The 57,671-nt window shown below is 49.7% G+C and carries 53 protein-coding genes and 5 tRNA genes (1 of these 58 cut by a window edge); 15 read left to right on the top strand and 43 right to left on the bottom strand.

The window, feature by feature from the left end; all coding sequences use genetic code 11:
- Positions 1 to 12: 12 nt before the first annotated feature.
- The 7 genes from rplA to deoC all read right to left on the bottom strand — a co-directional run bounded on the left by rplA (position 13) and on the right by deoC (position 3,815).
- The gene (gene rplA, locus KD147_RS05340) at positions 13 to 717 is read right to left on the bottom strand and encodes a 50S ribosomal protein L1 (protein ID WP_105253347.1); all 705 of its coding nucleotides are present in this window, start codon (positions 715 to 717) and stop codon (positions 13 to 15) included.
- A 4-nt stretch (positions 718 to 721) separates the two neighbouring features.
- Positions 722 to 1,150: a 50S ribosomal protein L11 gene (gene rplK / locus KD147_RS05335; RefSeq protein ID WP_105253346.1), complete on the bottom strand. Its 429-nt coding sequence runs from the start codon at positions 1,148 to 1,150 to the stop codon at positions 722 to 724.
- A 197-nt stretch (positions 1,151 to 1,347) separates the two neighbouring features.
- Positions 1,348 to 1,905 carry a transcription termination/antitermination protein NusG gene (gene nusG / locus KD147_RS05330; protein ID WP_212547148.1) on the bottom strand — a complete coding sequence of 186 codons (558 nt, stop codon included), beginning with the start codon at positions 1,903 to 1,905 and terminating at the stop codon, positions 1,348 to 1,350.
- 4 nt (positions 1,906 to 1,909) lie between these two features.
- On the bottom strand, positions 1,910 to 2,287 hold the full coding sequence (gene secE / locus KD147_RS05325) for a preprotein translocase subunit SecE (protein ID WP_212547349.1): 378 nt from the start codon (positions 2,285 to 2,287) through the stop codon (positions 1,910 to 1,912).
- Between the two features lie 125 nt (positions 2,288 to 2,412).
- Positions 2,413 to 2,489, bottom strand: a tRNA-Trp gene (locus KD147_RS05320).
- Positions 2,490 to 2,580: 91 nt separating this feature from the next.
- Positions 2,581 to 3,087 carry a hypothetical protein gene (locus KD147_RS05315; protein WP_105253344.1) on the bottom strand — a complete coding sequence of 169 codons (507 nt, stop codon included), beginning with the start codon at positions 3,085 to 3,087 and terminating at the stop codon, positions 2,581 to 2,583.
- Positions 3,084 to 3,815: a deoxyribose-phosphate aldolase gene (gene deoC, locus KD147_RS05310; protein WP_212547147.1), complete on the bottom strand. Its 732-nt coding sequence runs from the start codon at positions 3,813 to 3,815 to the stop codon at positions 3,084 to 3,086. The genes KD147_RS05315 and deoC overlap by 4 nt, the downstream gene beginning before the upstream one ends.
- A 303-nt stretch (positions 3,816 to 4,118) precedes the next feature.
- On the opposite strand from deoC, the gene cysG reads away from it, so the two are divergent.
- The 6 genes from cysG to cysQ are packed head-to-tail and all read left to right on the top strand — an operon-like array spanning position 4,119 to position 11,014.
- On the top strand, positions 4,119 to 5,540 hold the full coding sequence (cysG, locus tag KD147_RS05305; RefSeq protein WP_212547146.1) for a siroheme synthase CysG: 1,422 nt from the start codon (positions 4,119 to 4,121) through the stop codon (positions 5,538 to 5,540).
- Positions 5,541 to 5,585: 45 nt separating this feature from the next.
- Positions 5,586 to 6,485 carry a sulfate adenylyltransferase subunit CysD gene (cysD, locus tag KD147_RS05300; protein WP_105253341.1) on the top strand — a complete coding sequence of 300 codons (900 nt, stop codon included), beginning with the start codon at positions 5,586 to 5,588 and terminating at the stop codon, positions 6,483 to 6,485.
- Entirely contained in the window at positions 6,485 to 7,906 is a 1,422-nt protein-coding gene (gene cysN, locus KD147_RS05295) for a sulfate adenylyltransferase subunit CysN (RefSeq protein ID WP_212547145.1), read from the top strand. The genes cysD and cysN overlap by 1 nt, the downstream gene beginning before the upstream one ends.
- A 3-nt stretch (positions 7,907 to 7,909) precedes the next feature.
- On the top strand, positions 7,910 to 9,628 hold the full coding sequence (locus tag KD147_RS05290) for an SLC13 family permease (RefSeq protein WP_212547144.1): 1,719 nt from the start codon (positions 7,910 to 7,912) through the stop codon (positions 9,626 to 9,628).
- Positions 9,629 to 9,643: 15 nt separating this feature from the next.
- On the top strand, positions 9,644 to 10,240 hold the full coding sequence (gene cysC, locus KD147_RS05285; RefSeq protein ID WP_212547143.1) for an adenylyl-sulfate kinase: 597 nt from the start codon (positions 9,644 to 9,646) through the stop codon (positions 10,238 to 10,240).
- 3 nt (positions 10,241 to 10,243) lie between these two features.
- Positions 10,244 to 11,014, top strand: coding sequence for a 3'(2'),5'-bisphosphate nucleotidase CysQ (cysQ, locus tag KD147_RS05280; protein ID WP_212547142.1), 771 nt, complete (start codon positions 10,244 to 10,246; stop codon positions 11,012 to 11,014).
- 72 nt (positions 11,015 to 11,086) lie between these two features.
- Here the strand turns inward: cysQ and KD147_RS05275 are convergent, their stop codons facing one another.
- Entirely contained in the window at positions 11,087 to 11,398 is a 312-nt protein-coding gene (locus tag KD147_RS05275) for a hypothetical protein (protein ID WP_212547141.1), read from the bottom strand.
- A 221-nt stretch (positions 11,399 to 11,619) separates the two neighbouring features.
- Here KD147_RS05275 and KD147_RS05270 point away from each other — a divergent pair, with 221 nt between their 5' ends.
- Together KD147_RS05270 and acnA are read left to right on the top strand one after the other, a co-directional pair.
- Positions 11,620 to 12,003 carry an RNA-binding S4 domain-containing protein gene (locus KD147_RS05270; protein ID WP_105253331.1) on the top strand — a complete coding sequence of 128 codons (384 nt, stop codon included), beginning with the start codon at positions 11,620 to 11,622 and terminating at the stop codon, positions 12,001 to 12,003.
- Between the two features lie 166 nt (positions 12,004 to 12,169).
- Entirely contained in the window at positions 12,170 to 14,911 is a 2,742-nt protein-coding gene (gene acnA / locus KD147_RS05265; RefSeq protein ID WP_212547140.1) for an aconitate hydratase AcnA, read from the top strand.
- 37 nt (positions 14,912 to 14,948) lie between these two features.
- On the opposite strand, the gene KD147_RS05260 is transcribed toward acnA, so the two are convergent.
- Positions 14,949 to 15,542, bottom strand: a complete 594-nt coding sequence (locus tag KD147_RS05260) for a hypothetical protein (protein ID WP_105189371.1) — start codon at positions 15,540 to 15,542, stop codon at positions 14,949 to 14,951.
- Between the two features lie 221 nt (positions 15,543 to 15,763).
- Between KD147_RS05260 and KD147_RS05255 the strand changes: the two genes are divergently transcribed.
- Positions 15,764 to 16,129 carry a hypothetical protein gene (locus KD147_RS05255; protein ID WP_105189372.1) on the top strand — a complete coding sequence of 122 codons (366 nt, stop codon included), beginning with the start codon at positions 15,764 to 15,766 and terminating at the stop codon, positions 16,127 to 16,129.
- Between the two features lie 49 nt (positions 16,130 to 16,178).
- On the opposite strand, the gene KD147_RS05250 is transcribed toward KD147_RS05255, so the two are convergent.
- From KD147_RS05250 to rpsJ, 14 genes are all read right to left on the bottom strand, one after another.
- The gene (locus KD147_RS05250; RefSeq protein ID WP_212547139.1) at positions 16,179 to 17,480 is read right to left on the bottom strand and encodes an NAD(P)/FAD-dependent oxidoreductase; all 1,302 of its coding nucleotides are present in this window, start codon (positions 17,478 to 17,480) and stop codon (positions 16,179 to 16,181) included.
- Positions 17,481 to 17,802: 322 nt separating this feature from the next.
- On the bottom strand, positions 17,803 to 18,441 hold the full coding sequence (locus tag KD147_RS05245; RefSeq protein WP_212547138.1) for an NrsF family protein: 639 nt from the start codon (positions 18,439 to 18,441) through the stop codon (positions 17,803 to 17,805).
- A complete protein-coding gene (locus tag KD147_RS05240) occupies positions 18,441 to 18,998 on the bottom strand; it encodes an RNA polymerase sigma factor (protein WP_158684689.1) in 558 nt (185 codons plus the stop codon). The genes KD147_RS05245 and KD147_RS05240 overlap by 1 nt, the downstream gene beginning before the upstream one ends.
- Before the next feature lie 401 nt (positions 18,999 to 19,399).
- Positions 19,400 to 19,657: a 30S ribosomal protein S17 gene (gene rpsQ / locus KD147_RS05235; protein ID WP_105253322.1), complete on the bottom strand. Its 258-nt coding sequence runs from the start codon at positions 19,655 to 19,657 to the stop codon at positions 19,400 to 19,402.
- Positions 19,657 to 19,848 carry a 50S ribosomal protein L29 gene (gene rpmC, locus KD147_RS05230; protein WP_105189377.1) on the bottom strand — a complete coding sequence of 64 codons (192 nt, stop codon included), beginning with the start codon at positions 19,846 to 19,848 and terminating at the stop codon, positions 19,657 to 19,659. The genes rpsQ and rpmC overlap by 1 nt, the downstream gene beginning before the upstream one ends.
- A complete protein-coding gene (rplP, locus tag KD147_RS05225; protein ID WP_105253321.1) occupies positions 19,848 to 20,261 on the bottom strand; it encodes a 50S ribosomal protein L16 in 414 nt (137 codons plus the stop codon). Before rplP ends, rpmC begins: the two co-directional genes overlap by 1 nt.
- Positions 20,262 to 20,273: 12 nt before the next feature.
- The gene (gene rpsC, locus KD147_RS05220) at positions 20,274 to 20,975 is read right to left on the bottom strand and encodes a 30S ribosomal protein S3 (RefSeq protein ID WP_105189378.1); all 702 of its coding nucleotides are present in this window, start codon (positions 20,973 to 20,975) and stop codon (positions 20,274 to 20,276) included.
- Positions 20,976 to 20,987: 12 nt separating this feature from the next.
- Positions 20,988 to 21,320, bottom strand: a complete 333-nt coding sequence (gene rplV / locus KD147_RS05215; protein WP_105189398.1) for a 50S ribosomal protein L22 — start codon at positions 21,318 to 21,320, stop codon at positions 20,988 to 20,990.
- Between the two features lie 12 nt (positions 21,321 to 21,332).
- A complete protein-coding gene (gene rpsS / locus KD147_RS05210; RefSeq protein WP_010367084.1) occupies positions 21,333 to 21,611 on the bottom strand; it encodes a 30S ribosomal protein S19 in 279 nt (92 codons plus the stop codon).
- Positions 21,612 to 21,627: 16 nt separating this feature from the next.
- Entirely contained in the window at positions 21,628 to 22,452 is an 825-nt protein-coding gene (gene rplB, locus KD147_RS05205) for a 50S ribosomal protein L2 (protein ID WP_105189379.1), read from the bottom strand.
- Positions 22,453 to 22,469: 17 nt separating this feature from the next.
- Positions 22,470 to 22,772 (bottom strand): 50S ribosomal protein L23, encoded by a 303-nt coding sequence (gene rplW / locus KD147_RS05200; RefSeq protein WP_105199951.1) that lies wholly within the window; start codon positions 22,770 to 22,772, stop codon positions 22,470 to 22,472.
- Positions 22,769 to 23,374 (bottom strand): 50S ribosomal protein L4, encoded by a 606-nt coding sequence (gene rplD / locus KD147_RS05195; RefSeq protein WP_105189381.1) that lies wholly within the window; start codon positions 23,372 to 23,374, stop codon positions 22,769 to 22,771. The genes rplW and rplD overlap by 4 nt, the downstream gene beginning before the upstream one ends.
- Before the next feature lie 17 nt (positions 23,375 to 23,391).
- Positions 23,392 to 24,027, bottom strand: coding sequence for a 50S ribosomal protein L3 (gene rplC / locus KD147_RS05190; protein WP_105253320.1), 636 nt, complete (start codon positions 24,025 to 24,027; stop codon positions 23,392 to 23,394).
- A 27-nt stretch (positions 24,028 to 24,054) separates the two neighbouring features.
- Positions 24,055 to 24,366, bottom strand: coding sequence for a 30S ribosomal protein S10 (rpsJ, locus tag KD147_RS05185; protein WP_010376390.1), 312 nt, complete (start codon positions 24,364 to 24,366; stop codon positions 24,055 to 24,057).
- A gap of 787 nt (positions 24,367 to 25,153) precedes the next feature.
- Between rpsJ and plsB the strand changes: the two genes are divergently transcribed.
- The gene (plsB, locus tag KD147_RS05180; RefSeq protein ID WP_212547137.1) at positions 25,154 to 27,601 is read left to right on the top strand and encodes a glycerol-3-phosphate 1-O-acyltransferase PlsB; all 2,448 of its coding nucleotides are present in this window, start codon (positions 25,154 to 25,156) and stop codon (positions 27,599 to 27,601) included.
- Positions 27,602 to 28,343: 742 nt separating this feature from the next.
- Here the strand turns inward: plsB and KD147_RS05175 are convergent.
- The 3 genes from KD147_RS05175 to tesB all read right to left on the bottom strand — a co-directional run bounded on the left by KD147_RS05175 (position 28,344) and on the right by tesB (position 33,317).
- A complete protein-coding gene (locus tag KD147_RS05175; RefSeq protein WP_212547136.1) occupies positions 28,344 to 30,638 on the bottom strand; it encodes a DUF262 domain-containing protein in 2,295 nt (764 codons plus the stop codon).
- A gap of 12 nt (positions 30,639 to 30,650) precedes the next feature.
- Positions 30,651 to 31,964, bottom strand: coding sequence for a putative phage abortive infection protein (locus KD147_RS05170; RefSeq protein ID WP_212547135.1), 1,314 nt, complete (start codon positions 31,962 to 31,964; stop codon positions 30,651 to 30,653).
- Positions 31,965 to 32,459: 495 nt separating this feature from the next.
- Complete coding sequence (gene tesB, locus KD147_RS05165) at positions 32,460 to 33,317, bottom strand: acyl-CoA thioesterase II (RefSeq protein ID WP_105215022.1); 858 nt, start codon at positions 33,315 to 33,317, stop codon at positions 32,460 to 32,462.
- Positions 33,318 to 33,401: 84 nt separating this feature from the next.
- Between tesB and KD147_RS05160 the strand changes: the two genes are divergently transcribed.
- Positions 33,402 to 33,863, top strand: coding sequence for an EVE domain-containing protein (locus KD147_RS05160; protein WP_105215024.1), 462 nt, complete (start codon positions 33,402 to 33,404; stop codon positions 33,861 to 33,863).
- 16 nt (positions 33,864 to 33,879) lie between these two features.
- Here KD147_RS05160 and KD147_RS05155 read toward each other — a convergent pair whose 3' ends face one another.
- The 7 genes from KD147_RS05155 to KD147_RS05130 form a co-directional block, all read right to left on the bottom strand.
- The gene (locus KD147_RS05155; RefSeq protein WP_105215026.1) at positions 33,880 to 34,668 is read right to left on the bottom strand and encodes a TIGR00266 family protein; all 789 of its coding nucleotides are present in this window, start codon (positions 34,666 to 34,668) and stop codon (positions 33,880 to 33,882) included.
- A 140-nt stretch (positions 34,669 to 34,808) separates the two neighbouring features.
- Positions 34,809 to 35,021, bottom strand: coding sequence for a GDCCVxC domain-containing (seleno)protein (locus KD147_RS16810; protein ID WP_249318970.1), 213 nt, complete (start codon positions 35,019 to 35,021; stop codon positions 34,809 to 34,811).
- 165 nt (positions 35,022 to 35,186) lie between these two features.
- Positions 35,187 to 35,843, bottom strand: coding sequence for a CoA transferase subunit B (locus KD147_RS05150; protein WP_105215028.1), 657 nt, complete (start codon positions 35,841 to 35,843; stop codon positions 35,187 to 35,189).
- A 2-nt stretch (positions 35,844 to 35,845) separates the two neighbouring features.
- Positions 35,846 to 36,547 carry a CoA transferase subunit A gene (locus tag KD147_RS05145; RefSeq protein ID WP_105215030.1) on the bottom strand — a complete coding sequence of 234 codons (702 nt, stop codon included), beginning with the start codon at positions 36,545 to 36,547 and terminating at the stop codon, positions 35,846 to 35,848.
- An 8-nt stretch (positions 36,548 to 36,555) separates the two neighbouring features.
- Entirely contained in the window at positions 36,556 to 37,314 is a 759-nt protein-coding gene (locus KD147_RS05140) for a 3-hydroxybutyrate dehydrogenase (protein ID WP_212547134.1), read from the bottom strand.
- Positions 37,315 to 37,316: 2 nt separating this feature from the next.
- The gene (locus KD147_RS05135) at positions 37,317 to 38,495 is read right to left on the bottom strand and encodes an E22 family MetX-like putative esterase (protein WP_212547133.1); all 1,179 of its coding nucleotides are present in this window, start codon (positions 38,493 to 38,495) and stop codon (positions 37,317 to 37,319) included.
- Between the two features lie 12 nt (positions 38,496 to 38,507).
- Positions 38,508 to 39,812, bottom strand: coding sequence for a GntP family permease (locus KD147_RS05130; RefSeq protein ID WP_105215045.1), 1,305 nt, complete (start codon positions 39,810 to 39,812; stop codon positions 38,508 to 38,510).
- 302 nt (positions 39,813 to 40,114) lie between these two features.
- On the opposite strand from KD147_RS05130, the gene KD147_RS05125 reads away from it, so the two are divergent.
- A complete protein-coding gene (locus KD147_RS05125) occupies positions 40,115 to 42,406 on the top strand; it encodes a TonB-dependent receptor (protein WP_212547132.1) in 2,292 nt (763 codons plus the stop codon).
- A gap of 133 nt (positions 42,407 to 42,539) precedes the next feature.
- Positions 42,540 to 43,196: a response regulator gene (locus KD147_RS05120; protein ID WP_212547131.1), complete on the top strand. Its 657-nt coding sequence runs from the start codon at positions 42,540 to 42,542 to the stop codon at positions 43,194 to 43,196.
- Between the two features lie 158 nt (positions 43,197 to 43,354).
- Here KD147_RS05120 and KD147_RS05115 read toward each other — a convergent pair whose 3' ends face one another.
- Positions 43,355 to 46,822 (bottom strand): PAS domain-containing hybrid sensor histidine kinase/response regulator, encoded by a 3,468-nt coding sequence (locus KD147_RS05115; RefSeq protein ID WP_212547130.1) that lies wholly within the window; start codon positions 46,820 to 46,822, stop codon positions 43,355 to 43,357.
- A 119-nt stretch (positions 46,823 to 46,941) separates the two neighbouring features.
- Here KD147_RS05115 and KD147_RS05110 point away from each other — a divergent pair, with 119 nt between their 5' ends.
- The gene (locus KD147_RS05110) at positions 46,942 to 49,896 is read left to right on the top strand and encodes a DUF3857 domain-containing transglutaminase family protein (protein WP_212547129.1); all 2,955 of its coding nucleotides are present in this window, start codon (positions 46,942 to 46,944) and stop codon (positions 49,894 to 49,896) included.
- Between the two features lie 20 nt (positions 49,897 to 49,916).
- On the opposite strand, the gene KD147_RS05105 is transcribed toward KD147_RS05110, so the two are convergent.
- The 3 genes from KD147_RS05105 to KD147_RS05095 form a co-directional block, all read right to left on the bottom strand.
- Entirely contained in the window at positions 49,917 to 50,522 is a 606-nt protein-coding gene (locus KD147_RS05105) for a lysophospholipid acyltransferase family protein (protein ID WP_212547128.1), read from the bottom strand.
- A 202-nt stretch (positions 50,523 to 50,724) separates the two neighbouring features.
- Entirely contained in the window at positions 50,725 to 51,138 is a 414-nt protein-coding gene (locus tag KD147_RS05100; RefSeq protein ID WP_349304669.1) for a helix-turn-helix domain-containing protein, read from the bottom strand.
- A 299-nt stretch (positions 51,139 to 51,437) separates the two neighbouring features.
- Complete coding sequence (locus KD147_RS05095; RefSeq protein ID WP_105253305.1) at positions 51,438 to 52,781, bottom strand: FG-GAP repeat domain-containing protein; 1,344 nt, start codon at positions 52,779 to 52,781, stop codon at positions 51,438 to 51,440.
- Positions 52,782 to 52,920: 139 nt separating this feature from the next.
- On the opposite strand from KD147_RS05095, the gene KD147_RS05090 reads away from it, so the two are divergent.
- The gene (locus tag KD147_RS05090; protein WP_105253304.1) at positions 52,921 to 54,933 is read left to right on the top strand and encodes a winged helix-turn-helix domain-containing protein; all 2,013 of its coding nucleotides are present in this window, start codon (positions 52,921 to 52,923) and stop codon (positions 54,931 to 54,933) included.
- An 834-nt stretch (positions 54,934 to 55,767) separates the two neighbouring features.
- Here KD147_RS05090 and tuf read toward each other — a convergent pair.
- The 6 genes from tuf to KD147_RS05060 form a co-directional block, all read right to left on the bottom strand.
- Entirely contained in the window at positions 55,768 to 56,952 is a 1,185-nt protein-coding gene (tuf, locus tag KD147_RS05085) for an elongation factor Tu (protein WP_212547127.1), read from the bottom strand.
- 138 nt (positions 56,953 to 57,090) lie between these two features.
- Positions 57,091 to 57,166: transfer RNA gene (locus KD147_RS05080), tRNA-Thr, on the bottom strand.
- A 12-nt stretch (positions 57,167 to 57,178) separates the two neighbouring features.
- Positions 57,179 to 57,253 (bottom strand) — tRNA-Gly (locus KD147_RS05075).
- 47 nt (positions 57,254 to 57,300) lie between these two features.
- Positions 57,301 to 57,385: transfer RNA gene (locus tag KD147_RS05070), tRNA-Tyr, on the bottom strand.
- A gap of 39 nt (positions 57,386 to 57,424) precedes the next feature.
- Positions 57,425 to 57,500 (bottom strand) — tRNA-Thr (locus tag KD147_RS05065).
- Positions 57,501 to 57,626: 126 nt separating this feature from the next.
- A protein-coding gene (locus KD147_RS05060) for a type III pantothenate kinase (protein ID WP_212547126.1) crosses the window boundary here: on the bottom strand, positions 57,627 to 57,671 show its final stretch. 666 nt of this gene lie beyond the right edge of the window; the window shows 45 of its 711 coding nt (coding positions 667-711); the start codon falls outside the window, past its right edge; its stop codon occupies positions 57,627 to 57,629.

The raw sequence follows: 57,671 nt of genomic DNA, 5'->3' as shown, positions 1-57,671 counted from the left end.
TAAACTCTTAAATTACGCTACCTGCGTGCTTAGAGAGTTTTGGTCTACAGAAACACCTGCGCCCATAGTAGTAGAGATGCTTACTTTCTTGATGTAAGTACCTTTTGCTTGAGAAGGCTTAGCTTTCTTAAGCGCTACAATTAGAGACTCAAGGTTTTCTTGTAGTTGCTCAGCTGTGAAGTCCACTTTACCGATAGTAGTGTGGATGATGCCGTTCTTGTCGTTGCGGTAACGAACCTGGCCAGCTTTTGCATTTTTAACTGCTTCTGCAACGTTAGGAGTTACAGTACCAGTTTTAGGGTTAGGCATAAGACCACGTGGACCTAGGATTTGACCTAGTTGACCAACAACGCGCATTGCATCTGGAGAAGCAACAACTACGTCGAAGTTCATTTCGCCTTTCTTAACTAGCTCGGCAAGGTCTTCCATACCTACGATGTCAGCACCTGCTTCTTTCGCAGCTTCTGCATTTGCACCAGCGGTGAATACAGCTACGCGAACGTCACGGCCAGTACCGTGAGGAAGAACAGTTGCGCCACGTACGTTTTGGTCAGATTTACGTGCGTCGATACCAAGGTTAACAGCAACGTCAACACTTTCAACGAACTTAGCAGTCGCTAGCTCTTTAAGAAGCGCTACAGCTTCGTTGATTTCGTAATCTTTAGTTACTTCCACTTTCTCGCGGATAGTACGCATACGTTTAGTTAGTTTTGCCATTATCTTAGTCCTCTACGTTCAAGCCCATTGCACGCGCAGAACCTGCGATAGTGCGTACCGCAGCGTCCATGTCGGCCGCTGTAAGGTCTGGTTTCTTCATCTCAACGATTTCTTCTAGTTGAGCGCGAGTAACAGAACCTACTTTCTCAGTGTTAGGACGGCCTGAACCAGACTTGATGCCCGCAGCTTTCTTAAGAAGGTAAGCAGCAGGAGGAGTCTTCATTTCAAACGTGAATGAACGGTCGCTGTAAACAGAGATGATTACAGGAACAGGTGCGCCTTTCTCTAGAGATTCTGTACGGGCGTTGAACGCTTTACAGAATTCCATGATGTTTACACCGTGTTGACCTAGAGCAGGACCTACTGGTGGACTAGGGTTAGCCATACCAGCAGCAACTTGTAGCTTGATTAAAGCTTCAACTTTTTTAGCCATGATTATACCTCGTTAGGTGGGTCTTAGCCTCGTGCGCGCGAGGACGCGTACTCAAACGGCTTCCCAATTAAAAATTTAGTACTCTTTTCACCCTCATCACCGAGTGACAAACACCGGGCAATGAATGCAAAAAGGCCGCTGATTATAAGTTAATCAGCGGCCTTTTTCAATATGCTTTTGTCGTTTAAGTAGACAAATTATTTATCTTGTTCTACCTGGCCGAATTCAAGTTCAACTGGCGTTGAACGACCGAAGATAAGCACAGATACTTTCAAGCGGCTTTTCTCGTAGTCCACTTCTTCAACCACACCGTTGAAGTCTGCGAAAGGACCATCGATAACGCGTACCACTTCACCCGGCTCAAACAAGGTAGCCGGCTTAGGTGCTTCGGCGTTTTCTTGTAGACGGTTAAGGATGCGGTCCGCTTCTTTTTTGCTGATCGGAGCAGGACGGTCAGACGTACCACCGATGAAGCCCATTACACGTGGCGTGCTGTTTACCAGGTGCCAGCTTTCATCATTCATGTCCATTTCAACCAGAACATAGCCCGGGAAGAATTTACGCTCTGACTTGCGCTTTTGACCGGCGCGCATTTCAACTACTTCTTCAGTAGGCACTAGCACTTCACCAAAGCTGTCTTCCAGACCTTGGATTTGGATGTGCTCTTTGATGGTTTGTGCTACACGCTTCTCAAAACCTGAGAAAGCCTGAATCACATACCAACGTAATTTCTTTTCTTTTTTCTCTTCCGTCATGGGACTAGATCTCCAATCCAGTTAAAAAGCCTACTACTCGGAATAAAATTCCATCCAATCCCCACAGGATTAGCGCCATAATAACTGTCGCAATCATTACGATGAACGTAGTGTGCGTGGTTTCTTGACGCGTTGGCCAAACCACTTTACGTACTTCGATGCGTGCCTCTTTAGCAAACGTGATAAAGTTACGACCCTTTTCCGTGGTCGCCGCTACCGCTAAGGCGATAGCCACTGCCGCAACAACGCCGATCGCTCGAATTAACGCAGACTCTTCACCAAATACGGTGTTACCTACTACGGCTGCTGCCAGTAACGCAATGGCGAATAGCCACTTTACCCAGTCCATTGAGCTTGACGGGTTTTCTACATTTGCACTCATAATTCCTGATACCTTAAATACAGACACAACAACCCCGTCACTCGACAGGGTAAATCTATCCAAATCTAACCTTAAAAACTTGCTTTTAAAACAGATTTTTAGACTTAGACTTGCTAGCTGAAAAGTGGCAGGGGCGGAGAGATTCGAACTCCCAACCGTCGGTTTTGGAGACCGCTGTTCTACCAATTGGAACTACGCCCCTGCAAAGTGGATGCCCATTATACTGACCAAACGCGCTAAAACAAGAGTAAAAGCCAGGCACGGATAAAATTAATTGTGCGATTTTAGCCCTCTCAATCTTTGTATAGCAGCAGAGGTTGCTCTTTGCCATGCCAGTCACTCAGCAGCCAGATTTGCTCAAACTGATGTGGCGCGGGCACCCGCAAGCCTCTCATCACGGTGAGAAAATCCTCCCGTTGCCACAAGGTGCTGGCATTGCGAATAAGCAACCACACCCGTTTACTGTCGTATTGCTTACTGGCCTTGGCCTGCAGCAGACGGTTAAGGGCGAAGGCCAGCTGCCCCGAAGGCGGGTTTAATGCCAATTGCGCCAACTGGCGTTGAATATCCAGGTTTAACACCCGACCCAGCACCGCCATGGCCTCGTGTTCATTGGCATACAAATGGGCGATCTCTATGTCCAGACGCTCGCCATCCATATAACAGCTGACATCGGGCTTGGCCGGCTCATTGTGCCAGATATGGCGCATCGGAGTATGATAGGTGCGCTCATAGGCACGTAAAAACAACCGCGCCGCTTGATGCTCTAACTGGAGCTTTTCGGCTTCACTGTCGGTCATAAGGCGCGATACAGGTCATCTAAAAGCGCCGAAGCGCCAAAACGAAAACGACCGGGAGCCAGCCACGCCGTGCCCATTTTATCCGCGACCAACTCCATATACTGCTGCGCCTGAGCTAAGGTTCTGACACCGCCGGAGACCTTTAGCCCAACCGTCTGGCCGCTGAGCTTGATTTCCTCAAGCATCACCGCCACCGCTTCCAAGGTGGCATTAACCGCCACCTTGCCGGTGCTGGTCTTGACAAAATCGGCGCCGCCGGCGATGGCAATACGGGTTGCCTGCGCCACCTGCGCCAAACTGAGCTCGCCACTTTCAATGATCACCTTAAGCTTGGCCCGCCCATCACACAGCGCCTTAGCGCGGCGTACATAATCAAGAGGAGTTTGCTCATCGCCCGCCTGCAAGCGTTTGTAAGGCAGGACCAAATCGATTTCATCGGCGCCCAGGGCCAGTGCCAACTCAGTTTCGCGTAACACTTCATCTAAAGGCTGATCGCCCCCGGGAAAATTGGTCACCGTCGCCAAGGCGGGAACCTGGGCAAAGTGGCTCTGCATAAAGACGCGCACATAGGTCAACCACTGCGGATAGATGCAGATCGCCGCAGGTAACGGCTTATCCGCCGACAATTGCTGCAAAAACGCCTTTATATTTTCATCCTCATCGCCTTCATTCAGACGGGTAAAATCCAAACAGGCCAGGGCCAATTGGGCATCATGTGACGCGCTCATGAATCACTCTCCTTTTAGTGCTACACCTATACTAGCATTGTCGTGGCGCAGTTAAATGAGATTTAGATCAAGTTAACTTTTAACGACTCTTTTTCGCCTCAAGGTTTCTCACTAAATTACTCAACACATACTTAAGGCTTTATTTTTATTGGCTTAAGCCATTTCAAAAGTCAGCATATAACTTTTGGTTATATAAGCTTGGAACAAATTATTTTTTAACCACTGGGGCTCGCTTTATGCTTTGCAGCTCAGACGAATCTTTGGGTTCGCTACTTTTTGGTTGCTTGGAACAGGTGGTGTCGCGTGCAATATTTTCCCATATTCACAAAATTAGATAATAAGCCGGTGCTGATCGTCGGCGGCGGCGAGGTGGCATTGCGTAAAGCCACGGCCATGCTCAAGGCAGGCGCCAAGCTGACCTTGATCGCGCCGGCATTTTGCACGCAACTAGAAAACCTGACACAGACACAAGACGTCACTCTGGTGCGCGCCGAATTTAGCGCCGAGCAGGTTAAAGGCTTTATGCTGGTCATTGCCGCCACCGACAGTGAAACGGTCAATGCGCAGGTGCAGGCGGCCGCCGATGAGCAGCATATTTTCGTCAATGTGGTGGACGATCAGCCCAAATGCAGTTTTATTTTCCCTTCGATTGTTGACCGCAGTCCGGTGACCATCGCCATTTCCAGTGCCGGCACCGCGCCCGTGCTGGCAAGACGCCTGCGGGAAAAACTCGAGACCCTGATCCCTCAGCACATTGGTCCACTGGCCAACCTGGTCGGTCGCTTTCGCGACCAGGTTAAGCAGCGCTTTACTCATTTTGCCGACCGTCGTCAGTTTTGGGAGCGGGTGTTTGACTCCAATGTCGTCAGCCAGGTGCAAAAGGGTAATGAAGATCAGGCCTTTACCCAACTACAGCAAATGCTTAATGATACCCCGGCCCCCAAGGGTGAGGTGTATGTGATTGGTGCCGGCCCCGGCGACCCGGAATTACTGACCCTCAAGGCCTTACAACTAATGCAACAGGCCGATGTGGTGGTGTATGACTACCTGGTGTCCGACGAGATTATGGAGCTGGTGCGCCGCGATGCCGATTTAATTTGTGTCGGTAAACGCGCCGGCGATCACAGCGTGCCGCAAGAGCGCACCAATGAAATTTTGGTGGAGCTGGCGCAGCAGGGCAAAAAGGTCTGTCGCATCAAGGGCGGCGATCCCTTTATTTATGGTCGCGGTGGCGAAGAAGTCCAGGTTCTGGCCGAGCAGGGCGTCAGCTATCAAATCGTCCCCGGCATCACCGCAGCAGCAGGCTGCAGCGCCTACGCAGGTATTCCGCTGACCCACAGGGATCACGCCCAAAGCATTCAGTTTGTGACCGGCCACTGTAAGAAAGATGGTCAGGAGCTGGACTGGCAGTCGCTCGCCAAGCCCAATCAAACCCTGGCGATTTATATGGGGGTGATGAAATCTCCGGATATCAAGGCACAACTTATTGACCATGGCCGCTGCCCGACGACTCCGGTGGCCATAGTAGAAAACGGCACACGCAAAGAGCAGCGTGTGGTCACGGGCACCCTGGCACAGTTGGACGAGCTGGTGACACTGCACAATATTCAGTCGCCCGCTTTACTAATAGTAGGTGAAGTAGCATCATTGCATCAGCAGTTGGCTTGGTTTGGCAGTACGGCACAAACCAGCAGCCTGGCACAGCCTCTGACCGATGTGGCTTAACACCCTATGGCATATTAAATTACGAGTTTAGGCAGGAACAAAGCTATGGCTTTAACACATCTTCAGCAGCTTGAGGCTGAAAGCATCAAAATCATCCGCGAGGTCGCGGCTGAATTTGACAACCCGGTAATGCTTTACTCCATAGGTAAAGATTCTTCGGTACTCTTACACCTGGCCCGCAAGGCCTTCTTCCCGGCAAAGATCCCCTTTCCTTTGCTGCATGTGGATACCGATTGGAAGTTCCGTGAGATGATCGAGTTTCGTGACCGCATGGCCAAAGAATATGGCTTTGACCTGCTGGTACACAAAAACCCCGAAGGCCTGGCGATGAATATCAGCCCTTTCGTTCACGGCTCCAGCAAGCACACCGACATCATGAAGACTCAAGGTTTGAAGCAGGCGCTTAACCAATATGGTTTTGATGCCGCCTTCGGGGGTGCCCGTCGCGATGAGGAAAAATCACGTGCGAAAGAGCGTGTCTATTCATTCCGTGACAAGCACCACAGATGGGATCCAAAAAACCAACGTCCGGAGTTGTGGAATACCTACAACGGTGAGGTGAACCAGGGCGAAAGCATTCGCGTGTTCCCGCTGTCAAACTGGACCGAGCTCGATATCTGGCAATACATCTACCAGGAAAACATCGAAATCGTGCCACTTTACCTGGCCCAGCCGCGTCCCGTGGTTGAGCGCGATGGCACCCTGATCATGGTCGACGACGAACGCATGCCGCTGAGCGACGGCGAGCAGCCGCAACTGAAGTCGGTGCGTTTTCGTACCCTGGGTTGTTACCCGCTCACCGGCGCGGTGGAATCCGAAGCCGATACCCTGACCGGCATTATCGAAGAAATGCTGCTGTCGACATCATCGGAGCGTGAGGGCCGCGTAATCGATCACGATTCCGCCGGTTCCATGGAGAAGAAAAAACGTGAGGGCTATTTCTAATGTCAGCAACTGCCAATGAAGTAAAAGAATTAGGCATCGAGGCCTATTTAACGCGCCAGCAAGATAAAAGCCTATTGCGCCTGTTGACCTGCGGCAGCGTCGACGACGGTAAATCCACCCTGATCGGTCGCCTCCTGCACGACAGTCACCAGATCTATGAAGACCAACTGGCGGCACTGCACAAAGACAATGAAAAGGTCGGTAACGCCGGCGAAGAGCTGGATTTAGCCCTGCTGGTCGATGGCCTGCAGGCGGAGCGCGAGCAAGGCATCACCATAGACGTGGCCTATCGCTATTTCTCCACCGCCAAGCGTAAGTTCATTATTGCCGACACCCCGGGACACGAGCAGTACACCCGCAACATGGTGACCGGTGCGTCGACCAGTGACTTAGCGATTATCCTGGTGGATGCCCGCTACGGAGTTCAGGTGCAAACCAAGCGCCACAGCTTTATCTGTGACTCACTCGGTATCGAGCAGTTTGTGGTGGCCATCAACAAGATGGATATCGTCGGTTTTGATGAGTCCGTGTATGAGAAGATCAAGGCCGATTACCTTAAGTTTGCCGAGCAGCTAAATGTCAGCGACATCAAGTTTGTGCCCATGTCGGCGCTTAAAGGCGACAACGTGGTGACTCGCTCAGAGCATACCCCCTACTACACCGACAAACCCTTACTCGAGCTGCTGGAAGATTCTCCGGCGGCGGCCACCAACAATGGCTTTGAAGCCCGCCTGCCGGTGCAGTATGTGGTGCGTCCTAACTTAGATTTCCGTGGTTTCCAGGGCACCATTACCTCGGGCGAATTTAAGGTGGGCGATGCGGTCAAGGTATTGCCTTCGGGTAAAACCTCAAGCATCAAAGAGCTGGTCACCTTCGATGGTAATCTAGATACCGCCGAAGCCGGTCAGGCCATCACCATGACATTGAACGACGAGATCGATATCAGTCGCGGCGATGTGATCGTCCCAAGCGCCTCCACCTCGGTGGCGACCAATCAGTTGCAGGCCAAACTGGTGTGGATGCACGAAGAGCCGCTGGTTGTTGGTAAAACCTATAACCTCAAGTTGGGTGCCAAGAAAACCGCGGCGGTGATCTCACGCATCGATCACACCATAGACGTGAACACCCTGGCTCATGGCCAGGCCGATGCCCTGCAGCTTAACGAAATTGCCATAGTGACGGTGGAGCTGACCGAACCCCTGTTAGCGGATATGTATCGCAATAACCGCGAAACTGGTGCCTTTATCCTGATCGACCGCCTCACCAACCTGACCGTGGGTGCGGGCATGGTTGAGCAGGTACTGGCAGCCAAACAGCAGCAACAAGCGGGTCAGTTCAGTGACTTTGAAGTTGAGCTTAATGCCCTGGTGCGTAAGCACTTCCCGCATTGGCAAGCGCTAGACATCAGTAAGTTGCGCTAAGCCATGGATGCCGTTTTTTATGTGCTGATAATAGCCGCCCTATTTGCCGCCCTGGTCTTAACCCATGTGCGTCCGGCGACCCTGTTTTTCAGCGCATTACTCGGCTGCTATGCCCTGGGGTATGTGGATACAGCAACCCTGCTGGGCAACTTTACCAACACCGGGCTGGTCAGCCTGGTGTTGCTGATGCTGGTTTCCATTGCTCTGGAGCGCACCTCCTTGCTGCAGGTCCTGGCTAAACGCATCGTTAGTCCCTCCTTAAAATTAAGCATTATCAAGGTCAGCACACTGACGGCGGCAGCCTCGGCGTTTTTAAATAACACCGCCGTGGTCGCTTCTTTAGTCGGTCCGCTAACGCGTAATAAACATCATGCGCCATCCAAGCTGCTGATCCCGCTGTCGTATGCGGCCATTTTAGGGGGCACCACCACCTTGGTCGGTACCTCGACTAACCTGATAGTTAACAGCTTTACCCAGCAATACGATGACCTGAGCCTGGCCATGTTTAGCTTTTTGCCCATAGGCCTGGCCGTCACTCTGGTGGGCGTCCTCTTGCTGATCTTTTGCCATAAGCTGCTGCCCGACTACCCCAGGGTTGAAGGCGAACACAAGGAGTACCTGCTTGAAGCCAAGGTCAATACGGACTCCCCCCTGATTGGCAAAAGCATAGAAAAAAATGGTCTGCGCGATTTGGACGACCTCTTCTTAGTGGAAATAGTCCGAGAAAAGCGTTTGATCAGCCCGGTTCGCCCACAAAACAAGATACGCGCCGGCGATAAGCTGATTTTTACCGGCAATGTGCAGAGCGTGACCGCCCTGCAGCGCATTCCCGGGATCACCCTGTTCGCCGACAGCAATGGTTTACTGAGCTCAAACCTGCAAGAAGTCATAGTCACCCATACCTCGACCCTGGTGGGCCAGACCTTAAAGGACGTGGGTTTTCGCGCCAAATTCGATGCCGCTGTGGTAGCGATCCACCGCAACCGTGGACGCCTCTCTGGCAAGCTTGGCGAGGTTGCCATACGTCCCGGCGACCGGCTGATGCTGGCGGTGGGCCGCGACTTTCAAAACCGCAACAACCTGGATAAGAACTTTTACTTTGTCAGCGAGCACAGTGTCGCCAAGGCCTATAATCGCGTTAGCGAATTCGCCCTGCTCGGTGGCTTTGCCGCGGTTATTGCCCTGGCCGCCACCGCCTTAGTGCCCCTGGTACAGGGCCTATTGGTGTTTGTCGCCCTGCTGTTGGCCACCAAGGTACTCGACGGCCAGGAATTAAAACGTCGTTTTCCCTTTGAGCTGGTGATCATTATCGCCTCGGCCCTGGGTCTGGCCAATGCCTTTAGCGGCTCCGGCGCCGAACTGGCTTTGCAACACTGGCTGGGAGAGCATCAGGGGCTCACCCCCTTTATGGCCCTGGTACTGGTGTATGTGCTGACCGTGCTACTGACCGAGCTGATCACCAATAATGCCGCTGCGGCGCTGATGTTTCCGCTCGCTTATGGCCTGGCCAGCTCCTTAGAGGTGAGCCTGATGCCCTTCGCCATGACGGTGGCCTATGGCGCCAGCGCCGCCTTTATCAGCCCCTATAGTTACCAAACCAATATGATAGTGATGAACGCCGGGCAATATCGCTTTGCCGACTTTGCCCGCCTCGGTGTGTTAATGTCATTGGCCTACGCCGCCGTGGTGTTGTCACTGATCGGCTATGTATTTGAGTTTTAATATCGAGACCAGAGAATGGATGAGAACATAGTGTGGCACCAACACGGTGTCGATAAACAAAAAAGACAACAACAAAATGGCCATAAAAGCTGCATCCTGTGGTTTACCGGCTTTTCCGGCTCGGGCAAAAGTACCATAGCCGGCGCCCTGGAAGCCAAGCTGTTTGAGTTGGGCCATCATACCTACCTGCTCGATGGCGATAATGTTCGCCATGGCCTGTGCGGCGATCTTGGTTTTAGCGACGCCGATCGTAAAGAAAATATTCGCCGCGTTGGTGAAACCGCTAAGCTTATGGTCGATGCCGGTTTAATTGTACTCACCGCGTTTATTTCCCCATTTCAGGAAGAAAGGGATATGGTCCGAAATCTTGTAGGGGACGCCGAGTTTATCGAGGTGTATTTGGATACGCCGCTGGCCACCTGCGAGCAACGGGACCCCAAGGGCTTGTATAAGAAAGCGCGGGCCGGCGAAATCGCCCACTTTACCGGTATTGACTCGGGCTATGAGGTGCCGAGTAATCCGGAGCTCAGTATTAACACCTCAACACAGGATATAGAAAGCTGCGTGGCGCAACTTATCGCCTACTTACGCGACAAAAACATAATAGGATAACCCATGACTTCTCCAGAACTGCTCGAACAGATACTGCAACTGGCACAAGACGCCGGAAAAGCGGCCATGCGCATCTATAACAAGGACTTTAACGTTGAGTATAAGGACGATAAAAGCCCGGTGACCGATGCCGACCTAGCCGCTCACAAGGTGATCCTTGCTGGACTGGAGAAGCTGACTCCTGAGCTCCCCGTGCTCAGCGAGGAAAGCGCCGCCATCTGCTGGCAGGAGCGACAACAATGGCAACGCTACTGGCTGGTTGATCCCATCGACGGCACTAAGGAATTTATCAAGAAAAACGGCGAGTTCACCATCAATATCGCCCTCATTGAGAACGGCGAGCCGGTTCTGGGTGTGGTCGATGCCCCCGCGCTGGGAGTAAGCTACCTGGCGGCTCAGGACATAGGCGCCTTTAAGCAGGTCGGCGAAGCCCGCATCGAGCTCAAGGTCACGACCAAGGAAAACAAAGGACTCATCCGCGTGGTCGGCAGTCGCTCACATCCTTCCGAGCAACTGGCCAATTTCCTTAAGCAGTTTGACGAAGTGGATATGGTGCCCAAGGGCAGCTCGCTGAAACTCTGTTTAGTCGCCGAAGGTGCCGCCGATATATACCCGCGCTTGGGGCCAACGTCCGAATGGGATACCGGTGCCGGCCATGCGGTGGCCGCCATTGCTGGCGCCCGCGTCACCACGGTGGATGGCGGACCGTTAAAATATAATCAAAAAGAAAGTTACCTCAATCCCTTCTTTATCGTCAGCGCCCTGCATCCTTAAGCAGCCCGCGACGTCGAATTGAAAGTTAAAAAAAAGCAGCCTAGGCTGCTTTTTTAATTCTCGGAATGTCCCTTACAGAGTTAGCTCAAGGCCACGACCTTGAGCCCAGGCTCGGACGCTGACCTTGTCATAGGTGATTTCTTTGAACAGCTTATGTTCGCAAAACTCCAGCAATGGCTCGGCGCTTCGGCCCTGATAAAGAATGCGGCTGTGGTTATCGTTAAACCGTGATAGCAGCGCAAAATATTGCTCACCCAGGCTTTGGCCCTCGGTGTCTGCCTGCTTGATGGCCTCGGCGATGGCTAGGCGTACCTGTTCGGCACTGCAATGATGTGCGTATTTATGGCCTAGAAATTCCTCGAATACCGCTTGTCGCGCACCCATATTCTTTCCCCGCTAAAGTTACTAACTACGATTATTAGCATTGGATAGCAATATTTACGCCATCCAGTAAAACGGCGCTTTGCTACTTGTTATACTTGTTATTGTGGAAATTAGACTATCAACAAGAAAAAAAGTTTGCATTACATTGGCGCAATTTGACACATTTTAGTGCAGCACCTGATGTATAATGTCGCACCAGTACCAGAGAGAGCCTACCCCAGATGCATGACGATTTTATTGAAGTTCAATTAGAAGAAGAGCCGATTGAACTATGTAAGCTTTTAAAAGTGCTCGACCTCGTTGAAGGCGGTGGTCACGCGAAGCTTTTAATCTCTGATGGCTACATTGGTGTCAATGGCGAGTTGTGCACGCAAAAGCGTAAAAAACTCTATGCCGGTGATACGGTGCATTTCGACGGCGACACCTTTTTGCTGAGCGCCGCCGCCAATATGGTACAGCGCGAACAGCATAAGGCCGCGGCGCAAAAGGCCAAACAGCCGGCAGTCGCTAAACAAACGCAGCCAGCCGCGGCCCCCAAAAAAGCCAAGAAGAAAACCTCTAACCGCGACGAGAACACGGGCCGCAAACCTATTTCATTCGGGTAAGGACGCAGGACGAGTTACAAAGTTTCCTGCACTGACAGGTTGAAAAACACGCAAATATCCCCAAGCTCTTAAATGTGGCTAAAATTCAGTCGCAAGGAACCTTGCGCATCAAAGAATCGTACTGTGCGATTGTTTCGTGCGCCAAGAGCAGAAAAAGGGGTATTGAATGAATAACAGCTTTAACACGCTTGCACAGCTTACCGTCAACGCCAGGCAGTACCATATTCACTCGCTGAGTCCACTGGGCGATAAAGCCAAACGCTTACCTTTCTCGTTAAAGATTTTATTGGAAAACCTGCTGCGCCATGAAGATGGCGAGAACATCCACAAAGACGATATTCAGGCCTTACTTGATTGGCAACCACAAGCCAAACCCAGTAAGGAGGTGGCCTTTACGCCGGCACGGGTGGTGATGCAGGACTTCACCGGAGTGCCCGCCATAGTAGACTTAGCTGCTATGCGTGATGCCATGGAGCAACTTGGTGGCGACCCCAGCAAGATCAATCCCCTGTCGCCGGCGGAACTGGTGATCGATCACTCGGTGCAGGTCGACAGCTATGGCAACAACGGCGCCTTCGATATCAATGCCAAGCTCGAATACCAACGCAACAAGGAACGCTACGAATTCTTACGCTGGGGGCAAACGGCCTTTGATAACCTCACCGTGGTGCCTCCAGCCACTGGCATAGTGCATCAGGTTAACCTGGAGTATCTGGCCCGGGTGGTGTTTGAAAAAGATGAACAGGGGCATACCTTTGCCTATCCGGACAGCTTGGTTGGCACCGACTCGCACACCACCATGATCAACGGCCTGGGCATTCTTGGCTGGGGCGTTGGTGGCATCGAAGCCGAGGCCGCCATGCTCGGCCAACCCATCAGCCTGCTTATCCCCCAGGTGGTAGGCTTTAAACTCAAGGGCGCACTGCCAGAGGGCACCACGGCCACGGATCTGGTTCTGACGGTCACACAAATACTAAGACAAAAAGGCGTGGTCGGTAAGTTTGTTGAGTTCTACGGTGACGGCCTGGCCGATCTGCCGCTGGCGGACCGCGCAACCATTGCCAATATGGCGCCCGAGTACGGCGCCACCTGTGGCATCTTCCCCATCGACCAGGAAACCATAGAGTACCTTAAGCTCACTAATCGCAGTGACGAGCAAATAGCCCTTATCGAGGCCTATGCCAAGCATCAGGGAATGTGGCGTGAGGCTGGCGACGAACCCCTTTACAGTGACATCGTGGAGCTGGATTTAGGTACCGTGGTACCGAGCCTGGCCGGGCCAAAACGGCCGCAGGATCGCATCCCGCTTGATGAGGCGGGCGATACCATCACCGAGCACCTGCGTGCCTTTCAAGACGAGCGGGCTGAAAAAAAAGCGCTGGAGATGGAAGAGGAAGCCCGCATTGTTTCCGAGGGCGGGCAACCAAAAAAATCGCAAACCGAGCCTGAAGTCACCGGCATAGCCAAGGTGAAGTATAACGGCGAAGAGTTTGAGCTTAGCGATGGTGCCTGTGTGATTGCCGCTATTACCAGTTGTACCAACACCTCGAATCCCAGTGTGATCCTTGCCGCCGGACTGGTTGCCAAGAAGGCTAAGGAACTGGGACTGAATGTGAAACCCTGGGTGAAAACATCCTTAGCCCCGGGCTCACAGGTGGTCACCGACTACTTGAAAAAAGCCGAGCTGATGGATGACTTAGAAGCACTTGGCTTTAACCTGGTGGGCTATGGCTGTACCACCTGTATCGGCAACTCAGGACCGCTCGCCGATGAAATTCACCAGGCCATCATTGATCATAAATTAATCGTTAGTTCGATTCTCTCCGGTAACCGTAATTTTGAAGGCCGTATTCACCAGGATGTGAAAATGAACTTCCTCGCCTCACCGCCTCTGGTGGTAGCCTATGCCCTTGCCGGACGCACCGATATCGATGTCTATAACGAACCGCTCACCCAAGATGATCAGGGTCGCGACGTTTACCTTAAAGACCTCTGGCCTTCGGTAAGCGAGGTGGCGCAGTTGGTGAAATCCACGGTCACCAAGGAGATGTTCGCGAAAAGCTATGCCGATGTTTACAAGGGTGATGAACGCTGGCGAAATATCGCCGTGCCAGAGGCTAAGCGCTACCAATGGGATAAGGCGTCCACCTATATTCGCAGGGCCCCCTTCTTTGATGGCATGAGCAAGGAACCGCCGGGCTTACCAAGCATAACGGGCGCTCGTTGCTTGGCAAAACTTGGCGACTCGGTCACCACCGACCATATCTCCCCTGCGGGAGCTATTAAGGCCGATGCACCTGCGGGTCAGTACCTGATTGAACATGGTGTTTCTCAAGGGAACTTTAACTCCTACGGCTCGCGCCGCGGTAACCATGAGGTGATGATGCGAGGCACCTTCGCCAATGTACGCCTGCGCAACCAGCTCGCCCCCGGCACGGAAGGGGGGATCACCCGTACCCAGCCCGATGATGAGATCGCCAGCATCTACGATGCGGCCATGCAGTACCAGCAAAACGACACACCATTGATCGTTTTGGCGGGCGCCGAATACGGCACCGGCTCTTCGCGGGACTGGGCCGCAAAGGGCTCGCTATTGCTTGGTATCAAAGCGGTGATTGCCAAAAGCTATGAGCGCATCCACCGCTCCAATCTGATTGGCATGGGCGTGCTCCCGTTACAGTTTAAAGAGGGTGAAGGCCATGAGGAGCTGACATTAACCGGCAAGGAGACCTTTGATATTAAAGGTCTTTGCGATAAAGCCAAGGAGCTGGAAATTGTCGCCACCAACGAGGACGGACAGCAAACCAAGTTTAGAGTGGATGTGCGTATCGATACCCCGAAAGAATGGGAATACTACAAGCACGGCGGCATCTTGCAGTATGTGCTGAGGCAAATGCTGCGCTCCTAAGTCAGATTAAGCCGTGCCTAGCACGGCTTTTTTCAGTTTAGGCCAAATAGCTGAGCTTACCCTCGGCCTGCAACTTAGCCACATAACGCTGCTCCAACGGCCAGGGGTGACGCTTCCAGCCTTGAAAACCAAATCCGATGATATGCACCGGCCTGCCGCTGGCGGCAAAATGGGCTATGGCCTGAGTGCCGGAGCTCGGCCACCTGGGTGTGCAATCGGGCCGCCCTAAACGTAACAGCTCGGTCAAGAGCTGCTGCCTGGCTAGCGCCGTAATGCGTGTACTTGTCTGGGCCCCGGCAAACTTGACCATCAACGCGTCACCATGATCCAGATTGCCCCGGCGGCCAAGCAAACGAAAAAAGCGCTGTGCAATAGGGTTAGGCTCGGGGTCGGTGATCACCAGACTGTGCAGCTGCCGTGGGTCGATATCCAACTGTGAGTGCGCCAGTTTATGGGCCTGGCGACCACGAGCACTGAGCCAGAGATCGGTGCATTTGCGGCCAAGGTGCGTGGGCATACCGGCACAAAAGTTAAAACGCACCACCCGCGTATAGGTTTCCACCTCGGCACTGATGTCCTCGGTGATGGGGGCATTGCCAATGATCAATATTGGCTTGCCGGCTTCAGACATACGTAACTCCCCTCGCATCCATAGAGGGCGGATCCTAGAGCAAGTTTATGAAGCCTCAATGACAAAAATACTTGTCCCGCGATGTAACAATTTCACCTGACTGTGCGTATTCGTTTTTAACCCAGCATGGGTTTTAGAGGTGCGCCGCGTCCGTTGATGCGAGCGCGCAAATCTAATCAATGTGCCGCGGCACATTGCCAACTAAAGATTAAGGTACCACTATGAACACATACAAACCCCTAACGGTGATTGTCCTGGTGAGTGCAGTTGCCCTCTTCACTTCCGCTGTCGACGCTAAGGAGCGTACCACGGGTAAAGGGGCCCCAGACCTTCCGGTCATTTACGTGACCTCTCAGAACCTTTATTACGACACTCTGCTGTTAAAAGATTTGCCGTTTAATGGCACTGAAAATTTCCAGTTGCTGGAAATGGATGGCCCCACCGGAGTACAAACCGAATTCGGCCCCATGGATACCGGCTATTATGGCGGGCGTTGGTGGGTGGATGCCAACCCCAATGGCTTTATGGATGAAGGTGATGTCTACTTCTTATGTCCGCTTCTGGGCCCAGGTAGAGAAACCCCATAACCTCTTCTTCAATGCGGCGAATAAGTTGTTTATGCGCCGCATTAAGCACTTAATGTAATTTCATTTTCGGCCTAACAACTCGCATCAGTTTTTCGCTTAGCCACAGCGCCATCATTTTCAAAGTGCCATGCACTGCTTGTTGATGCATTCTGTACAGGCTCATATACATCCACCGCGCAATTTTGCCTTCAATAAACACATCACTGCTGAGGTTACCCATCAAATTGCCAACGGCACTAAAGCGAGCCAAGTTCACCAGGGAACCATGGTCTTTATAAACAAAAGGTTGCAGAGGCCTGCCCTGATACTCGCGAATGATGTTGTTTTTTACCGTACTGGCCATCTGATGCGCTGATTGTGCTCTCGGTGGTACCAAGGAACCGTTCTCTTGCGTGAACGCACAGCAATCCCCCACTACATAGATATGTTCGTCATCGCTTACTTGCAGGTAAGAGTTAACCACAATTTGATTGTTGCGATTGAGTTCAAAGACACCAAGATCTTTCAAAAAGTCCGGTGCTTTTACACCTGCAGCCCAGACCTTAATGTCGCAATCCAAAGTTTGATCTTCAAAGTGGATAGTACGCTCATCTATTTGTAATACTCGTTTACCCAAATGTAAGGTTACGCCAATTTTTTTAAGCTCCATTGTCGCTTTAGTAGCGATACGCTCAGGCAGTGCCGGGAGGATCCGATCACTTGCTTCGATAAGGTGAATATTCAGGCGGTCTTTATTGACCTTATCTAGTCCGTATATCTTAAGCAAACTAGTGACATGAAAGAGCTCAGCAGATAATTCAACACCTGTCGCCCCTGCACCGATGATCGCTACGTTGAGTTTTGATGTGCTCTCATCCGCCTGCTGCAAGCGAGTAAAGCTGTCCAACAAGGTGTGTTGAAAACGTTCTGCACCACTGACTGAATCCAAGAAGAAACAGTGCTCTTGTGCTCCGGGAGTATTGAAGTCATTGCTCACGCTGCCGATGGCGAGAATCAGTTTATCGTATTTAAGCGTGCGCTCAGGAAGCACCACTTGGCCACGGTCATCTAAAAGGGGGGCAAGTAAAATTGTTTTGGTAAGACGGTCAACATTATAAAACGTACCGAGTTGGAAAATGAAATGATGCTTTGCTGCGTGAGCAGAATAGACAACACCATCCAAGCTAGCATCGAGTGAGCCAGTTGCGACCTCATGGAGTAGAGGCTTCCAGATGTGTGTGCGGTTACGATCTATCAGTATAATTTCAGCTTTGCGCTTTTTGCCCAATTTATGGCCCAAGCCCGTCGCGAGTTCTAATCCTCCTGCACCACCACCAACAATAACGATGCGTGGTATTGATTCGTCGTTCATAGCTATTCCTCAAAAATTGCATACCCAAATGCACGTACCTAAGCGTCAAATGTACTTGGGTATTGTTGGCCAGTGGATTGGCCAATCTCTTGTTTTCGAGGAACAATTTGGCCCAGCTTACGCCTTCTGTTAACAAAAGTCATTAAGGCGCCAACTACTGAATTAATATATGTAATAACTTTGCTAAGCGAGACATAGACCTGCAGCATTTGCCGCTTCTAAATGCGTGGCTAGGTAAATTACGCGGCGAACTGGTGAACCAATGCTGAGCAAAATGGCATATCCCAGCGAATGGGGTGGATGTAATTGCCTGTCGTCCCGCTCAACATTTTACGCGATAAAGCCAGGCTAATCCCAATCCGATCACCATCACTAGCAAACCCGGGGTGATGTGAAACAGCAAAATATGGCCTGGTTCATACATGCAGGCTAGCTGCATATACAAGGCAGGCATCATACCGGACGCCAGGCTCAAAGAAATGGCCATACGTCGTGGGTGGAGAGGATAGAACTTACGCGTCACAAACCAGGCCAGGATCAGGGGCACCAAGGAATACAACAGGGTTTCAAACTCACAGCTTGGTCGTTTTCCCAGACTGGCAGGCTCAAGTGTGGGAGCCACTAAGCCGATTACATATTGCAGCAGCCAGAATAACATCAGCGTTAAACCAAGGAGCTGTAATCTGCCGCTCGTTCTGCCGGGCACCGCATCCCGAAAAGCCTGCACGCTGACATAAACTATCGCCACCACCCCCGACAGGGTTTCGAATAAGAAACGCGGCGTCGACAACAGCTGAGAAAAGGCGTCCGGGCGCACTGGGCCAACGAGATGAGTTAGCACAACGACATACAGCATACTCAACACAAACCAGGCCATGGCCAGCTTGTCCAGATCCGGCATCCTGCCGACCGGCTTGAGGTGATGGCTGAGCTCCGCGATAAAGGTTATTCGATCCGGCATTAGTCTTCCGCCTCGATTATATGTTTGAGTTTGTTGATGGCCCTGTGCACTCGCACCTTAAGCGCGCTTTCTGAAATTCCCAATTGTTTCGCGGCTTCGCTGCTAGTAAGGCCTACCAGTTTGGTCAAGGTGAGCGCTTCCCTGTGGGGAGCCGGCAACTCCTTCAATAGGTTTTCTTCATCAATGCCGTCTTCCACCGAAGGGCTCTGAGATACAAGACCCTGCACTTCGAGTTGATACGGCTCCGTGTGTTGAATGCGGCTACTTTTGTGGCGCAGATAATCTATGACCTTGTGCCGAACTATAGTGAAAAACCAAGGCCTGAACGGACGCTGGGGGTCATAGGTATGGCGCGCCTTGTGAATGGCTAGCAAGGTTTCCTGGACGCAATCTTCTATGAACTCCTGATCCCCGAAACGCTTTTTAAGATAGCCGTGAATCACGTTTGCCAACTCAGTCAGTAATTGACGGTAATCGGATTCGCAGCCGCCTTGGGCACTGGCCATCAGCTCTGACCAACGGCTGTTATCGGATTGCGACGCGTCATTGATGCTCATCCGTGAAAAAAAGGCCCTGAGTTCATAAGCCGAGAAGATGACAATTCCAAAATGAAAGTCCTCTGAGATTGACGCCATTGCGAGTAAAGCAGCAGACGGATGAGCCACCCTCGTAAAGCTGTCACACCTTGAAGCGTTAATAATAGCACCTCAACAACACGCCATATTAACTAACTACGTACGACAGCAAGCAATGGTTACAATGCACAAAAATAAACTGGGCTGCGTTCAGGGTAAGTTTGCCGTGCTTAGCTCATGCCGCCACAGGCTGGAGGCTTGACAGAAAAGTGAAGAAGGAATGGACGGGAGTGTGGGTATATCGCCAACCGCAACGGGCCCAATAATGAAAAAGCCCCGGCGAATGCCAGGGCTTTTTGGGTCCAAATAGACTTAATTAAAAATTAAGCTTTCTTAGGACGCTCAACAACTTCTACCAATGTCCAAGACTTAGTCTTAGAGATAGGCGCACACTCACGAATAGTAACTGTATCGCCTTCTAGAGCAGTGTTGTTTTCATCATGTACGTGCAACTTAGTAGTACGTTTCATGAATTTACCGTATACCGGGTGCTTCACGTAACGGGCTACAGCAACAGTGAAAGACTTGTCCATCTTGTCGCTGATTACACGGCCTTGTAGAGTACGGATCTTATCGCTCATTATGCACCTGCCTTCTGGTTAATAACCGTTTTAACACGCGCGATATCGCGACGTACTTTACGTAGCAAATGAGATTGAGCTAGCTGACCAGTGCTTGCTTGCATGCGCAGATTAAACTGCTCACGAAGAAGTTCAATAAGTTCAGCGTTAAGCTCTTCTACGCTTTTGTCTTTAAGTTCGCTAGCTTTCATTACATCACCGTCCGAGTTACAAAAGTGGTTTTGAATGGTAATTTACGAGACGCTAGGTTGAATGCTTCACGAGCAAGCTCTTCTGAAACACCTTCCATTTCGTAAAGTACTTTACCAGGCTGAATTTCAGCAACCCAGTATTCAACAGAACCTTTACCTTTACCCATACGAACTTCAAGCGGCTTTTCAGTGATTGGCTTGTCTGGGAATACACGGATCCAGATTTTACCTTGACGCTTGATGTGACGTGTCATAGCACGACGAGCTGCTTCGATTTGACGAGCAGTCATACGGCCACGACCAGTAGCCTTAAGACCGAAAGTACCGAAGCTTACTTTGTTACCGTTTTGCGCAAGACCACGGTTGCGGCCTTTGTGCACTTTACGGAATTTTGTACGTTTTGGCTGTAACATTATTCGCTACTCCTACTTAGCACTTTTCTTGGCTTTCTTCGGGCCACGTTTAGCAGGCTTCTCTTGCTCTTGAACTAGTGGAAGACCACCAATAACTTCGCCTTTGAAGATCCATACTTTAACACCGATGATGCCGTAAGTGGTTGCAGCTTCAGAAGTTGCGTAATCGATATCAGCACGAAGAGTGTGTAGAGGTACACGACCTTCACGGTACCACTCAGAACGTGCGATTTCTGCGCCGCCTAGACGACCGCTTACTTCAACTTTGATACCCTTTGCACCTAAGCGCATTGCATTTTGTACCGAACGCTTCATAGCGCGACGGAACATAACACGACGCTCTAGCTGTGACGCAATACCGTCAGCTACTAGTTGTGCATCAAGCTCTGGCTTACGTACTTCCGCAATATTGATTTGCGCAGGTACACCAGCGATTTTTGTTACAGCTTGACGTAGCTTTTCAACGTCTTCGCCTTTTTTACCGATAACAACACCAGGACGAGCTGTGTGAATTGTTACACGGATAGATTTTGCTGGGCGCTCGATAACGATTTTAGCCACAGAAGCGTTCTTAAGTTCCTTAGTAAGGTAAGAACGTACTTTGTGATCGCCAAAAAGCTGCTCAGAGTAATCTTTTGTATTCGCGTACCAGGTAGAAACCCAAGGTTTAGAGATACCTAGGCGAATACCAGTAGGATGAACTTTTTGTCCCATTACTTATATCTCCTAGTTATCCGAAACCACAACAGTGATGTGGCTTGTACGCTTAAGGATGCGGTCAGCGCGTCCTTTAGCACGAGGCATGATGCGTTTCATTGTAGGACCTTCGTCTACAAATACTTTCGCTACTACAAGCTCATCAATGTCAGCACCTTCGTTGTGCTCTGCGTTAGCAATAGCAGACTCAAGTACTTTCTTAACTAATGCAGCCGCTTTCTTAGGGCTGTACGCCAGGATTTCTAGGGCGCGATCTACCGGTAGTCCACGGATTTGATCTGCAACTAGACGTGCTTTTTGCGCCGAACCAGAGGCGAATTTGTGTTTAGCTAATGCTTCCATCATAACCTCCGATTAACGTTTCTTAGCTTTCTTATCCGCAGCGTGACCGCGGTAAGTACGTGTAGGTGCGAATTCACCCAGTTTGTGACCGATCATTTCGTCTGTGACAAACACAGGAACGTGCTGACGACCATTATGGACAGCGATGGTCAATCCGATCATGTTAGGTATGATCATTGAACGACGGCTCCAAGTTTTAATTGGCTTCTTGTCACCGCTTTCCAACGCTTTCTCTACCTTCTTCAGCAAGTGCAGGTCAATAAATGGACCTTTCTTGAGAGAACGTGGCATGGCTATTCCTCAACTATTATTTAGTACGACGACGTACGATGAACTTATCAGTACGCTTGTTCTTACGAGTCTTGTAACCTTTGGTAGGTACGCCCCATGGAGATACAGGGTGACGACCACCAGAAGTACGACCTTCACCACCACCGTGCGGGTGATCTACCGGGTTCATGGCAACACCACGAACGGTCGGACGGATACCACGCCAGCGGTTTGCACCGGCTTTACCAAGTGAACGTAGCATGTGCTCAGCATTACCTACTTCACCTAGAGTTGCGCGACAGTCAGCTAGTACTTTACGAACTTCGCCTGAACGAAGACGTAGAGTCACGTATTGACCTTCACGTGCTAGGATTTGTACGTAAGCGCCTGCAGAACGTGCAATCTGTGCACCTTTGCCAGGCTTAAGCTCTACGTTGTGTACAGTCGAACCTACAGGCATGTTGCGCATAGGTAAGGTGTTACCAGCTTTGATTGGTGCATCAACACCAGACTGGATTTGATCACCTGCTTTAAGACCCTTAGGAGCGATGATGTAACGACGCTCACCGTCGGCATAACAAACCAAGGCGATGTTCGCGCTACGGTTTGGATCATACTCTAGACGCTCTACTTTAGCTGGAATGCCATCTTTAGTGCGTTTAAAGTCAATTACACGGTAATGATGCTTGTGACCACCACCGATATGACGAACCGTGATACGACCTTTGTTGTTACGACCACCGGTCTTAGAGTTCTTCTCTAGAAGCGGAGCGTATGGCTTACCCTTGTGTAGATCAGGGTTAACCACTTTAACGACGTGACGACGACCCGCAGAAGTTGGTTTACACTTTTGAAGTGCCATAATTCTAACTCCCCTTATTACTCGGCGCCGCCGACAAAGTCTAGCTCGCTACCTTCTTTAAGAGTAACGTAGGCTTTCTTCCAGTCGCTACGACGACCGAAACGCATACCAGTACGCTTTGTTTTACCCTTAACATTAAGTGTGCGAACACCAGTTACTTCTACTTCGAAAAGCTTTTCTACAGCTGCTTTAACGTCAGCTTTAGTTGCATCTTTTAGTACTTTGAAAACAATCGTGTTGTTATCTTCAGCAGATACAGTGCTCTTCTCAGAGATATGTGGAGCAAGGATTACTTTTAAAAGACGTTCTTCACGGATCATGCTAGCGCCTCCTCAAGTTGCTTTACAGCACCCTTAGTCATAACAACCTTATCGAAAGCGATTAGGCTTACTGGGTCGATGCCAGCTACGTCACGTACGTCAACCTTGTACAGGTTACGTGCTGCAAGGAATAGATTCTCTTCTACTTCTTCAGTCACGATTAGTACGTCTTTAAGCTCAAGCTCTTTCAGCTTAGCTACAAGGGCTTTAGTCTTAGGAGCTTCGATACCGAAGTTCTCAACTACAACTAAACGCTCTTGACGAACAAGCTCAGATAAGATGCTCTTGATCGCACCGCGATACATCTTACGGTTTACTTTTTGGCTGTGATCTTGCGGCTTAGCTGCAAAAGTCACACCACCGCTGCGCCAGATTGGGCTACGGATTGTACCAGCACGTGCACGGCCAGTACCTTTTTGACGCCATGGCTTCTTACCGCCACCGCTTACTTCAGAACGTGTCTTCTGAGCTTTAGTACCTTGACGAGCACCTGCTGCGTAAGCAACAACTACTTGGTGTACTAATGCTTCGTTAAACTCACGTCCAAAAGTAGCTTCGGAAACTTCAAGAGCGCCTGACGCGTCTTTAATTGCTAATTCCATCACTAAATCTCCAGGACTTATGCTTTAACAGCTGGTTTAACGATTACGTCACCGCCGATAGCGCCAGGTACTGCACCTTTAACTAGAAGCAGATTACGCTCAGCGTCAACACGTACTAGTTCTAGGTTCTGAGTAGTTACACGCTCAGCACCCATGTGACCGGCCATTTTCTTACCTTTAAACACCTTACCAGGTGATTGGTTTTGACCGATTGAACCAGGAGCACGGTGAGACAAAGAGTTACCGTGTGTAGCGTCTTGCATGCTGAAGTTCCAGCGCTTAACACCACCTTGGAAACCTTTACCTTTAGAAGTACCGGTAACGTCAACTTTTTTCACTTCGTTGAATACTTCAACAGTGATTTCGTTACCAACTTCGAAGTCGCCTTCACCGCCATTAAGACGGAATTCCCACAGACCACGACCCGCTTCAACGCCAGCTTTAGCGAAGTGACCCGCTGCTGGTTTGTTTACACGGCTAGCTTTTTTCTCGCCTGCGGTTACTTGAAGCGCGTTATAACCGTCTGTTGCGTCAGATTTGATCTGCGTAACACGGTTAGGAGTCGCTTCGATTACGGTTACTGGGATAGATACGCCATCTTCAGTGAAGATACGAGTCATGCCCACTTTACGACCGACTAGACCTAATGCCATTTTCCTAAAACCTCTCTAATCTTCCGATTAACCCAGGCTGATTTGAACATCAACACCAGCAGCAAGGTCTAGGCGCATTAGAGCGTCTACAGTCTTGTCTGTTGGTTCTACGATGTCGATCAGACGTTTGTGGGTGCGGATCTCGTACTGATCACGCGCGTCTTTGTTAACGTGCGGAGAGATCAATACAGTGAAACGTTCTTTGCGTGTAGGAAGTGGGATTGGACCACGTACCTGAGCACCTGTGCGTTTCGCAGTTTCCACAATTTCCGCCGTTGATTGGTCAATCAAACGGTGGTCAAAAGCTTTTAGGCGAATGCGAATGCGTTGATTTGACATTCTAAAACCTCAATAAAAAGAGCATTTAAAAAGAGCATAAAAAAACACCCGAAACTTACTTACTACTAAGAAGTCGGTTGTCCTTTCATTTTCTACCATTGAGCTCCAAATCGGAGCTCCTGTTTATGCTTGAAATCCAAGCTATATCTAGCTTTCCAAGTCCTTGGTGAAACACCTAAGGCAAAGAAAGTCCGCATATTATAGAGAGATTGGCGATAAATGCAACAGTTTTTTCAGGGAAGGGATGGGTACGGTGGACAAGAAGGAGGAAGCGCTTGATGCTGCGCCACTCACCCGTCCTTCTTGTCTGCCGCAACACAGAATTCAGCCCCAGGGATACGACTAAATACCGAGCCTGGCGCGTTTTTCGCAGCCATTGTTCGTATTATCGAGACTTTTAACTGACAGCAGGCTTAAAGCCTGTTCATTTTATGTACCAAGGCCAATCCCTTTCCTCGCTGCAGTGGGAGGCAAAACCTCCCCGCGCCCTTGGCTCAGGCGCTAAGCCAGCTCATGGCAATGGTCAGTCCAGTTATAACTTGGTATCATTTGCGCCCTTTTTTGTGTTTTTTGATGCCAATTGCATTAATAAAGTAAGCGGCCACAGCGTCGGATAGAGACGCAGGATAGCAAGGCTAAAATTATGGTATATAGTTGTTCTGTATAAATAATTTTTATACCAAGCCAGCCTAACCTTTGGCCCGCTAGATTAAACAAAGTATTAATAAACAAGATTACCTAATCGGTTGTTACCCCCGTGGTAACGCGGTTAAGCGAGTGAGAGTAAATGAAGATTTTAAACCGCAGCGTCGACTTTTTAGCCCGTTGCTTAAATGCCATTTGTGTAAGGTCCAAGGTACTGCCGCAGCAACCGATTGCCGACTTTGAGCTCGATACCTCGGTACCGACCTTCTACATTGGCCGCTTAAACTCACGCCTCGATATCGCCGCCCTGGCGAAGGTCTGTCGCAAGCTGGGCCTGCCCGACCCCACCCAGGAGCAGAGCCTGGCCGACACCGAGCTGCCGCGCTTCATCGGCATTCAAAATCCACCACCGGTGTTCGGCACTAAAAGCCGCCCCAGCTGTGCACTGCAACAGGGTAAGGCGATTTTCGATGCTCTGGCCAAGCAACCGCAACAAAAAATCCAGATTATTCCGGTCACCATTCTGTGGGGCCGCAACCCGGGGAAAGAAAAGCCGGGTTTAAGCACGCTGATCTCCCACTCCTTAACACCGAGCTGGTTCCGGAAGTTTTTTGTGGTGTTATTTTCCGGGCGCGACAACCTTATTCGCTTTAGCCAGCCCCTGGATTTAACCCAGCTGGTGCACGATAAGGGCGATAAAGATGAATTGCCACAAAAGCTGCTGCGCGTGGCCCGGGTGCACTTCCGTCGCCAAAAGCTGGCGGCCACCGGCCCCAAACTGCCGTCGCGCGAAGCCCTGTTTAATTCCTTGCTGGCGTCGCCAACCATTAAAAAAGCCATTGCCGATGAAGCCAAGGCTAAGGGCATCAGCCAGGACCAGGCGCGACAAAATGCCCTGCGTCTGCTCGATGAAATCGCCGCCAACTATTCCGATGCCATGGTCCGTGTTGCCGACCGTATTCTTACCTGGCTGTGGAATAAGCTCTATAACGGCATCGATGTGAACTATGCCGAGCAGGTGCGCGAGCTGACCGACAAAGGTCACGAGATCATCTATGTGCCCTGCCACCGCAGCCATATGGACTACCTGTTACTCACCTACGTGATTTATCACCAGGGCCTGGTGCCGCCGCATATCGCTGCGGGCATTAACCTCGACTTCTTCCCCGCCGGGCCCATATTCCGTCGCAGCGGCGCCTTCTTTATTCGCCGCTCCTTCAGCGGTAACAAGCTCTACTCGGCGGTGTTTAAAGAATACCTAAGTCAGCTCTTTATTAACGGCTACTCGGTGAAGTTTTACACCGAAGGCGGGCGTAGCCGTACCGGTCGCCTGTTGCCACCGAAAACCGGCATGCTGGCCATGACCCTGCAGGCCATGCTGCGCGGCATCGACCGCCCCATCAGCATAGTGCCCGTGTATATCGGCTATGAGCATGTGATGGAGATCAACACCTACCTCAAAGAGCTGGCCGGCGACAATAAAAAGAACGAGTCCGTGCTGGGTATTTTCAAGGCCATTAAAAACCTCAAGAACTATGGTCGCGGCAACGTGAACTTTGGTGCGCCCATCAATATCAACCAGTTCCTCAATGAGCAGCAGCCGAACTGGCGCGAGGCGATTCACCCCACCGATGTACAAAAGCCGGCCTGGCTGGGTAAGCAGGTCAGCAATCTGGCCGACGAGATCATGCTCAATATCAACAGTGCCGCGGCATTGAACTCGGTGAACCTGCTGGCCACCATCTTGTTAACCAATGATCAGTTTGCGCTCAGTAAGTCACAACTGTTGGAGCAGATGGATTTCTATCTGCGCCTGCACCGCGATGCGCCGCTCAGCGACAAGTTAACCCTGCCCCAGCAAAACAGCGCCGAGCTGCTGGAGCACGCGCTGACGCTCAATAAGTTTGATGTGGTCAACGACCCGTTTGGCGACATCATTGCCATTAAAGAAAAAGAGCGCACCCTGTTTAACTACTACCGCAACAATGTGCTGCACCTGTTTGCGGTGCCCAGCGTCATCGCCCAGCAGCTGTTTAACCACCACAGCATCACTGTTAGCGAGTGCAAGGCACAGGTTCAACGCCTCTACCCCTTGTTTGCCAAGGAATGGTTCCTGCCCGAGCTGAACGAAGACTACATCGACAAGATTCTCGCCAGCTTTGCCGAACAGGGCCTTATTCGCCAACATGGCGAGCAGCTGGAAGTGATCAAAGCGGGTGACAACCAGGCCACCCTGGAAATGCTCGGCAAGGTGGTACACCACACCCTGCTGCGCTACGCCATAGTCATAGGCCTATTAAGCCAAAGCGGCGATATGAGCCCATCTGAGCTGGAAAAAGAAGGCGCCGTAGTCGCTAACCGCCTGGGCACCTTGCATGGCATTAAGAGCCCGGAATTCTTCGATAAGAAGGTACTGACCGGCTTTATTACCAGCCTTAAAGAGCAGGGCTTGGTGCATCAGCGCGACAATGCCCTCGCCCATACCGACGAGCTGGTTGCCCTGTACCAAGATCTACAGCACCTGCTGCCGGCCAGGTTGTGGCAGTCGATTAGTGATGCCATAGCGGCGATGCATGCAGGTCAGGCTTAGGCCTGACTTGTAGGTCGGCGCTCTGCGCCGACAGCGGTGGTTATTGATAGCTCTTGTCGAACAGCCGACAACAGTGGTAACTGTTAGATCATGTCGCGGTGGCGACGACACCCAAAGGGTGGTTTACGCCAACCACCCCTTGGAACCCCTAGGCGCCCCAACATTGCATTCTTTCCTCAACGCGCTACGAGAAATGAACGTAACCAACATGCACAGCACTTCCCTGTACTGAGCATGTTTTCGCCCGCAGTCCAGCGGGCGATTACTCTTCTCGCATCACGTTTCGGATGCAATGTAAGGGGAATTCACTGACACATCGGTGTTCCTGAGGTGGGTTGGAGTTTGTGGTTGTAGGTGAGGCTTTAACCTTGCGGGCATATTGATTTTTTCTGGCCGCCGACTGCGGTTGTAGCTGATAGATCTGGTCGCGTTGGCGACGACACCCAAAGAGGGGATGATTCGACTCCCTCTTTGGAAACTCCGCGAACCCGTGATTCGCTTATGCTTCCGAACTCAGGTTTTTGTAAAACGTTCCGCTAAGCTTTCAACACGGTTTGACGAGTCGTCCTGACTCGGTAAACCTAACTCGATGTTTCAATCTCGCTCCACAACAAAAGACGATTTCTACAGCGCGAATCATAGCGGGGAATGCTCACACTTATAGTGTTTTGCACGACTGCTTGTTTGGGATTGTTGTGAGAGCAAGTAAAGCCTGAACTCTTACCCCTTCATTAAATGGTTGTTATACGCTTATGTCATCAAGAAGATCTTCGAAATACTCTTGCTGATGAACACCTTGCTCAGGGTTTTTAAGCTTATTTTTAACTAACGCCATCTTATCTTGTAACTCATTAAAAGTTATGGACTCTTTCCGGTTGTTATCAAGCCTTTGCATTATCTGAAATAAAAGATAAAAATCGACTAAATACCGCTTTCCACCTTCTTTATAGAACACTTCATTTAGCGAGTTTTTAAGATTGCTAGGTGATAATTTAGACTTCAGAATAGAAATTATTTTTTCAATATTTTCGATTGATTCTAGAAATTGATTTTTAAGTTCCATATCAGTTAATATTTTCTCTAGAAGGGCTGAGACATCTTTCTTTTCAGTTATTCTGCAATTAATTTTACTGTCCCTTAAGTAAAAACCTAAACTAGTATATTCAGGTCTATACTTTGAGTTGTACAAGTTATAGGCTAGTAGAGTTATGAGCTCCTCATTCAACATTCTGTCAGAAGAATTATTCCCATTTCTTTGCTTTATATAAAACCAATCAATATTGTTATCGGTTATTTCTCTTATATACCTAATAACATCCCTATCCATGAATGAGTTCCACATTTCGAAGGAATTTTCTTTTATAGGATAAGGCTTATTATTAAGCCTAATAAAGAGGTCAACAGGATCAAAATTGTTATTTAAATATGAGTCGATCTCAATAACACTAAGCATGAAGTCATAAATTTTATCTTGAAGGTTAAAGTCAAGATCTTCAAACCTAGAACCATTTAGCTCATGCAGTATTTTAAGCCTTGATAATTTAAAGTTGCAGCACTTAGGATATGTTGTAGTTCCATTTTCGTCCTGATAACTTTTTCCTAAAAAACCCAAAACTGAAAGTAATCGTTGTTGGCCATCTATGACCTCTTTAACCCCATTTCGGTTTTTATAGATGAATAAAGGAGGTAGGTTAATCCCAAGAAGAATACTTTCAATGATTGCTGAAGCTTTAAATACATTAATCTTTTCAAGTCTTTGATAGCTAGGTCTAATTAAGTATTTGTTTCCATTTAGTTCCTCTACAATTTCTTCTATTGGAATTAAGGAAGGTTCTGGTTTTTGCACTCGTAATGACGCTAACTCATCTAATTTTAGTTTGGCTTCCTTTTCACTCTGCCTCATTTCTTTGACAGAGTTTTTGAAATCATCATTCTTAATGAATATAGAAAAGTCAAAAGGCAACAATGTCGAAATCATTTTACTGATTGACTTATGCCTCCTAATAATTGATTTATAGTGGTGACTATTTTCTGAGAGGAAGTCATCTTGGTGATTTGTCAAATAGTCATTTATTTGGCTAATACCTGTAGAAGTGTATAGGGGGGAAATATCCACTTCCTCTTCAAGAAGTATGAATATTGCCCAAAGCAGAGCTTCATTTATCAGTTTGTTAGGAGAAACAGTTAAATGTTGTATAAGCTCTATTGTTTTGTTCAGGTTATAAAATAAGCTTTCACATATTTCGTCAGGGTTTTCTGTGTTCTGTGACTTAACACCGTAGAGAAGATCCATTATCTCAGTTCTATTACTACCGCTAGCGTATGTGCTTATAGGGAAAGATGATAGAACTAAATATCTCCTCATAAACTGGAGCACTTTTGACGTATCATCATTCTTAAAGACTTTACCAAGAAAGTGCTTTTCAACCAATGAAATAAATTCTGGATTATTAACAATACGTGCTTTTAATTCGTTTGTTATAGAGTCATCATCATAAGTTGCATTGTCAATTTCTGCGCTGTTTAGTGGGGTAATACCGGAGTTATATCTTCTGAAAATTTCTTTCTTTATTTTGTCTTCTAGGGTTGCATCTAGTCTTGGTTCATTAAATATTTCAAATTCAAAAATACGAATTTTTGCGTCATCGAGTAGCCCCTGAATTTCAGGATCTAGAGTACTAAATTGTCTGTTCTGTAGCTGAGTGAGCTTTGTGAGTCCTTTAATACTTAATTTAAGTTCACCGTTACGAAACTTCTTGATGGTTTCATAACGTTGCCTACCATCAATTACCTCAATTGTAGAGCCTGTATTGAAGAAAATTAATGGAGGAACATCGGTTCCCAACAGAATACTTTCAATGAAAAAAGTTGCTTTACTGTTGTCCCATACATAGTTCCGTTGATAGTAGGGATCATATTTTATCTTTTCGACTCTTCTTTTGCTAAAAAGGGTTTTTAGAGAAAGTGAATAAACTTTTGTTGTTATATGGTTTTTGAAAATGTTTTCAAAATCTTCTTGATTTAAATATAAACTCATTATTGGCTCTCTCTAAATCATGTCTTTATTTAGCTGTAATTTTTTCGGGGAACGTAATTCAAATACTACTGACTTACTCGTTTTTCTGACATCTATGAAACCTGATGTTTGCTCTTTAGGTACATACATGGCACATATAAACCTATCAAAAAAAATCAACTCTAGATACTTCTGAAAACGCCCTAGATCAAACTTTGCGAGGGCGATGTTTTCTAAATCACGAGAAGAAGAAATTTCAATTTTCATTTCATTCAAGTCAGACGATTCAATTGATATCAAAATATCTTCATGGAGGGGGAGAGGAACGGAAATCCGAGATTTGTCAAAGTCATCAGCATAATATTCCCTTTCCAGTCGATCAATAAAACTCTGAATTAAAGTAAAAATTTCATTATTAAATCGCAATCGAAATGCATTTTTAGCATCAAAATCTTTTTTGTTTGCACCATCTAATATTATCGGCTTTCCATCAATATTTTTAGGAACTAAAAATTTATAAACTTCTAGTTTTGAAATTGAAGGTAGATGTTTTAATAGGTTGTACTTTAGAATTAGCTTGTACGAATTTTCACCGTAATAAGAGTGAGAGTTGTAGTATAAAGCAAGTAACTCATTTTCACTTAGCTGAGATCGTAGAATTTTGATATAAATGAACTTTTCCTCATCGTCAATTTCAGAGTCGTCAATAGTTTTTATGATCCTATAAACAAGCCGGAAGTAATGAGTTAGCTCTTCTTTTTTTGAATAGAAAACTCCTAGGTATATGTCATTTGAAGTTTTGTAGTCATTAATTAGGTGGGCGTTTCCAAGTGTTTGAGCGTAAAGTTCGGTTCTAAGCTCTTTAAAGTAGTTGCCGCTTGGACAGTTATTATTAAGCTCACTAACCACGGTGTTGTACAAATCAAGCAATGAAAAATAAATAGAATCGAGCCTTTGTTGCATGAGGGTCTTAGATTGCTCTTTAAAAACGTTTCTTGATTGCTTTAATTCTTCTCGTTGCAGCGAAAACTCTTGCCTTTGCAACTTGAACTCTTCTGATTGTGTTTTTAATGCATCTACTTGTTTGTCCAGTGCGGTTCTATTCGTTTGGAAGTCAGCTCGCTGCTCTTTCAGAGCATTGTAAAAAAGTAACACCCCACAAAGAGACCAAACTGATCCCAAAACTCCGCCGACAAAATCTCCAAAAGTACCAAATTTTCCATCATCAATTGGCGCTGAAATAGAGTAATTGTTTTTCCAAAGAAAAAATACAATTAAAGGGATTAGTATTACTAAAAGCCACAGAGCAAGCTTATATATTCTTTCTGCTGATCTATTTTGGGACATGTTTTAAATTCATTTTTTCTGGAAGAATGTATAGGGGGCAAAGACAATACAAGAGTCAGGCCTAGCTAACTCCTTTGTCATATTTTAGAACAACCCACCTAGCCAAGCTAAAACTAATAACAACAATAAGTTACCAGTGGTTTTGATTACAAGCAATTACAGCTGTGCTTTGCATGGGAAGTTACGCCAAATTAACAGGTATTGCCCTTCCCGTTTTGATTCGCGCTGAAGAAGTCAGATTTTGTTGTGGAGTGTGTTGTTGATAGCGAGGCAGGACGCCGAGCTAGATTTACCAGTGCAGGGATGTGCTGTTAAATCGCATCAACGACTAAACGGAACGTTTAACAAAAACCTGAGTTCGGAAGCAATTGCGAATCACGGGCGCCCTAGGAGTTGTTAGAGGAAATGGGCGCGCATTTCCTCTGACTTGAAGTCGCCAATGCGACAAAAACTTAATTTTAACGCCGTCATGTTGAGCGCAGCAGTTTTAAACCCCTAACGCTCGCGCATGACACCTTCTTGAATGGTCGAAGCAACCAGATTGCCCTTGCGGTCAAAGAACTGGCCGCGCACCAAACCGCGGCCACAGCTGGCGCTGGGGCTATCCACGCTGTAGAGCATCCATTCGTCCATACGGAATGGACGGTGGAACCACATGGAGTGATCGATGGTGGCTACCTGCATGTTCGGATGCATAAAGGACTTGCCATGGGGCTGCAAGGCGGTAGGCAAAAACTCGAAGTCCGACGCATAGGCCAATAAATAGTTGTGAATACGCTGGTCGTCCGGCATCTCGCCATTGGTCTTAAACCAGATATGCTTAATTGGCTCGGCCACCTGCGGCTTAAAGGGGTTTTGGAAATTCACCGGGCGCATGTCGATGGGCTTTTCGCTGATAAACTTGTTGCGAATAGGCTCTGGAATTTGGTGCGCATGCTCTTGGTAAAATTCTAAAGCCGAACGCAAACCTTCCGGTGCCGGCACATCCGGCATAGGTGTTTGGTGTTCCAGGCCCTGGGCGTCGCCGGAGAAAGAGGCGGTCATATAGAAAATCGGCTTGCCGTACTGAATGGCACTGACACGGCGGGTGCTCAGGCTCTTACCGTCGCGGATGTTTTCCACATCATACACAATGGGACGCGAGGCATCGCCGGGGCGTAAAAAATAGGAATGCAGGGAATGCACCACGCGCCCTTCGGGCAGGGTTTCCTTCGCCGCCGAGAGTGCCTGACCCATAACCTGACCGCCAAAAACGGCCTTAAAACCCAGGTCCTGGCTGGCACCGCGATACAGGCCCAACTCGATTTCTTCCAGTTTTAACAGCGACAATAAATTATCTAATGCTTGGCTCATTGTGTCCTCATTTCCACATTGCAGCTAATACAATGATAATACTATACAATGAACCCGATTACCTAGCTCAGCACAGGACCCAACATGGCTTATTGGCTACTCAAAACAGAGCCCGATGCATTTTCATTAGCAGACCTAAAAGCGGCGCCGAACGGCACCACGGTGTGGGATGGCGTACGTAATTATCAGGCCCGTAATTTTATTCGCGATGGCATGAAGGTGGGCGACAAGGTGTTTATCTATCATTCAAGCTGCAAGGTACCGGCCATAGTCGGCGTGGCCGAGATAGTGAACGGCCCCTATGCGGATCCATCACAATACGATGCCAGTGGCGATTACTATGACCCTAAAGCCACGGCCGAGGCACCACGCTGGTTTAGTGTCGATGTGCAGTACAGGGAAACGTTTAACAAGCCGGTGACCCTGCAGGCGATCAAGGCCGACCCGGCCATCGAAGAGCTGGCGCTGAAAAAATCCGGGCGCTTGTCCGTGATGCCGGTCACCGAGGAAGAATGGCAATACCTGTGCGGCATTGCCAGTAAGTAAGGCGAGGCGGCGTGAATTAATCGCCGCCTATCATATCGCCGATGCCGCCAAGGACCGAGCCCTCGCCTTGGCGTGCACCCCCGGCTCTAGGCGCGTGCTCAAGCACGCGATCGGCCAAGCGTGAGAATGGCAAGCTTTGGATCCACACGGTGCCGTGGCCGCGCAGCGTGGTCAGAAACAGGCCTTCACCGCCAAAGAACATGGAACGCAGGCCCTTCACCCGCTCGATATCGAACTCGATGCCGCCGGTAAAGCCAACCACACAGCCAGTGTCTAAACGCAGTGTTTCACCATTGAGCTGTTTCTCAACGACCGTGCCACCGGCATGGGCGAAAGCCATGCCATCGCCTTCTAAGCGCTGCAAAATAAAGCCTTCGCCGCCAAAGAAACCGGCGCCTAATTTACGCTGAAAGGCGATGTTGACCTCGGTGCCCATTGCCGCGCACAGGAAGGAGTCTTTTTGTAAGAACACCTGCTCACCCAGCTGCGCCATGTTCAAGGGGATGATGGTGCCGGGAAAAGGCGCGGCAAAGGCAACGCGTTTTTTACCCATACCCTGATTGGTAAAGTGGGTCATAAACAGGGACTCGCCGCTGATCATGCGCTTACCTGCACTAAACAGCTTGCTCATAAACCCTTGATTGACCTGTGAGCCGTCACCCATTTTCGCTTCAAATTGAATGCCGTCATCGAGGTAGTTCATCGCCCCCGCTTCGGCAATCACAGTTTCATTCGGGTCGAGTTCCACTTCCACCATTTGCATTGAATGGCCGATAATTTCATAGTCAACTTCATGACATCGCATTGTGCTTTCTCCTTTTTCTTGATGGACCTAGCATGACCTAAATGCACATTCAGTGCATCGAATAAAATGTAAGCAGCTTTTACAAGGGGGAATCTAGGCTGTAGCCGTGGCAATCGCTGCCCGATCCGTTTTCAGTGTTATTAACCGCAGCACACCCCGCCTTTTTGTATCGGTGGGCATTTAACCGTGCCAAATGAGCAATACACGCAGCAGTCACCGGGTAAAGGCTTTAACAGGGTGTGGCAAGATGAGCACTCATAGTAATATTGGCACGCATCGGTTGGCATGGTTTCTCGCTTCTTTGCGCCGCACGCTGGGCAGGTGATAACAGACTCAAGAATGACCTTATCCATTTAGACCTCTGTCGCCTCTGGTTAATAGCCCTTAAACCTTAGCACAGCTCCTACTTAGGGCACCCTACGCCTGCGTTTGGGTTGGGTTGTGATGAACACATAAAAAACACCCAGCATAGCAGGCTAGCTGGGTGTTGGCTGGCGCAGTTTAGAGTCGGGACAACCCTAAAACTGCATCTCAGGAACCTGATCCGGGCAGATGAGCTTGCCCTGGGTTTTTGCTTTAATCTCTTCCACGCTTACGCCGGGAGCGCGCTCAAGCAGGTGAAACGCACCATCCTTGATTTCCAGCAGCGCCAGGTCGGTGATCACCTTATTGATACAGCCGACGCCCGTCAGCGGCAGTGAACACTGGGTCAGCAGTTTTGAGTCGCCATGCTTGCTGGCATGAGTCATGGTACAGATAATATTTTTGGCGCCCGCCACCAAGTCCATGGCCCCGCCCATGCCTTTGACCAACTTGCCGGGGATCATCCAACTGGCGATGTTGCCGTTTTGATCCACTTCGAAAGCGCCCAACACGGTTAAGTCCACATGACCACCGCGGATCATGGCAAAGCTTTCGGCTGAGTTAAAAATCGCGGCGCCGGTGCGGGCGGTCACGGTTTCCTTACCGGCGTTGATCATGTCCGCATCCACTTGTGCCTCAAGCGGATATTCGCCCATGCCCAGCAAGCCGTTTTCCGATTGCAGCATCACATCTATGCCTTTGGGCACATAGTTGGCAACCAGGGTGGGAATGCCTATGCCCAGATTCACATAATAACCGTCGCGTAATTCCTGGGCGACGCGCTGCGCCATTTGCTCTCGTGTCAGTGCCATGGTTATGCTCCTCGCACCGTACGTTTTTCGATGCGCTTTTCAAACTGACCTTGAATCACGCGTTGTACATAAATACCCGGGGTGTGAATTTGACTGGGCTCCAGCTCCCCGGGCTCGACAATTTCTTCCGCCTCAACCACGGTGATCTTGCCAGCGGTGGCGGCCATGGGGTTAAAATTCATCGCCGTATGACGATAGATGCAGTTGCCGTAGCGATCCGCCTTCCACGCCTTCACTATGGCAAAGTCGCCGACAATGCTTGGCTCAAGCACATAGTCGCGGCCAGCAAACTGCTTGATGTCCTTGCCTTCGGCCACCACTGTGCCGACCCCGGTTGCGGTGTAAAACGCAGGGATGCCGGCGCCACCGGCACGCATTTTCTCCGCCAGGGTGCCCTGAGGGGTTAACTCCACCTCCAGCTCACCGCTCAGCAATTGCTGCTCGAACAAGGCGTTTTCACCCACATAAGAGGCGACCATTTTGTGGATCTGCTTATCTTCAAGCAGGATGCCTAAACCAAAGCCATCGACGCCGCAGTTATTGGAAACCACTGTTAGGCCGGTGGTGCCCTTGTTTTTGATTTCTTTAATCAAGCCCTCGGGAATACCGCATAGGCCAAAACCGCCGGCGATCACCGTCATATTGTCTTCGAGGCCCGCCATAGCTTCACCGTAGCTGTTCACTACCTTATTAAAACCTGCCATCGTCTCTCCTATTGCGCCGTCCAGCCGCCATCAAGGGCGATGGCTTGGGCAGTAATATTGCGCGCCGCATCCGCCATTAAAAAGTCAACGGTGTGGGCGATTTCATCCAGGCCGATAAAGGCCTTTTTGGGCATGGGGGCCAGCATTATGGTGTCGATCACCTCTTGCTCCGTGATGCCATGCTGTTTGGCCTGGCTGGCTATTTGCGCCTCGACCAAGGGTGTTTTTACATAGGCCGGGCAAATGGTATTGACCGTGATATCCACATCCCCGGTCTCCAGCGCCAGCACCTTGCCCAAACCAATAAGGCCATGCTTGGCCGACACATAGGCCGACTTATACTTGGAGGCCACCTGGGCATGAATAGAGCCGATATTGATAATACGGCCAAAGTTTTGCTCTCGCATCGCCGGGAGCACCGCCTTGGTGAGCATGGCCGGGCCATTGAGCAGCACATCCTGCAGCAGCTGCCATTTATCCAAGGGGTACTCGTCTAGACGCTCTACGTATTGAACACCGGCGTTATTGATCAGCACGTCTATGGTCGGCTGCCTGGCAATAAAATCCCCGAGGGAGGCCAGTTCTGCCACATTCAGCGCCAGGCCCTGGGCACGAATGCCCTGCTGTTGAAGCTGTTCGGCCTCGGCCTTGGCTCGCTCACCATCCAGATCGGTCAGTAAGATCTCGTGCCCTTGTTTGCCCAAATGCTCCGCCACATAGCGGCCAATGCCACTGGCGGCACCGGTAATTAAAATTCGTTTGCTCATAATTACTCCGCTAAGAATTCGCCGATCACCTGGCCCTTGGTTTGAATGGAGAAAATACCGTCAAGATGACCCCATATACCCTCAATTTCCTCGATTTTTACATCTTTCTCTTGCTCTTTAAGCAGCTTGGCAAACGCGCGCACCGGGCCTGGGCGTAACAAGAGGTCGTTACTGGCGGGCATAAGCAGCACCTTGGCCTGAATCTTTTTTGCCGCCGCGCTTAGGTCTTCCTGCATGCCGGCGCTGTACAGTTGCGAGGCGCGCACTAAATAGAGAATATGGTTGGCATCCTGAGTTTGCGCTCGAACCAGGGCGCGCTCATGCAAGGTCTGGTTAATGGCCGGCAGGGTGCGTATGTCTTTCTTTGCACCCTCGTCCTGCACCTTGAAGTTCGGGAAGCTGGCCTTATAACTTTCCGGGTGCATGGCGTCCTGAGTGATGTTAAGCATGGTGGCGGTCACACCGGCCAGCGGGCGCTCACCCTCATAGTAATTGCCATTATTCCAGTTTGCGTCCAGGCGAATAGGCAAGGCCCATTTTTCCAGGGCTGGCACGGTCCAGGCGTCCATTTTCGCCGCACCGATCACATGCACTAAACGTTCAACCTTGTCTGGGTAACGCACCGACCATTCCAGCGCCTGGAATGAGCCCATGGACGCGCCAATGACGGCGTGGAGTTTTTCAACCCCCAGGCTATCGAGCAAACGCTTTTGCACTTCGACAAAATCACCTATGGTGACCACGGGGAAGTCCAGGCCATAGGGCTTGCCGGTTTTCGGATTAATGGAGGCCGGGCCCGTGGTGATCACGTTTTTATCGTGCCAGTTGGCGTTAACCAGGGTGTCCGAGCTGATCACGAAAAACTTGTTGGTGTCTATGGCCTTCCCCGGACCAATAATGGCATCCCAGTAACCCGGCAGGGCATCATCCGGGCTGTATTTACCCGCCGCATGGGAGGTGCCGGAGAAAAAATGGGTGATCAAAATCACATTGTCCTTGGCGTCATTAAGGGTGCCGTAGCTCTCCCACCCCACCTGCACCTCGGGCAAGGTCACACCCGACTCCGTGGTGTAGTTGGCAAAGGCGAAACGCTGTTTTTCCACCAGCAGGGGCTCGCCCTGAGCCCAGGCCCACTGGCTTACACAGATTAAAACAAGGCCTATTATTCGCAGCATGCTCATGTTGTTCACTCCTTAGAATAAGATAAATAGGGCGAGCGCCAGGGCCACGCCAATCAGTGGCACCACGGCCGTTAATGCCGCCATAGACCAGTAGGCGCGCTGGTGCGTCTCTTTACAGATGGCACGGATGGTGGTCACCACATAACCGTTATGCGGCAAGGTATCCAACGCCCCGGAACTGATTGCCACCACCCGGTGCAATTGCTCCGGATTAACACCTGCATCCAGGTAATGAGGCGCCACTAACGGCAGGGCTATGGCCTGTCCGCCTGATGCCGAGCCGGTCAAACCGGCAATCACACTGACGGCCACCGCCGCACCGAGCAATTCGTTGCCCGGCATATTAGTCATGACTTCCACCGCCACCTGAAAGGCCTCGGTGTTTTTAGCCACCGCGCCAAAACCAACGACCGCACTGGTGTTACCTATGGCCACCAGCGCCCCCGTGGTACCCAGGTTAATGGCACCGCTGAGGTTGTGGAAATGCTTGAAGTTAATGACCAAAATCGCCAACACACCGCCGAGCAAGGCGACAATCAGCGCGCTTTGGTGCAATACATCGTGCAGGGTAAAGGACAGCAGTAACACCACCAGCAGCGGGATCACCCCGGTGATCGGATGGGGATAGTCGCGCTCGGGAATTTCCGGGTCGTCGTCGCGGGCCTCGAAGCGCTCACCATTGGCCACCGCCTTGGTGATCATCTTCTTCAGCCACCAGTAACCGGCAATGGCCATAAACACAGCCACCACCAGGCTCACTTCCCAGGCCGCATAGGGCGAAGTGCCCAAATACTTGATTGGGATCCAGTTTTGAATCTCCGGCGAGCCCGCCGAGGTCATGGTAAAGGTCACCGAGCCAAAGGCCAAAGTCGCGGGAATAAAGCGCCGCGGCAGGTTGGCGTCTTTAAACAGGCTCAGAGCCATGGGATATACGGAAAAGGCGACGATAAAGACGCTGACACCACCATAGGTCAGTACCGCACAGGCGATCACCACGGCCAATACCGCGTGTTTCATACCCAGCTTGTTGACTATGGCACGGGCAACGCTGTCCGCGGCGCCGCTGTCTTCCATAAACTTGCCGAACAAGGAGCCGAGCAAGAACATAAAGAACCAAGCACTGAGGAAACCGGCAAAGCCGTTCATATAGGTGCTGACAAAGTCTAAAGACACATTCTCGCCGGGAAAGAGCGCCATATTGCCGCTCAGCGCCACCAACAGGGCACATAAGGGCGCGGCAATAAACAGGTTTACGCCGCGCAGGGTAAGAATGATAAGTAGTACCAGACCGCCGATAAGGCCAATCATACTGAGCATAGAAGTGCTCCTCGAATTATTATTGTTTTAGTTATCAGAGCTAGCATAGCAGCTGTTTCTGTTAACAACACTGGCAATCAGTGTGGCCCCACAAACCGTTAAAATACATAGTACTAAGGTTATAGAATTGCGCCACACCCCGTAAATAAAGGGCTGTAGCGGCGATAGTACTAAGGTACTAACCCCCTCGTCGCATTTTTCCCCTAAAGTCACAGTTAATTAATATTTTTAAAACAAACCCATACCGTGACGACCCATAACAATACCGGCGCACGGACAACGACAATAACAGGGGATACAGGATGAACACATACAGTCTACGCCGCTCTAGTCTAGCCTTAGCGATTGGGGCGGCACTCACAAGTGCACTGGCAAGCCCAACGGCCTTGGCAGAAGAAGAAGTAAAAAAAGCCGAGCTGGAGCGCATCGAGGTTACCGCCCGTAAAACGGTAGAGAACCTGCAAGAGGTACCGGTGGCCGTGACCTCAATCGGCGCCGCGCAACTACAGGAAAACGGTATTTCGGTGATGACCGAGGTACAGCAGTTTTCACCCAACACCACCTTGCAGGCCAGCCGCGGCACCAACTCCACCATCACCGCCTTTATTCGCGGTGTAGGTCAGCAGGACCCGCTGTGGGGTTATGAGCCGGGTGTGGGTATCTACATCGATGATGTCTACGTAGCCCGCCCTCAGGGTGCGGTACTGGATTTATTGGATGTCCAGCAAATTGAAGTATTACGCGGCCCGCAGGGGACACTCTACGGTAAAAACACCATTGGCGGCGCGGTAAAGTATGTCACCAAGGAAATGACCGGCGATATGACCTTTGATATCCAGGGTACTGTGGGCAGCTATAACCAAAGAGATTTGAAGATCACCGGGCAAGTACCGCTGATCGATGAGCAGCTCTACCTGGGTTACGGCTTTGCCACCTTAAACCGCGACGGCTTTGGTGATTTCATTACCTCTGATTTAGACAATCAAGATCGAGAAAACTATAACAAGGATCTTACCGCGGCACGCCTGACTCTGGAGTATCGCCCCACGGAAGATCTGTTTTTCCGCCTCGGCTGGGATAAAACCGACGATGACTCAAACTCAAAAGGTGGTTACCGCCTGCTTCCTAGTTTGTTGACCGATGCGCCTGTGCCAGACAGTGTGTATGACTCCTACACCAGCTTACCTACCTGGAACAAGGTGGAGCTGGAAGGGTTTAGCCTGACCGCACGTTGGGACATGAGCGACAGCACCTCGTTTAAGTATATCGGTGCCAAGCGCGACAGCTATTCACCGACCAATATCGACTTTGACAATACCTCTATCCGCATTTTCGACGTCCCTGCCATTTATGACGATGAGCAAACCACTCATGAGTTACAGCTAAACCATCAGGGCGATAATTATAAGCTGGTATCCGGCTTGTATTATTACGATGGTGAGTCGTGCGGCCAGTTTCAGGCCATCTTAGAGCAGCTTGGTATCGCCCTGGGCGGGCCAAGCCTGACGCGTGAAGTAAGCGGTTGCAGTAACTCCACCAGTAAGGCCGCCTATATTCAGGGTAGTCTTGACCTGTCAGAGCAATGGTCACTGACTTTAGGTGCACGCTACACCCGTGACAGTAAAGAGGCGATCGTTAACAATGGCCTGATCTTCGATACCGTATACCCTGAATCAGGTTGGGTGCCAGGATATGTTCGCCCTGAAGGCCAGCTGGTCCCTACGGTACTGGACGATGAAAAAGATTGGTCACGCTTTACTCCTCGCGTTGGCGTCGAGTACCAATACAATAACGACATCATGTTCTTCGCCAGCTACGCTCAGGGCTTTAAATCGGGCACCTTTAACCCCCGTGCCAGCACCGCCGAGCCGGCGGCCAACCCGGAAATCGTGGATTCCTACGAGCTGGGTATGAAGAGCGAGTGGAACGACAACCTGCGTGCCAATATCACCTTCTTTACCTTAGATCATGAAGACCGTCAGTATATCTCGGTACTGCCCGGCGATAGCTCGGCGGATCTCAACCAGCGCTTGGGTAATATAGGTAAATCCTCTGCGGACGGTGTGGAAGTGGAGCTGAACTATGTCGCCACCGACGCCCTGACGTTTGATGCGTCTATGGGCTATATCGACTCGGATTTCGAAGAGGTGCTGGATACGGACCCTGTTAGCGGCGAAATCTTCGATAAGTCGGATCGCTTTAGTATCTCCAACACTCCGGATCTCACCTTTAACCTGGGCGCCACCTATCGCCTGTATACGGACAACGGCGACTGGGTGTTTAACACCAACTACTACTACCGTGGCGATTATGTGTTATTCGAAGAAGACAGCCTGTTGAGCCAGGACAGCTATGGCCTGCTCAACCTCAGCGTCAACTGGTATAGCACCGACGGCCACTGGCGTGTCGGCCTCCATGGCAAGAACTTAACGGATGAAGAGTATATGATCGGTGGCTACCAGTTCGTCACCCCGGATGCGTCTGATCCCACAGATGTCAGCAAGTACACCCCGGGTCTGGGTGGCGATAACACCTTGATCGGCTACTTTGGCGACCCGCGCACCGTGTCGCTCACCGTGGGTTATAACTTCTAATCCCATCTGCTATACCAAGGCGACCGGCCGTCCCCCGGTTTCAAACGGTCGCCTTTCTCTTATGCAACTTACCGCAGGCCCTTGCCGCGACTAACAAAATCCCCTATAACGAGGGACATGGAGTCAACTTAGGATGCCCAGTGTGCAAGCCATTATCGCCGATGATCACCCGTTATTTCGCAGCGCCCTAAAGCAAGCCGCCGCCCAGGCCATGGCCGATGAGCCAATTTTAGAAGCCAGCGATCTATTGGAGCTGTTTAGCGCCCTTGTCGCCCACCCGGAGATTGAGCTGGTGTTTTTAGATCTCACCATTCCCGGCGCCCAGGGTTTGGAAGGCTTGGCACGACTGCGCAATCAATACCCGGATATTCTGGTGATCATGGTCTCCGCCAATGAGCACCCCAGCATTATTGAACAGGCCATGGCGCTCGGTGCCAGTGCCTATATTCCCAAGTCTTCATCCCTGGATGTGATCAGTGAAGCCATAGCCCAGGTTATCGAAGGGGAAAACTGGTTACCGCCACAAACGGAAATTTGCACCGACGTTAACAGTGAGCAGGCCCAGTTTGCCCGCAACCTGGAAAAACTCACCCCGCAGCAGTATAGAGTGTTAAGCATGATCGCCGATGGCATGCTCAATAAGCAGATTGCCTATGCCATGTCGATTCAGGAAACCACCATCAAGCAGCATGTCTCGGCCATTTTGAAGAAACTGAATGTCTACAACCGCACCCAGGCGGGGATTTTATTCAAACAAATGGCCACGGTGGCCGAGAGTGAAGAAGCCTGAATGGTAGGTCGGGATTTTATCCCGACACAAAGGGCATATTGTCGTTGTAATTTGGCCTTTGCCGCTAGAGATGACGGTAGTAGAGCAATGCAGGAGCACATTGCCGATAAGGCCAACAAAAGGGCACGAATCTCGCTTTGTCGGCGCAAAGCACCGACCTACAATTTAACCCGCTCCTGATTCGCCTTTAACCTTTTTAAAGTGCGCTTTAATGCCGGAGTTTTTAACGGCTTATACAGCAAAGGATAACCACAATCGCTGACGCGCTCGCGGATGGCCTCGTCATGGTTGGCGGTGTTGATCACGATTGCCATCTCCTCCAGACCCAGGGCATGGATCACCTGCAAGCCGGTGACGCCATCATCAAGCTGGTAGTCGGCAATCAGCATATCCGCCTCGCCGCTTCGTGCTAGTTCGGCTAACTGCCGCTGATCTTTGGCCTGCGCCACGCTGCATCCCCAGTTTTTAAGCACCTGAGACAGCGCCTGTAACACGTTATCGTCATTGTCGAGCAGCCAGATGCGCATACCTGCCAGTTGATTATCTTGACCCTTGTGTTCGCTCGGTGTTGGCACCGCGCTGTGCGGCTGACTATAACATGGCAGTGTCAGGGTAAACTGGGTGCCCTGGCCGAGTTGTGAGCCCAGGGTCATATTAATATCCAAAGCGGCACAGATACGCTTACTAATGGCCAGCCCCAAACCCAGGCCCTGCGCCTGCTCTTTGCCCTGCAACTGTTTGAATTCCTCAAAGATCAGCTCCTGATCTTGCTTAGCGATGCCGGCTCCGGTGTCTTCCACCATAATGGACAGCTGCTGCCCATGACACTCGCAGAGCACCCGGATCTCGCCCTGCTCAGTATAGCGAATGGCGTTACTCAACAGGTTACTCAACACCCGCTTAAGCAGCGCCTTGTCCGTTTTCACCATCACCTCGGCGCCTTGCAGACGAAACCCCAGGCCCTTGTCTTTGGCCAGGGCTCCGTATTCATTGGCAAGGGGCTGCAACAAGCTGGCCAAGGAGAAGTCGGTGCTGTTGATTTTAAAGGAGCCGGACTCCAGCTTGGTTAGCTGTAAGATGCTCGACAATAAATCCTCGGCACTGGCCAGGGAGTTGCGAATATTCTCGGCCAGCTCAGCCAATTCCGAGCCTTGGGCCTTGTCGCTCATTAGCGAGCAAAACAGGCTGGCGGCATTAAAGGGCTGTAACAGATCATGACTGGCGGCGGCGAAAAACCGGGTCTTACTTTCCGTGGCTAATTCCGCCTCCCGCTTGGCCGCCACCAGGGCGTGGTTGGTGGCTACCAGCTCGCTGGTACGGGCGGCGATTTTTTCTTCCAGATTCAGGTTTGCCAGCTCTAACTCGCGCTGCTGTTGCACAAAGTCGCTGATGTCCGTATAGGTGGTTACGAAGCCGCCGCCGGGCAAGGGGTTTCCCTGCATCTCGAAGACCCGGCCATCGTTGTGCTCACGGCGATATTTATAGGCGCTGCCACGGCGTAGGTGGGCGATGCGCTTGCTCACCTCCGCCTCGATTTGCTGGCATTCAAACAAACCGCGCTCGGCATTAAAGCGGATCAGCTCGGCCACCGGTCGCCCCACCGCCAGCATGTCTTTTGGATAGGCAAACATCTCCTGATAGCCCTGATTCCAGGCCACCAGTTTGAGATCGCTGTCTACCACGCTAATGCCCTGCTCTATGTTCTCTATGGTGGCCTGCAACAGATCCCGGTTAAAGCGCAGTACCTGAGAGGCCTCATCGACAAACTCCGCCACCTGCTCAAAGGGCTGGCGTTTTTCATCCTTAGCCACATCGAGGATCAGCCGCGCCGAGGCGCCACCGACCAGGGCCGACATTTCCCGCTCAACCCGCTCTTCCACTGCGGCGGGAGCCTGATTTTTCCAAAGATTACGCGCGGCGGGAAAGTATTGTTCTACCAGCTCGGCGGCACGATCCGGTTCGCTAAAACGTTGTAATAGCAGCGCCAGCTCTTGATAGCTAAGGGCGATATTGGCGTCACGCTCTTCTACGCCACGCAAAATAAACTTATTGCTTTGCAGGCGCTCGGCCAGCTGCGCCGCACTGATAAAGGGCACCAAGAGATAAACCAGGGTGTTCACCCCCAACGACAGCAGCACGGCTTGGGTTAGGGGCTCCAGACCAAGAGCAAATAGGTTGTTCGGTGCCAGCCAGGCCAGTTGCCACGGTCCCTCGTTAAGCCAGGCGGCCTCGCCATACAGGGCGGAATACACACTCGGTAGCAACAGGGTGTAAAACCAAATTGCCGAGCCACTTAAAATTCCCAGCTGGGCGCCGCGACACGAGGCCTTGGACCACCAAAGGCCGATGATCATCGCCGGCGCAAACTGGGCCACCAGGGTAAAAGACATCAGGCCCATATTGGCCAGGGTATTGCCTTCGGCCAGCACCCGATGGCTGGCATAGCTCAGCAGCAGGACAGCGACTATCACCAGGCGCCGCGCCTGCAGCAATTTAAACTTGGAGAGGCCGCGATGGGATGAGCTCAGCTGCGAGCGGCGCAGCAAAAACTGGTTGATAAAGTCGTTGGTGATCATGATAGACAAGACTATGGTGGAGACGATCACCATACTGGTTGCCGCAGAAAAGCCCCCTAAAAAGGCCAACAGCGACACCCAGGGCGCCTCTGCGGCTATGGGCAGGGCCAGCACAAAAGTGTCGTAGCCGACATCCTGCCCCTGAAAATACACTAAACCCGTATAGGCAATGGGCAGGATAAAGAGATTGATCAACAACAGGTAAAGGGGGAACAACCAGCGCGAGGTAGCCAGTTGCTGCTCGTTATCATGCTCAATAAAAGCGGTATGAAACTGACGTGGTAAACACAGGGTCGCCAATAAGCCGAGCAACACATGCACCCAATACACATAACCCGGACTGGCGGTGGTTTGCATCTGCGCCGCTATCTCTTGCTGTTGCGCCGCCGCAAAAATAGCCTGGGGCGAGTCAAATAACCCAAAGCAAATAAATAAACCAACGCCGACAAAGGCGAGCAACTTGACCACGGACTCAAAGGCGATGGAGGCCATCAAGCCCGGATTGTGTTCACTGGGGCGCACCCGCCGCGCCCCGAATAAAATGGCAAACAGGGCCAGGGTCAGGGTGATATAAAAGGTGCTGTCTTGATAGAAATAGTCGTTTTGCCCGCGCTCCACCTCGGTCAACATGGCGATACTGGCACTGGTGGCATTTAGCTGCAGGGCGATATAGGGCACGATGGCGATCACCGAGATCAGCGACACCAGGCCGGACAAACGGGACGACTGACCGTAACGGGTGGCAAGAAAGTCGGCCATGGAGGTGAGTTGCTGCTGGCGACAAATGGTGGCAATACGGGTATAAATTTGCCAACCAAAAACAAACAATAGGATGGTGCCGGTATAGGTAGGAGCCAGCCACCAGCCGTTATTGGCGGCCTGCGCGGTAGTGCCGTAAAACGCCCAGGAGGTGCAGTAGACCCCCAAAGACAAGCCATAGATCCAGCCACTGGAACGATTGTTGCTGAACTTATCCGCATACCAGGCCACGGCGAATAACACCCCGAGGTAGGCCAGGGCAATCACGCTTATCACACCAATAGAGAACATAACGGGCTAATTTATTATTGTTTTCTCATAATCATAACGGTTACTGTATGTAAAAACACCACTGACTTTAGTGCTAGCCGGCAAGAGATCTGCCACACGGAAGTTTAAGAGCAATAATAATGACACGATATATCCTCCTTCTTTTAACCTTGATCGCCCTCTCAACCTGCCCTGCAGCCTTTGCCGACTATGACGCTGTCGCTACCCCACAATGGGTCAAGCCCATCCCCCTGCAGCCCTTGGATAAGGAAACGGTACCCTATGAGCAACTCTCAGATGGAACCTACTACCGCCTCGTAGATGACCAATTTCAGGTTACTGAAGGGGACAAAGCCAAACACTATATTCGCTATGTCATGCTCGCCACCAACCAAACCGGCGTAGAAGATATGTCGCAGCTGAACCTGAGCTTCGACCCAGCCTACGAGCAATTACAACTGCATCATGTGCTGATAATTCGCGATGGCAAGACGATCGACAAACTGCCTACAGCCCGCATGCAAGTGATACAGCGCGAAAAAGACGCTGAACAACTTATCTATGATGGTAGCCAGACCCTTAATATTATCCTTGATGACATTCGCCCCGGCGACTCCCTCGATTACGCCTATACCCGTGTGGGCCGAAACCCCATCTACCAGGGGCTATTCGGTTACACGGCACAATTTGATTGGAGCGTGCCGGTGGGCGAGCAAAATGTGCGTATGCTCTGGGATAAAGAGGCGCCCTTGAATATCACTCAGCTCAATGGGCAGCTAGACGTGCAAAGCACATCAACATCAGCCGGCATGGAATACACCATTAACGCCCGCTCGTTACCAACTAAAAGTTACGATTCACAAACACCTAAATGGTATGACCCCTATCATTTAGTTTTCCTGTCTGAGTTTGATTCATGGCAACAGGTGGTTAATTGGGCACTGCCGCTGTATGAGAACGCCCTCTCCACCGGAGCGAGTGTTCAAGACATTGCCACGCAAATTCGCAGTGAACACGCGACCTTAGAGTCACAAATAGGTGCTGCGCTTAAATACACTCAAGATGAGATCCGCTACCTAGGCTTGGAAATGGGCAGCAACTCTCATCAGCCCACCGCCGCGGATGAAACCTTGCGTTTGCGCTACGGTGATTGCAAAGACAAAACCGTGGTACTGATGAGTATTTTAGCTGCGCTGGGAATTGAGTCACATCCTGCTTTGGTGAATACCGAAGTCCGACAAGGGCTTATTAAACTCGCTCCGGCCTCAAACCGTTTTGACCATGTGCTGGTGACCTTGGAACACCAAGGCGAGCGCTATTGGTTGGACCCAACCAGCAGCTACCAAACAGGCTCTCTGACGCACCTGAGTGAACCAAATTTTGGCTACGCATTGATTGTTGAAAAGGGTGAAAGCGCGCTGACGTCCATGTTTAAGGAGGAGCCAGTGATTCACCGGACTATTGTGGAGCGCTATAGGCTTCCCCGCGACGGTGAAACGGATGCTACCTTTAGCGTGCACTCACGCTTTTTAGACTCAGATGCCATTGATAAACGACGAGAACTCGCCAATAAAGGCCTCCAAAAAGCACAAGAAGGTTACACCAACTACTATCAAAATTACTTTGCAGGGACCGAGCACACCAATCTTTTGACTGTGGAGGAAAACCCAGAAAAGGGTGAGTTCGTCATCAAAGAAAGCTATTTAATCAAAGATTTTTGGACTCAAAAAGAGGATGAGCTTCATGCTTATTTTTATGCCGACGATATTCGCGATGCGGTCTATGAACCCGATGTAACCAGTCGTAAAAGCCCGCTGTCTTTACGCCACCCATTTAATATTGATTACACCATAGAAGTGGAAGTTAATGAGCGCAACTGGCAGTTTGATAACGACAAGGCACAAATAGACAATGACTTCTTTACGCTTGATTCGTCGGTGCACTTTGAAGGGAAACTACTGACTCTGAATTACCAATATCGAAGCAAGGTCGATCACATTCCAACTGAGCGCATCGGCGAGTATCTGCAGGCCCAAGAAGCTCTACAAGATGAAACCAACTACGGCATTCGTCAAGGCAGCAGCGCGGCAACGACAGAGACACAAAGCGATGACGGACTCAACTTTGCCTACGCAATCGGCATGTATGTACTGGTGGCTTTTGGTGCGCTCATTGTTTTTTTCACACTCTGGCGTATTGAGTCGGGGCAGCGTCCACATTTTGAAGAGCAACGCTACTTTCCGGTGTCGGTGATCAAGTTTTACCTATACTCTGTGCTTAGCTTAGGTGTTTATCCCTTCTATTGGAGCTACAGAAATTGGCGTTTTATTAAAGAAACCAATGATGAGTCTATGATGCCCATCGCTCGCGGCTTTTTTGGCTGGATTTGGTTCTACCCTTTGTACCGCCGTTTTGCCAATGACAGCACTGAATTTGGCACCCAACAGCATCTGCCGGCAAAATGGTTGGCGGTTATTTTAGCCATCGCCGTGGTCATGCTTCAGTTTGCTAGCCAGATAAGCGATGCTTTCATCATTGTTATACTGCTGTTCCCCTTGCCCTGGCTGCCTTTGGTAAACTACACGGCCTATCTCAATCGCAACAATGACGCCCTAACATACCACAGCAAATGGCGTGTGCATCAGCTTGTCTTGTGCACTGCCTTAGCACCTTTTCTGCTATTCGTGTCGACATTAGATTTAGGGCTCACCTCACACTACGCGGTGATCACCGGCGACAAAGTATGGCAACATGATAAACGCTTTATGGTGCGCAAAGGCTTGCTGAACCAAAACGAAAACATCATCTACTTTTATTCCGATGCCGCCTGGAATATCAGAGAAGACGGTAATGGTGTCACCGACAGCGGTGTGTTTAGCTACTACCGCGAAAAAGGTGAACTATTTACCGAGCGCGCAAGCTACGACGAAATAAGCGATATCAAGACCACGTTTGATAATAGCGAATCGGGCTACACGGTAGTAGATGTGGAACGCACCGATGGCACCCGTTTTAGATTAATCCTATCGGTGGAAGAAGAAGGAGATCACACCTTCGTAATGGAGTTAAAACGTCGCTGGAGAGAAAGCCGCTAACATAACCAACTCGGGTGCGCTCAGTTTTTATGTGCCGTACCCGACAGCTGTTCTGGATATTTGGCCATCTCGGCTGGAAACAGGGCCTGTACCTGGGCCAGGGTGGCGTCTATATCTTCCCCGACCTCTAACGGCGCCATAATCACAAACTGCTTTTTACTGTAATCCAAGGCCATGGGCACCACGGGAACCTTCGCCGCCTTGGCGATATGCAGGAAACCACTTTTCCATTGCGGCGTGTATTTGCGGGTGCCTTCAGGGGCCAAGCCGAGGATGAGCGCGTCGCTGTTATCAAACAGGGTTTTCACCTGCGCCACCACGCCATGGGAGGAGCGCCTGTCGACCGGGATACCACCCCATTTTCGCAATAAGGGTGCCAAGGGCCAGACAAAGATACTGTGCTTGCCTAAAAAACGGATCCGCACCTGTAGGTGCATTTTCACCGCAATGGCGATGACAAAGTCCCAGTTCGAGGTATGAGGCGCCACCGCGGCGACAAACTTGCCCTGCTCGGGAAACTCCCCCACCACCTGCCAACCGAACCAGTTCAGCACCTTGGTACCCAGCCAACGGCCGAAACGACTGTGGGTGCGGGGAATATTCGCGGGGATATTCAGTTCGGGCATGGAGGTTAAAAAGTTGGGGACAATCTCGTTAGATTGGCGCTAACTCGCTGTTTAGTCAACTTTATTAAGCTTTTTACCGGCTCCATAATTAAAAACACAGAGTGGATGAGCAAATTAGAATGTCCAGCCAAAATTGGAGATTCACACAATTTAGGTGACATACTTAATTCTACTTAGACATTCAAATTTGCGCTTTTTAGTTCTACCAGAACTTTTGTTGTTCGGTGCGATGAATTAATTTGCTGATCAGATATGCGCATAGAAAAAGTGCCGGAGCAGCAAACAAATTAGGCTGTAAAATCCAAGTAATTGCTCCTGCAGCCACACTAATGTACTCAATTATGGCTAACGGCTTCCTCTCAGATACGCCCCACATCAACGATTTATACCAACGCGGCTGTACCTGCCAAGATTGCGATTCTTTATCTATCACGGTGATTTCCTTTGTCAGAATTTCAATATCAACTTCAAACACCGAGGCAAGGGCTTTCAATGATTCCAAACTTGCTTTATTACCACTTTCAAGACGTTGAATTGTTCGCGCGCTTAAACCGGCCACGGTCGCCAACTGCTCCTGCGACCACTGTTTTTGCTCTCTTAACTTTTTGATCATCATCCTGTCCTTACCTCTGCATTCGGGAAATCTTGGCTAATAATCTTACCCGTCGGTGACGACATTACCACGACAGCTGCACGACAAGAGGAGGTCAAGGGTGAAATAACGTCAGGAAAGGAGCTCTATTACGAGAGAGTATTTAACTTAACCTTTATACACAAGCCAACTTGAACGGCCTGTACACAGGATGAGATATAGCAGTGAGAACATAAAAAGGCCGCATATTGCGACCTTTAATGCCCATAGATCATCTGGAAAATTCAAGTCATCCCAAAATCACTTTTGTGGTCCACAACCCTTTACGCGTTAAAATATCTGCGTAAAAAAACCGCGCAACTCATAAGCAAGAAAACCATTCCCGTACTGCCTCCACCAGAGCTGTCATCACTAGAAGCAACCGGGTCTGTTACCGGCGGGGGCGGAGTAGTCGTTGTCTCACCTTGAGTAAACACGGCATTGAGCTCAATATTAGTCCCCTGCTTGACCAAGCAATCTTGATAACCAATAGAGGCAAAATAGTAGAACTGTTGTTTATTAAACTCACCGGTTGCGACATCCAGGTAGCCATCATTGTTTAAATCAGCAACGGCTGTTGCCGTTAAGCCATCGATGGCACCGGCAACATCTTTTTTCACGGTGCCGCCTTCATAGTGAAGACTCAGGCGAGGTGCAAGATAATGCGCAGAAAGCATGTCCATGCTGCCATTTTTATCGATATCTGCAAATGCGACTCCGTAAGGAGCTTGGCTTCTGTCGATAACACGGCGCGTAAAGCTTTCTTCCTGGCCATAAACAGCCACCGCCTTGGCGGCAATTTCCGCTGCTGCCAACTGTACTTGGCCGGAATCAGCATCTCTGTAGCTATCAAGCGTAATTGCAGCATGCTCCGAGATATGCAACTCTTCTGTAAATACATCATTATTATTTAGATAGAGCGCCGTTTTAGCATTAGTTATGGTGTTCACCAGCACAAACAGATCCCCCGAGGTGTCTGCCTGAAAACTGGAAATAAATAAATCTGGCTGACCGTCCTGATTGAAGTCATTTACGGTGAAAGCATAGGGGCGGACACCATCGATCACTATGTCTTTTTTAAACACAAACTCACCGGTACCAGTATTCAAGTACAGTTTGATCTTGCGAGTCAAATATTCGCTTACCAGTAAATCTTCAAAACCATCGCCGTCCCAGTCATAGGCATCAAGCGCCGCCGGATATTCAAGCCCACCAACAATTGACTTGCGGCTGAAACCATCACCAGACTGGTTTAGCATTTGATAAATTGAGCCATCAAAGAGACTGATACCAACTAGGTCCATGTATTCGTCATTGTTTACTTCAATGGCTTGCAGCGTCTTTGCACCGCCACTAGCGTAGGTAATTTCAGTCGCGCTCGTCTCAAGGTGAATATAATTTCCCCCGTCACACTGTTGCCCCTGCCAACTATCAAAGGCCCAGTTTGTCGCGGCTTCTGCTTTTAGTATTTGTGTAGCCTCGCTGGTATCTATTTCACATGACTGTTCACACTTAAAATCACCGCTTCCATAACTTACGACGCCATCACCTTCTATGGTGAGATTAATTTGCCCCGCTTGGGTGGCCATTGAGCAGCCAAATAAAGCTAAATAAATAAGTTTTTGCATCTTATGCCCCTGTTAAATAACAACACATTTTGTAATGTAAAGTTGTTGTATACCCACGCCTCATTACTTACAATCATGTAACAGTGATGTTATCGATATGGCATTATCTTTCATACTTTCAATGCGTTAGGAAGCTATCTTGCAAACGGAATTTTGGCTTGGTGAGTATCTTGTATCGCCTAAACACAATAAGTTAACTTTACCCAAACGAACTTTTACCCTAGAGCCTAAGGTAATGGCCATTCTCTGCCTGCTGGTGCAACATCGTGGGGAAGTGCTAAGTAGAGAGGAGATTTTAACTACACTTTGGCCAGACCAAGTTACCGAGCCAGAAGTAGTCACTCGCGCTATTTTCGAACTAAGAAAGGTCTTCTGCGATGACCCCAAAAAGCCCATTTATATTGAAACCATAGCCAAAAAAGGCTATTCATTTATTCACCAGGTCACCCAGTCGAAATCATCTAAGAGGCCAAGGGTAAACTTCAAGGTACTAGTTACCACAATCCTATTATTCGTACTTATAATCATTCTTGCTTTTGCCTTACTCTTAAAGCCGTTCGTATCTAGAGACATGGCTCAATTCAGAGTTATTCCTCTCTCCAGTAGCCAAGAATCGGTTACTTTCGCCGCCCCAGATACGAACTGGAAATACTCTCTCTTGATTCGAGGAAGCAACAAAGAAAAGCAAATTTTTCTCAAAGACTTGGAAAGTCATAAAACCGCTCAATTAACCGCTCGCTATTCGGATTACAAATCACCTGCTTGGGGAAAGCAGTCGAATAGTTGGTACTATGTCGATTGCGCCAACTCCAGTTGCCAAATAATCAGACACAACACAAAAACAGGCAAAAAGGTAACGGTTTTTACTGCGTCGACCGATATAAAAGCAATCGCCCTGTCAGAGCAAGAAAAAGTCCTCGCGCTCACCATTTCAGATGGTGGGAAAGAGTTACTAGCCGTATTGAACTTAGATGAAAAAAAACCTGAGCTGGCTTACATCAGTCAACCAGGAACAAATACATTACCGACATTTTTAAAAGGGTCGGAGGCATTGTTCTACGTTAACTGGCACACCCCAAGTGCAAGTCGAATTATGCGCTACGACATTCAGCGCCATAGTAGTACAGAAGTAAGTAAAAAACTCGACAGAATCACGGCGCTGACCTCGCACTCCAATAACAACCTGATAGCCGCCGCTAAGCTCAAAGGCGAATATGCCCTTTGGCAACTAAATTTAAGCACAGATAAACTATCACGTTATGCCAATTTAGAACCCACTGCCACAATTCGAGATCTACACCTGAACAATGATGGCAACAAGCTAATGTATATGAAAAGTAAATCCGATTTGGATATCCAGTTTGTTGGCTTTAACAAAGAGTTTAAAGGCCTCAATAGCGATGCTCACGATATGAAAGCAGTTTGGTCAGCGAGCACCGAAAGCCTCTATTTTGTCTCGAATAGAACTGGTAGCTACGAACTTTGGCTATACCGTCAGGGAAGTAATGAAAAACTAACGGACCTAAATGCGGACAACATAGCGCAGCCGGTTTTATCTCATGCACAAGACAAACTGGCTTTTATTACCCGTAAAGAAAACTTCTCTTATCTGACTATCTATGATGCTCAATCCGCCACCCTTCATGAGCTAGGAAAGGTCTCTCCCGGCAGCTTCTTACTCGGATGGTCATTCAACGCCGATGCACTGTATCTAAGCGTAGGCAGTGAAAATATCTATGATTTGACTAAATATGAGTTTCAATCAGGGGAAATAAAAACGATCAAACTCGGCGCTGGATTAATAGCACAAGAAAGCCAGCAAGGTGAGACTTTCTACTACGGCGATCTGCGCAACAAGCAGCTGAAACGAATTGACGCAAACGGTGATGATAGCCTGTATTACGACTTTTCTTCCCTCCCACTCAGAGTAGCGCCTAACAGTGTGAAAGTTGCCGACGGGAAAGTTTATTACCTTAGCGAGTCAGAGAACCATCTACACTTATTTAGAGATAAGGACGCCCTCCTCGAATTACCTAAGAAGGCTTTTGTTAGCCAGATCATTACCGAGCCTACGACCAAACTGATTTATGATTTGAAACCCCCTGCGGCTCAGGTTTTGGAGATGCAGGTGTCTACCGCAGTGGTTCGGTAGCAAAACTGTACTGGCCATAAGCTTCATACCACAAGAGTGAACAATTTCACTCTCTTTTTCGCTTTCAGCCCTGCCCCACGATTAACAAAAAAGGTAGATGAGAAAATTACAATGTCCATCAAAAATTATAAAATCACACAATTCAGATGACATACTTAATTTTACTTAGACATTCAAATTTACTCTATTTCGACGACATCTACTGACAAGGCACTTCAAAATCAATGTGATAATGCTCGTCATGGCGCACCCAAAAAGGCTGAGGTTGGAGATCTCGTTGGGTCGCCGACTAAGATTCACTCAAAGTTAAAGCCTAGGTTACATCCATACACTATCACGATCTCAAGAACACCTATGTATCAGCCCAATTCCCCTTACATTGCACCCGAAACGCGATACGAGAAGAGTAATCGCCAGCATGGCTGAAAGCGGAAACAAGAGAGTGAACAATTTCACTCTCGCCGCTTGAAGGCGACGAACTCTGTGAGGAGGGGGGGTTGCTCTGTGCCTGTTGGTTACGTTCACTTCTCGTAGCACATTGAGAAAAAATGCAATGTTGGGGGGTCCTAGGTGCTCAAAGAGGAAATGGACAAGCATTTCCTTTTGGTCGTTGTCGGGTCGCCGACAACATCGCACCACAGAGAGCGATGGGCGAGTTTCAACGGAATGGGTGAGTAAGTTCACATTGTGACGATTGAAAGGCGATATAAGAAGATACAGGGATTGTCAGGCTGAAGCCTGACCTACAATTTACGGCCGTGAAGGTGGTCTATAAGGTTTTTTTACGCATAAAAAAAGGCCGCTAAAAGCGGCCTTTTTTCTCGAGAGTAACTATTACTCTACGATTGATGCTACAACACCAGCACCAACTGTACGACCACCTTCACGGATCGCGAAACGTAGACCTTCGTCCATCGCGATTGGGCAGATTAGTTCTACAGTCATCTTGATGTTGTCACCAGGCATTACCATTTCTACGCCGTCTGGTAGTTGGATGTCACCAGTTACGTCAGTTGTACGGAAGTAGAACTGTGGACGGTAGCCTTTGAAGAATGGCGTGTGACGGCCACCTTCGTCTTTAGATAGTACGTATACTTCTGCTTCGAACTTAGTGTGCGGGTTGATTGAACCAGGAGCAGCTAGTACTTGGCCACGCTCAACTTCGTCACGCTTAGTACCACGTAGAAGGGCACCGATGTTCTCACCAGCACGACCTTCGTCTAGAAGCTTACGGAACATCTCTACACCAGTACAAGTTGTCTTCGTAGTTTCTTTGATACCTACGATTTCAACTTCGTCGTTCACGTTGATGATACCGGCTTCAACACGACCAGTTACAACTGTACCACGACCCTGGATTGAGAATACGTCTTCGATAGGCATGATGAAAGGCTTATCGATGTCACGCTCTGGCTCTGGGATGTAAGTGTCTAGTGCTTCTGCAAGCTCAACGATCTTGTCTTCCCACTCTTTCTCGCCTTCTAGGGCTTTAAGAGCTGAACCTTGGATTAGAGGTAGGTCGTCACCTGGGAAGTCGTACTCAGAAAGAAGTTCACGAACTTCCATTTCTACTAGCTCTAGTAGTTCTTCGTCGTCAACCATGTCACATTTGTTCATGAATACGATGATGTAAGGTACACCAACCTGACGAGAAAGTAGGATGTGCTCACGAGTCTGAGGCATAGGACCGTCAGTCGCAGCTACTACTAGGATCGCGCCGTCCATCTGAGCAGCACCAGTGATCATGTTTTTAACGTAGTCAGCGTGTCCAGGACAGTCAACGTGCGCGTAGTGGCGAGTTGGAGTGTCGTACTCAACGTGTGAAGTTGAGATTGTGATACCACGCTCACGCTCTTCTGGAGCGTTATCGATTGATGCGAAGTCTTTTGCTTCACCACCGTATACTTTTGCAAGTACGTTAGTGATTGCTGCAGTTAGAGTTGTTTTACCGTGGTCAACGTGGCCGATTGTACCAACGTTTACGTGCGGTTTTACGCGTTCAAACTTTTCTTTTGCCATGACGGAACCTATCAGTTTTTGTGTATCTAGATTACATATCAAACGATCGACAAAAAACGACGATCAATTCAATTCTTCAATTATTGAATATTTTTTAGACAAATCAAAGGAAGTATTTCAGGACAGACAGGACTGGTGTGGTGCTGATAGGCAGATTTGAACTGCCGACCTCACCCTTACCAAGGGTGCGCTCTACCAACTGAGCTATATCAGCACACCAGAAAACTGGAGCGGGCAGCGGGAATCGAACCCGCATCATCAGCTTGGAAGGCTGAGGTAATAGCCATTATACGATGCCCGCTTTTAGGAACCTGTTCTTAACTACCTCTAACCGTCAAGAATTTAGAGTGGTGGAGGGAGCTGGATTCGAACCAGCGAAGGCAATGCCGTCAGATTTACAGTCTGATCCCTTTGGCCGCTCGGGAACCCCTCCACGCAAAATTCTTTCTAAAGCCTTTCCAAGATGAGGAAATGGTGCCGACTATCCGAGTCGAACGGATGACCTACTGATTACAAGTCAGTTGCTCTACCAACTGAGCTAAGTCGGCACTGCTTTAGTACGGGGCGAGATTCTAGAGTAAGGTTTATTGGGATGCAACTATAAAATTAAAAAAAGTTAAGGTTTGTGGTTCGAACGTTCATTATTCACCCAAAACAGAGCTTTTTTAAACAATTCACCCTTGTTTTTGCCATTGCCACAGGCCTTCGAACACTAAATG

Origin of the sequence: Pseudoalteromonas sp. BDTF-M6, from assembly GCF_018334135.1 — a bacterium.
Classification (GTDB): Bacteria; Pseudomonadota; Gammaproteobacteria; order Enterobacterales; family Alteromonadaceae; genus Pseudoalteromonas.
The sequence above is the reverse complement of the archived record's forward strand: the minus strand, read 5'-3'. Positions and strand labels throughout refer to the sequence as shown.

Bases quoted from the DNA above. Each gene is read 5' to 3' on its own strand.
- rplA (WP_105253347.1), bottom strand. From the start codon at position 717: ATGGCAAAACTAACTAAACGTATGCGTACTATCCGCGAGAAAGTGGAA.
- rplK (WP_105253346.1), bottom strand. From the start codon at position 1,150: ATGGCTAAAAAAGTTGAAGCTTTAATCAAGCTACAAGTTGCTGCTGGT.
- nusG (WP_212547148.1), bottom strand. From the start codon at position 1,905: ATGACGGAAGAGAAAAAAGAAAAGAAATTACGTTGGTATGTGATTCAG.
- secE (WP_212547349.1), bottom strand. From the start codon at position 2,287: ATGAGTGCAAATGTAGAAAACCCGTCAAGCTCAATGGACTGGGTAAAG.
- KD147_RS05315 (WP_105253344.1), bottom strand. From the start codon at position 3,087: ATGACCGACAGTGAAGCCGAAAAGCTCCAGTTAGAGCATCAAGCGGCG.
- deoC (WP_212547147.1), bottom strand. From the start codon at position 3,815: ATGAGCGCGTCACATGATGCCCAATTGGCCCTGGCCTGTTTGGATTTT.
- cysD (WP_105253341.1), top strand. From the start codon at position 5,586: ATGGCTTTAACACATCTTCAGCAGCTTGAGGCTGAAAGCATCAAAATC.
- cysN (WP_212547145.1), top strand. From the start codon at position 6,485: ATGTCAGCAACTGCCAATGAAGTAAAAGAATTAGGCATCGAGGCCTAT.
- KD147_RS05290 (WP_212547144.1), top strand. From the start codon at position 7,910: ATGGATGCCGTTTTTTATGTGCTGATAATAGCCGCCCTATTTGCCGCC.
- cysC (WP_212547143.1), top strand. From the start codon at position 9,644: ATGGATGAGAACATAGTGTGGCACCAACACGGTGTCGATAAACAAAAA.
- cysQ (WP_212547142.1), top strand. From the start codon at position 10,244: ATGACTTCTCCAGAACTGCTCGAACAGATACTGCAACTGGCACAAGAC.
- KD147_RS05275 (WP_212547141.1), bottom strand. From the start codon at position 11,398: ATGGGTGCGCGACAAGCGGTATTCGAGGAATTTCTAGGCCATAAATAC.
- KD147_RS05270 (WP_105253331.1), top strand. From the start codon at position 11,620: ATGCATGACGATTTTATTGAAGTTCAATTAGAAGAAGAGCCGATTGAA.
- acnA (WP_212547140.1), top strand. From the start codon at position 12,170: ATGAATAACAGCTTTAACACGCTTGCACAGCTTACCGTCAACGCCAGG.
- KD147_RS05260 (WP_105189371.1), bottom strand. From the start codon at position 15,542: ATGTCTGAAGCCGGCAAGCCAATATTGATCATTGGCAATGCCCCCATC.
- KD147_RS05255 (WP_105189372.1), top strand. From the start codon at position 15,764: ATGAACACATACAAACCCCTAACGGTGATTGTCCTGGTGAGTGCAGTT.
- KD147_RS05250 (WP_212547139.1), bottom strand. From the start codon at position 17,480: ATGAACGACGAATCAATACCACGCATCGTTATTGTTGGTGGTGGTGCA.
- KD147_RS05245 (WP_212547138.1), bottom strand. From the start codon at position 18,441: ATGCCGGATCGAATAACCTTTATCGCGGAGCTCAGCCATCACCTCAAG.
- KD147_RS05240 (WP_158684689.1), bottom strand. From the start codon at position 18,998: ATGAGCATCAATGACGCGTCGCAATCCGATAACAGCCGTTGGTCAGAG.
- rpsQ (WP_105253322.1), bottom strand. From the start codon at position 19,657: ATGAGCGATAAGATCCGTACTCTACAAGGCCGTGTAATCAGCGACAAG.
- rpmC (WP_105189377.1), bottom strand. From the start codon at position 19,848: ATGAAAGCTAGCGAACTTAAAGACAAAAGCGTAGAAGAGCTTAACGCT.
- rplP (WP_105253321.1), bottom strand. From the start codon at position 20,261: ATGTTACAGCCAAAACGTACAAAATTCCGTAAAGTGCACAAAGGCCGC.
- rpsC (WP_105189378.1), bottom strand. From the start codon at position 20,975: ATGGGACAAAAAGTTCATCCTACTGGTATTCGCCTAGGTATCTCTAAA.
- rplV (WP_105189398.1), bottom strand. From the start codon at position 21,320: ATGGAAGCATTAGCTAAACACAAATTCGCCTCTGGTTCGGCGCAAAAA.
- rpsS (WP_010367084.1), bottom strand. From the start codon at position 21,611: ATGCCACGTTCTCTCAAGAAAGGTCCATTTATTGACCTGCACTTGCTG.
- rplB (WP_105189379.1), bottom strand. From the start codon at position 22,452: ATGGCACTTCAAAAGTGTAAACCAACTTCTGCGGGTCGTCGTCACGTC.
- rplW (WP_105199951.1), bottom strand. From the start codon at position 22,772: ATGATCCGTGAAGAACGTCTTTTAAAAGTAATCCTTGCTCCACATATC.
- rplD (WP_105189381.1), bottom strand. From the start codon at position 23,374: ATGGAATTAGCAATTAAAGACGCGTCAGGCGCTCTTGAAGTTTCCGAA.
- rplC (WP_105253320.1), bottom strand. From the start codon at position 24,027: ATGGCATTAGGTCTAGTCGGTCGTAAAGTGGGCATGACTCGTATCTTC.
- rpsJ (WP_010376390.1), bottom strand. From the start codon at position 24,366: ATGTCAAATCAACGCATTCGCATTCGCCTAAAAGCTTTTGACCACCGT.
- plsB (WP_212547137.1), top strand. From the start codon at position 25,154: ATGAAGATTTTAAACCGCAGCGTCGACTTTTTAGCCCGTTGCTTAAAT.
- KD147_RS05175 (WP_212547136.1), bottom strand. From the start codon at position 30,638: ATGAGTTTATATTTAAATCAAGAAGATTTTGAAAACATTTTCAAAAAC.
- KD147_RS05170 (WP_212547135.1), bottom strand. From the start codon at position 31,964: ATGTCCCAAAATAGATCAGCAGAAAGAATATATAAGCTTGCTCTGTGG.
- tesB (WP_105215022.1), bottom strand. From the start codon at position 33,317: ATGAGCCAAGCATTAGATAATTTATTGTCGCTGTTAAAACTGGAAGAA.
- KD147_RS05160 (WP_105215024.1), top strand. From the start codon at position 33,402: ATGGCTTATTGGCTACTCAAAACAGAGCCCGATGCATTTTCATTAGCA.
- KD147_RS05155 (WP_105215026.1), bottom strand. From the start codon at position 34,668: ATGCGATGTCATGAAGTTGACTATGAAATTATCGGCCATTCAATGCAA.
- KD147_RS16810 (WP_249318970.1), bottom strand. From the start codon at position 35,021: ATGGATAAGGTCATTCTTGAGTCTGTTATCACCTGCCCAGCGTGCGGC.
- KD147_RS05150 (WP_105215028.1), bottom strand. From the start codon at position 35,843: ATGGCACTGACACGAGAGCAAATGGCGCAGCGCGTCGCCCAGGAATTA.
- KD147_RS05145 (WP_105215030.1), bottom strand. From the start codon at position 36,547: ATGGCAGGTTTTAATAAGGTAGTGAACAGCTACGGTGAAGCTATGGCG.
- KD147_RS05140 (WP_212547134.1), bottom strand. From the start codon at position 37,314: ATGAGCAAACGAATTTTAATTACCGGTGCCGCCAGTGGCATTGGCCGC.
- KD147_RS05135 (WP_212547133.1), bottom strand. From the start codon at position 38,495: ATGAGCATGCTGCGAATAATAGGCCTTGTTTTAATCTGTGTAAGCCAG.
- KD147_RS05130 (WP_105215045.1), bottom strand. From the start codon at position 39,812: ATGCTCAGTATGATTGGCCTTATCGGCGGTCTGGTACTACTTATCATT.
- KD147_RS05125 (WP_212547132.1), top strand. From the start codon at position 40,115: ATGAACACATACAGTCTACGCCGCTCTAGTCTAGCCTTAGCGATTGGG.
- KD147_RS05120 (WP_212547131.1), top strand. From the start codon at position 42,540: ATGCCCAGTGTGCAAGCCATTATCGCCGATGATCACCCGTTATTTCGC.
- KD147_RS05115 (WP_212547130.1), bottom strand. From the start codon at position 46,822: ATGTTCTCTATTGGTGTGATAAGCGTGATTGCCCTGGCCTACCTCGGG.
- KD147_RS05110 (WP_212547129.1), top strand. From the start codon at position 46,942: ATGACACGATATATCCTCCTTCTTTTAACCTTGATCGCCCTCTCAACC.
- KD147_RS05105 (WP_212547128.1), bottom strand. From the start codon at position 50,522: ATGCCCGAACTGAATATCCCCGCGAATATTCCCCGCACCCACAGTCGT.
- KD147_RS05100 (WP_349304669.1), bottom strand. From the start codon at position 51,138: ATGATGATCAAAAAGTTAAGAGAGCAAAAACAGTGGTCGCAGGAGCAG.
- KD147_RS05095 (WP_105253305.1), bottom strand. From the start codon at position 52,781: ATGCAAAAACTTATTTATTTAGCTTTATTTGGCTGCTCAATGGCCACC.
- tuf (WP_212547127.1), bottom strand. From the start codon at position 56,952: ATGGCAAAAGAAAAGTTTGAACGCGTAAAACCGCACGTAAACGTTGGT.